The sequence below is a fragment of the Helicobacter marmotae genome (genome assembly GCF_003364255.1).
GTDB lineage: Bacteria > Campylobacterota > Campylobacteria > Campylobacterales > Helicobacteraceae > Helicobacter_C > Helicobacter_C marmotae.
Genome location: NZ_NXLR01000010.1, coordinates 1 through 57,671, shown reverse-complemented (window position 1 = coordinate 57,671; position 57,671 = coordinate 1). Strand labels below are relative to the sequence as shown.

General features: G+C 37.8%; 51 protein-coding genes and 4 pseudogenes (1 of these 55 running past the window's edge). 36 read left to right on the top strand and 19 right to left on the bottom strand.

Annotated elements, in window-relative coordinates:
• From rpsB to CQA63_RS06030, 16 genes and pseudogenes are all read left to right on the top strand, one after another.
• A protein-coding gene (rpsB, locus tag CQA63_RS06100) for a 30S ribosomal protein S2 (RefSeq protein ID WP_104699961.1) crosses the window boundary here: on the top strand, positions 1–146 show its 3' end. Its footprint begins 655 nt before the window's first position; the window shows 146 of its 801 coding nt (coding positions 656–801); the start codon falls outside the window, past its left edge; its stop codon occupies positions 144–146.
• Position 147: 1 nt separating this feature from the next.
• On the top strand, positions 148–1,215 hold the full coding sequence (gene tsf, locus CQA63_RS06095) for a translation elongation factor Ts (protein ID WP_104699962.1): 1,068 nt from the start codon (positions 148–150) through the stop codon (positions 1,213–1,215).
• 112 nt (positions 1,216–1,327) lie between these two features.
• Positions 1,328–1,972, top strand: coding sequence for an ABC transporter ATP-binding protein (locus CQA63_RS06090; protein ID WP_199770694.1), 645 nt, complete (start codon positions 1,328–1,330; stop codon positions 1,970–1,972).
• A gap of 88 nt (positions 1,973–2,060) precedes the next feature.
• Positions 2,061–2,633 carry a DedA family protein gene (locus CQA63_RS06085; RefSeq protein ID WP_104699964.1) on the top strand — a complete coding sequence of 191 codons (573 nt, stop codon included), beginning with the start codon at positions 2,061–2,063 and terminating at the stop codon, positions 2,631–2,633.
• A gap of 198 nt (positions 2,634–2,831) precedes the next feature.
• Entirely contained in the window at positions 2,832–3,767 is a 936-nt protein-coding gene (locus tag CQA63_RS06080) for a FecCD family ABC transporter permease (RefSeq protein ID WP_104699974.1), read from the top strand.
• Positions 3,764–4,543: an ABC transporter ATP-binding protein gene (locus CQA63_RS06075; protein ID WP_104699965.1), complete on the top strand. Its 780-nt coding sequence runs from the start codon at positions 3,764–3,766 to the stop codon at positions 4,541–4,543. The genes CQA63_RS06080 and CQA63_RS06075 overlap by 4 nt, the downstream gene beginning before the upstream one ends.
• Positions 4,540–5,346: an ABC transporter substrate-binding protein gene (locus tag CQA63_RS06070; RefSeq protein ID WP_104699966.1), complete on the top strand. Its 807-nt coding sequence runs from the start codon at positions 4,540–4,542 to the stop codon at positions 5,344–5,346. Before CQA63_RS06075 ends, CQA63_RS06070 begins: the two co-directional genes overlap by 4 nt.
• Before the next feature lie 43 nt (positions 5,347–5,389).
• On the top strand, positions 5,390–6,796 hold the full coding sequence (locus tag CQA63_RS06065; protein WP_104699967.1) for an MBOAT family O-acyltransferase: 1,407 nt from the start codon (positions 5,390–5,392) through the stop codon (positions 6,794–6,796).
• Positions 6,796–8,091, top strand: a complete 1,296-nt coding sequence (locus tag CQA63_RS06060) for a DUF459 domain-containing protein (RefSeq protein WP_104699968.1) — start codon at positions 6,796–6,798, stop codon at positions 8,089–8,091. The genes CQA63_RS06065 and CQA63_RS06060 overlap by 1 nt, the downstream gene beginning before the upstream one ends.
• Before the next feature lie 9 nt (positions 8,092–8,100).
• Entirely contained in the window at positions 8,101–9,297 is a 1,197-nt protein-coding gene (locus CQA63_RS06055; RefSeq protein ID WP_233706609.1) for a GDSL-type esterase/lipase family protein, read from the top strand.
• 303 nt (positions 9,298–9,600) lie between these two features.
• The gene (locus CQA63_RS06050) at positions 9,601–11,448 is read left to right on the top strand and encodes a DUF262 domain-containing protein (protein WP_104699970.1); all 1,848 of its coding nucleotides are present in this window, start codon (positions 9,601–9,603) and stop codon (positions 11,446–11,448) included.
• A 182-nt stretch (positions 11,449–11,630) separates the two neighbouring features.
• The gene (locus tag CQA63_RS06045) at positions 11,631–12,236 is read left to right on the top strand and encodes a dethiobiotin synthase (RefSeq protein WP_104699971.1); all 606 of its coding nucleotides are present in this window, start codon (positions 11,631–11,633) and stop codon (positions 12,234–12,236) included.
• A gap of 39 nt (positions 12,237–12,275) precedes the next feature.
• Complete coding sequence (locus CQA63_RS06040) at positions 12,276–12,599, top strand: hypothetical protein (protein WP_115511843.1); 324 nt, start codon at positions 12,276–12,278, stop codon at positions 12,597–12,599.
• A pseudogene (locus CQA63_RS10570) lies at positions 12,571–13,521 on the top strand (DNA methyltransferase); the annotation flags it as partial. The gene CQA63_RS06040 and the pseudogene CQA63_RS10570, both read left to right, overlap by 29 nt.
• 855 nt (positions 13,522–14,376) lie before the next feature.
• A pseudogene (locus CQA63_RS10565) lies at positions 14,377–14,865 on the top strand (DNA methyltransferase); the annotation flags it as partial.
• Positions 14,855–16,969 carry a DEAD/DEAH box helicase gene (locus CQA63_RS06030; RefSeq protein WP_104700707.1) on the top strand — a complete coding sequence of 705 codons (2,115 nt, stop codon included), beginning with the start codon at positions 14,855–14,857 and terminating at the stop codon, positions 16,967–16,969. The pseudogene CQA63_RS10565 and the gene CQA63_RS06030, both read left to right, overlap by 11 nt.
• Before the next feature lie 220 nt (positions 16,970–17,189).
• Here the strand turns inward: CQA63_RS06030 and CQA63_RS06025 are convergent, their stop codons facing one another.
• Positions 17,190–17,681, bottom strand: coding sequence for a restriction endonuclease (locus CQA63_RS06025; protein WP_104700706.1), 492 nt, complete (start codon positions 17,679–17,681; stop codon positions 17,190–17,192).
• Positions 17,671–18,777 carry a DNA methyltransferase family protein gene (locus tag CQA63_RS06020; protein WP_104700705.1) on the bottom strand — a complete coding sequence of 369 codons (1,107 nt, stop codon included), beginning with the start codon at positions 18,775–18,777 and terminating at the stop codon, positions 17,671–17,673. Before CQA63_RS06020 ends, CQA63_RS06025 begins: the two co-directional genes overlap by 11 nt.
• Before the next feature lie 141 nt (positions 18,778–18,918).
• Between CQA63_RS06020 and CQA63_RS10560 the strand changes: the two are divergent.
• Positions 18,919–19,023: pseudogene (locus CQA63_RS10560) on the top strand (YggS family pyridoxal phosphate-dependent enzyme); the annotation flags it as partial.
• Between the two features lie 142 nt (positions 19,024–19,165).
• On the opposite strand, the pseudogene CQA63_RS06010 reads toward CQA63_RS10560, so the two are convergent.
• The 5 genes and pseudogenes from CQA63_RS06010 to CQA63_RS05990 form a co-directional block, all read right to left on the bottom strand.
• Positions 19,166–19,936, bottom strand: a pseudogene (locus tag CQA63_RS06010) (DNA adenine methylase); the annotation flags it as partial.
• A gap of 21 nt (positions 19,937–19,957) precedes the next feature.
• Positions 19,958–20,683 carry a hypothetical protein gene (locus CQA63_RS06005; protein WP_104700703.1) on the bottom strand — a complete coding sequence of 242 codons (726 nt, stop codon included), beginning with the start codon at positions 20,681–20,683 and terminating at the stop codon, positions 19,958–19,960.
• Positions 20,671–20,886: a hypothetical protein gene (locus CQA63_RS06000; protein WP_104700702.1), complete on the bottom strand. Its 216-nt coding sequence runs from the start codon at positions 20,884–20,886 to the stop codon at positions 20,671–20,673. The genes CQA63_RS06005 and CQA63_RS06000 overlap by 13 nt, the downstream gene beginning before the upstream one ends.
• Positions 20,887–20,910: 24 nt before the next feature.
• The gene (locus tag CQA63_RS05995; protein WP_104700701.1) at positions 20,911–21,417 is read right to left on the bottom strand and encodes a DNA methyltransferase; all 507 of its coding nucleotides are present in this window, start codon (positions 21,415–21,417) and stop codon (positions 20,911–20,913) included.
• Entirely contained in the window at positions 21,414–22,715 is a 1,302-nt protein-coding gene (locus CQA63_RS05990) for an adenosylmethionine--8-amino-7-oxononanoate transaminase (RefSeq protein WP_411710164.1), read from the bottom strand. The genes CQA63_RS05995 and CQA63_RS05990 overlap by 4 nt, the downstream gene beginning before the upstream one ends.
• A 78-nt stretch (positions 22,716–22,793) precedes the next feature.
• Here CQA63_RS05990 and CQA63_RS05985 point away from each other — a divergent pair, with 78 nt between their 5' ends.
• Positions 22,794–23,714, top strand: a complete 921-nt coding sequence (locus CQA63_RS05985) for a DNA-methyltransferase (protein WP_104700700.1) — start codon at positions 22,794–22,796, stop codon at positions 23,712–23,714.
• A gap of 427 nt (positions 23,715–24,141) precedes the next feature.
• Here CQA63_RS05985 and CQA63_RS05980 read toward each other — a convergent pair whose 3' ends face one another.
• Positions 24,142–25,932 (bottom strand): DUF262 domain-containing protein, encoded by a 1,791-nt coding sequence (locus tag CQA63_RS05980; RefSeq protein WP_104700699.1) that lies wholly within the window; start codon positions 25,930–25,932, stop codon positions 24,142–24,144.
• A gap of 248 nt (positions 25,933–26,180) precedes the next feature.
• On the opposite strand from CQA63_RS05980, the gene CQA63_RS05975 reads away from it, so the two are divergent.
• From CQA63_RS05975 to bioC, 5 genes are all read left to right on the top strand, one after another.
• Positions 26,181–26,975, top strand: coding sequence for a type II restriction endonuclease (locus CQA63_RS05975; RefSeq protein ID WP_104700698.1), 795 nt, complete (start codon positions 26,181–26,183; stop codon positions 26,973–26,975).
• The gene (locus tag CQA63_RS05970) at positions 26,968–27,864 is read left to right on the top strand and encodes a DNA adenine methylase (RefSeq protein WP_104700697.1); all 897 of its coding nucleotides are present in this window, start codon (positions 26,968–26,970) and stop codon (positions 27,862–27,864) included. The genes CQA63_RS05975 and CQA63_RS05970 overlap by 8 nt, the downstream gene beginning before the upstream one ends.
• 70 nt (positions 27,865–27,934) lie before the next feature.
• Positions 27,935–29,071 carry an aminotransferase class I/II-fold pyridoxal phosphate-dependent enzyme gene (locus CQA63_RS05965; RefSeq protein ID WP_104700696.1) on the top strand — a complete coding sequence of 379 codons (1,137 nt, stop codon included), beginning with the start codon at positions 27,935–27,937 and terminating at the stop codon, positions 29,069–29,071.
• Positions 29,068–29,703 carry a pimeloyl-ACP methyl esterase BioG family protein gene (locus tag CQA63_RS05960; protein ID WP_104700695.1) on the top strand — a complete coding sequence of 212 codons (636 nt, stop codon included), beginning with the start codon at positions 29,068–29,070 and terminating at the stop codon, positions 29,701–29,703. The genes CQA63_RS05965 and CQA63_RS05960 overlap by 4 nt, the downstream gene beginning before the upstream one ends.
• On the top strand, positions 29,691–30,410 hold the full coding sequence (gene bioC / locus CQA63_RS05955; protein WP_104700694.1) for a malonyl-ACP O-methyltransferase BioC: 720 nt from the start codon (positions 29,691–29,693) through the stop codon (positions 30,408–30,410). The genes CQA63_RS05960 and bioC overlap by 13 nt, the downstream gene beginning before the upstream one ends.
• Here bioC and CQA63_RS05950 read toward each other — a convergent pair.
• The gene (locus CQA63_RS05950; RefSeq protein ID WP_104700693.1) at positions 30,405–31,526 is read right to left on the bottom strand and encodes an ABC transporter permease; all 1,122 of its coding nucleotides are present in this window, start codon (positions 31,524–31,526) and stop codon (positions 30,405–30,407) included. The genes bioC and CQA63_RS05950 overlap by 6 nt on opposite strands.
• Positions 31,523–33,595: a glycine--tRNA ligase subunit beta gene (glyS, locus tag CQA63_RS05945; protein ID WP_104700692.1), complete on the bottom strand. Its 2,073-nt coding sequence runs from the start codon at positions 33,593–33,595 to the stop codon at positions 31,523–31,525. Before glyS ends, CQA63_RS05950 begins: the two co-directional genes overlap by 4 nt.
• A gap of 88 nt (positions 33,596–33,683) precedes the next feature.
• On the opposite strand from glyS, the gene CQA63_RS05940 reads away from it, so the two are divergent.
• The gene (locus tag CQA63_RS05940; protein WP_244916277.1) at positions 33,684–34,376 is read left to right on the top strand and encodes a hypothetical protein; all 693 of its coding nucleotides are present in this window, start codon (positions 33,684–33,686) and stop codon (positions 34,374–34,376) included.
• A gap of 236 nt (positions 34,377–34,612) precedes the next feature.
• On the opposite strand, the gene CQA63_RS05935 is transcribed toward CQA63_RS05940, so the two are convergent.
• The 8 genes from CQA63_RS05935 to hemH are packed head-to-tail and all read right to left on the bottom strand — an operon-like array spanning position 34,613 to position 44,835.
• Positions 34,613–35,326: a di-trans,poly-cis-decaprenylcistransferase gene (locus CQA63_RS05935; protein WP_104700690.1), complete on the bottom strand. Its 714-nt coding sequence runs from the start codon at positions 35,324–35,326 to the stop codon at positions 34,613–34,615.
• Positions 35,323–35,799, bottom strand: a complete 477-nt coding sequence (locus CQA63_RS05930; protein WP_104700689.1) for an acyltransferase — start codon at positions 35,797–35,799, stop codon at positions 35,323–35,325. Before CQA63_RS05930 ends, CQA63_RS05935 begins: the two co-directional genes overlap by 4 nt.
• The gene (locus CQA63_RS05925; RefSeq protein ID WP_104700688.1) at positions 35,800–37,491 is read right to left on the bottom strand and encodes an N-6 DNA methylase; all 1,692 of its coding nucleotides are present in this window, start codon (positions 37,489–37,491) and stop codon (positions 35,800–35,802) included.
• Between the two features lie 15 nt (positions 37,492–37,506).
• A complete protein-coding gene (locus CQA63_RS05920) occupies positions 37,507–38,337 on the bottom strand; it encodes a flagellar hook-basal body protein (protein ID WP_104700687.1) in 831 nt (276 codons plus the stop codon).
• 59 nt (positions 38,338–38,396) lie between these two features.
• On the bottom strand, positions 38,397–40,439 hold the full coding sequence (locus CQA63_RS05915; RefSeq protein ID WP_104700686.1) for a translocation/assembly module TamB domain-containing protein: 2,043 nt from the start codon (positions 40,437–40,439) through the stop codon (positions 38,397–38,399).
• Between the two features lie 21 nt (positions 40,440–40,460).
• Positions 40,461–43,295, bottom strand: a complete 2,835-nt coding sequence (locus tag CQA63_RS05910) for a cytochrome c biogenesis protein (RefSeq protein WP_104700685.1) — start codon at positions 43,293–43,295, stop codon at positions 40,461–40,463.
• Complete coding sequence (locus tag CQA63_RS05905; protein ID WP_104700684.1) at positions 43,292–43,885, bottom strand: SoxW family protein; 594 nt, start codon at positions 43,883–43,885, stop codon at positions 43,292–43,294. The genes CQA63_RS05910 and CQA63_RS05905 overlap by 4 nt, the downstream gene beginning before the upstream one ends.
• Entirely contained in the window at positions 43,882–44,835 is a 954-nt protein-coding gene (gene hemH, locus CQA63_RS05900; RefSeq protein WP_267891938.1) for a ferrochelatase, read from the bottom strand. Before hemH ends, CQA63_RS05905 begins: the two co-directional genes overlap by 4 nt.
• Positions 44,836–44,919: 84 nt before the next feature.
• On the opposite strand from hemH, the gene CQA63_RS05895 reads away from it, so the two are divergent.
• The 6 genes from CQA63_RS05895 to CQA63_RS05870 all read left to right on the top strand — a co-directional run bounded on the left by CQA63_RS05895 (position 44,920) and on the right by CQA63_RS05870 (position 51,673).
• Entirely contained in the window at positions 44,920–45,348 is a 429-nt protein-coding gene (locus CQA63_RS05895; RefSeq protein WP_104700682.1) for a hypothetical protein, read from the top strand.
• The gene (locus CQA63_RS05890) at positions 45,348–46,055 is read left to right on the top strand and encodes a 16S rRNA (uracil(1498)-N(3))-methyltransferase (protein ID WP_104700681.1); all 708 of its coding nucleotides are present in this window, start codon (positions 45,348–45,350) and stop codon (positions 46,053–46,055) included. Before CQA63_RS05895 ends, CQA63_RS05890 begins: the two co-directional genes overlap by 1 nt.
• On the top strand, positions 46,052–46,900 hold the full coding sequence (locus CQA63_RS05885; protein ID WP_104700680.1) for a prephenate dehydrogenase: 849 nt from the start codon (positions 46,052–46,054) through the stop codon (positions 46,898–46,900). The genes CQA63_RS05890 and CQA63_RS05885 overlap by 4 nt, the downstream gene beginning before the upstream one ends.
• Before the next feature lie 114 nt (positions 46,901–47,014).
• Entirely contained in the window at positions 47,015–49,255 is a 2,241-nt protein-coding gene (gene bamA / locus CQA63_RS05880; protein WP_104700679.1) for an outer membrane protein assembly factor BamA, read from the top strand.
• Between the two features lie 13 nt (positions 49,256–49,268).
• Entirely contained in the window at positions 49,269–50,369 is a 1,101-nt protein-coding gene (locus tag CQA63_RS05875; RefSeq protein WP_104700678.1) for a dehypoxanthine futalosine cyclase, read from the top strand.
• 44 nt (positions 50,370–50,413) lie between these two features.
• A complete protein-coding gene (locus CQA63_RS05870) occupies positions 50,414–51,673 on the top strand; it encodes a M16 family metallopeptidase (protein ID WP_104700677.1) in 1,260 nt (419 codons plus the stop codon).
• Here CQA63_RS05870 and CQA63_RS05865 read toward each other — a convergent pair.
• The gene (locus CQA63_RS05865; RefSeq protein WP_104700676.1) at positions 51,645–52,643 is read right to left on the bottom strand and encodes a Gfo/Idh/MocA family protein; all 999 of its coding nucleotides are present in this window, start codon (positions 52,641–52,643) and stop codon (positions 51,645–51,647) included. The two genes, CQA63_RS05870 and CQA63_RS05865, sit on opposite strands and share 29 nt — an antisense overlap.
• A gap of 199 nt (positions 52,644–52,842) precedes the next feature.
• Between CQA63_RS05865 and CQA63_RS09830 the strand changes: the two genes are divergently transcribed.
• The 6 genes from CQA63_RS09830 (at position 52,843) to CQA63_RS05840 (ending at position 57,586) form a co-directional block, all read left to right on the top strand.
• Positions 52,843–53,004, top strand: a complete 162-nt coding sequence (locus tag CQA63_RS09830) for a hypothetical protein (RefSeq protein ID WP_170128380.1) — start codon at positions 52,843–52,845, stop codon at positions 53,002–53,004.
• An 85-nt stretch (positions 53,005–53,089) separates the two neighbouring features.
• Positions 53,090–53,821, top strand: coding sequence for a beta/alpha barrel domain-containing protein (locus tag CQA63_RS05860; RefSeq protein ID WP_104700675.1), 732 nt, complete (start codon positions 53,090–53,092; stop codon positions 53,819–53,821).
• 42 nt (positions 53,822–53,863) lie between these two features.
• Complete coding sequence (locus CQA63_RS05855; RefSeq protein ID WP_104700674.1) at positions 53,864–54,115, top strand: YfhL family 4Fe-4S dicluster ferredoxin; 252 nt, start codon at positions 53,864–53,866, stop codon at positions 54,113–54,115.
• On the top strand, positions 54,115–55,590 hold the full coding sequence (locus CQA63_RS05850; RefSeq protein ID WP_104700673.1) for a Ppx/GppA phosphatase family protein: 1,476 nt from the start codon (positions 54,115–54,117) through the stop codon (positions 55,588–55,590). Before CQA63_RS05855 ends, CQA63_RS05850 begins: the two co-directional genes overlap by 1 nt.
• A gap of 13 nt (positions 55,591–55,603) precedes the next feature.
• Entirely contained in the window at positions 55,604–56,668 is a 1,065-nt protein-coding gene (gene waaC, locus CQA63_RS05845; RefSeq protein WP_104700672.1) for a lipopolysaccharide heptosyltransferase I, read from the top strand.
• A gap of 3 nt (positions 56,669–56,671) precedes the next feature.
• Entirely contained in the window at positions 56,672–57,586 is a 915-nt protein-coding gene (locus CQA63_RS05840; protein ID WP_104700671.1) for a lipid A biosynthesis lauroyl acyltransferase, read from the top strand.
• Positions 57,587–57,671: the final 85 nt, after the last annotated feature.

Here is a 57,671-nt window from a genome sequence, read left to right as displayed (position 1 = left end):
TTTTAGAGGGAAGAGCTGAAAATAAAGATATGCAAGAGGCTGCAGAAGGTGAGGGCGAGATGGCTCCTGTTACAGATGCAGAAAAAGAAGAAATACTTGATGAAGTAACACAAGAGATTGCTAAAGATATGCAAGAGGAGGAGTAATATGGCAGATATTTCAGCACAGCTTGTAAAGCAACTCCGCGAGATGACAGATGCGGGTATGATGGATTGTAAAAAGGCACTTGTAGAAACTCAAGGTGATATTAACAAAGCCGTTGAATACTTGCGAGAGAAAGGCTTAAGCAAAGCAGCTAAAAAGGCTGATAGAGTAGCTAGTGAGGGTGTGGTAAGTGTAGAGGTCGCAGGTGATTACACAAAGGCAAGTATTATTGAGATAAATTCTGAAACAGACTTTGTCGCTAAGAATGATACCTTTAAAGAGCTTGTAAGCAAGACGGCAAAAATCGTCCATGAGCATTCTCTCTCTTGCACAGAAAAACTTCATAGTATGAGTGTTGAGGGTGTGAAATTTGAGGAGTATCTCCAGCAAAATATTGCTAAAATCGGTGAGAATATCGTAGTGCGCCGCATAGCAAGCATACAAGCAGATGGCAAGGGGATTGTCAATGGTTATGTGCATTCAAATGGGCGCGTAGGGGTGCTTATTGCTATGAAATATGGCAAAGATGGCTCTAAAAATGCGTGTGTGGAGCTTGCTAAGGGTATTTGTATGCACGCAGCAGCGATGAAGCCACAAGTGTTAAGCCCTGCAGAGCTTGATAGTGATTTTATACAAAAAGAAAAGGTTGCTATTATTGCTGAACTTACCAAAGAAAACGAGGAGCTCAAAAGACTTGGCAAAATGCTCCATAAAATCCCTCAATACATCAGTCGTAGCGAACTTACAGAATCTGTCCTTGCAGCACAAGAGCAAAAACTAAGAGAGGATTTGAAAGCACAGGGTAAGCCAGAAGCCATTTGGGATAAGATATTACCCGGGCAAATGGAACGTTTCATAGCTGATAGTACATTGCTTGACCAAAGAATGACACTTCTAGGGCAGTTTTATGTAATGGATGATAAAAAGACCATCGCACAAGTTTTAGAATCTAAAAGTAAAGAGCTTGATGATAGGATTGAAATCGTGCAGTATGTTCGTTTTGAGCTTGGTGAGGGCATTGAGAAAAAGGTAGAGGATTTCGCCGCTGAAGTTGCCGCACAAATGCAATAATAAGCTTTTGCCATACACACCCTTGCTTTAAGGAGTCTTTGCTTGGAGATTCTGATATATAGCAGGGTAGGGGCTTTATCTAGGGGTCTTATAAAGGATAGTTATGAATCCACTGCTTCGTGCTTCTCATCTCTCTCATAGTTTTGAAACCACGCTTTATAAGGATGTGAATCTTCAAGTGAATGAGGGGGAGAGCATAGCGATTTTGGGGGTTAGCGGAAGCGGTAAATCCACACTTTTAAACAACCTCTCCACTTTACTTCCTCCTAAAAACGGGTATGTAGGCATACTTGATTATGATAATATTTATGCCCTAAGCTCTAAGGAGCAGCTATTGTTGCGTAGGCTACATATAGGCATTGTCTTTCAATCACATTATTTATTTCGTGGTTTTAACGCTATGGAAAATCTCAAAGTCGCCTCTCTTCTCTCTAAAGAGCCCATAGACCATACCCTTTTAGAATCTTTTGGCATTAGCGGGGTGCTTGGGCAGCCTATAGGCGAGCTAAGCGGCGGGCAGCAGCAAAGGCTCTCCATAGCGCGGGTTTTAACTAAAAAGCCAAAGCTTATCTTTGCTGATGAGCCCACGGGGAATCTTGATAAACAAACCGCATTGCATGTTATGGATATTTTGCTTGCCTATATTGCCTCGCATAAAGCGGGGCTTATCCTTGCTACACACGATAATGACATCGCCTCTGCTTGTAATAGAACATACCAACTCTCCAATATGGCATTGCAACAAGTGCAAGTATAGTAAAGTGTATGTATAGCATTTGATAAAAAGTAGGATTTATTATTGTAATTAGGTTAAACTTTTAGAGAAATTCATACAAAGGGAGAGTATGCAAGAGGTCATTACTTTACTTGAGCAGTGGGGCTACATTCTTTTGTTTCTTTATTCATTAGGTGGGGGATATGTAGGCTTACTCACCGCCGGGGTAATGAGCGCATTGGATAAGATGGATTTGTATTATGCGATGCTTGTAGCTTGCGCGGGCAATATCGTTGGTAGCTCAAGCCTCGCATATCTTGGACGTTATCAAAAAAAGGACTTAATAACATATTTGCAAAATCACAAACGCAAAATCGCTCTCTCTCAAATATGGCTTAAAAAATACGGACTTTGGCTTATTATATTTGGCAAATACCTCTATGGAGTGAAAACGCTTGTGCCTTTAGCCATTGGCTTTAGCCGATTTCCTTTAAAGAAGTTTTTTATCATTAATGCTCTTGCTTGTGTGCTTTGGGCAGTCTTTGTCGGGCTATTTGGGCATTATGCAAGTAGTGGGGTGATACTCTTACTTGAAAAAATTGATGCGCATTCATATTTTGTGCCTATTGTTTTGCTTGTGCTCTGCGTGTTTTTGTATGTGATTGTCTCTAAAGTCTCCACAAAGGCTAAAAAGGCATTATAACAGCACATTTAAGCCATAATGCAAGCAGGTAGAAATGAGCCACAAGTGAAAATATATAAAATAAGATTATTTATTATTTTTATTTTTGTATGATTATGTTTGTTTATTCCCCAATTTATTAGACTTATTTTATTTGGAGTTATTGGAGAGCAGGTTGTGATTGGAAAGTATAAGCATATAAGCATTATTTTAGTGTGTATGTATATTTTTGTTATATGTATATCTATGCTTATAGGCGATGAAATATGGAGCATATCTCGGCTTTTTGGAGTGCTTTTTGGCGCAGAGGCGGCAGATATTGATAAAAGCATTTTGTTTGATGTGCGCTTGCCTCGCATTGTTATGGCTATTTTAATTGGTATGTTGCTTTCATCATCAGGTTGTGTTACTCAAAGTGTTTTTGCTAATCCTATAGCCGATCCTTACATTATAGGTATTGCTTCTGCGGCGACTTTTGGCGCGGTTGTGGCGTATGTGCTAGGTTTGGCTGATTTTTACTTTGGGATATTTGGCTTTGTTTTTTGCTGTGCATTTGCATTTGTAATCTTTAAACTTAATAGCTATGCCAATATCACTACCTTACTCATTGTGGGCATTGCTATTTCATCATTTTTAGGGGCATTTACTTCGCTTTTAATTTATTATATTGGAGAGGATTCCTTTAAAATCGTAGCTTGGCTTATGGGGTATTTGGGCTTAAGCTCATGGGATAAAGTCGTGCTGCTCTTTATCCCGCTTGTGCTATGTATGTCGTATTTTTATATACATCGCCACGAGCTAAATATCATTCTTAGTGGTGATGATGAGGCAAGGAATCTCGGCGTTGATAGCCCTAAGCTTAAGCGCAATCTCCTCATTGTCTCTTCATTTAGCGTGGCTTTCAGCGTGGCATTTAGTGGGTTAATAGGCTTTGTGGGCTTAGTGATACCTCATATTGTGAGATTATGGATTAAAGATTATAACAACGCACTTGTTTTGCCATTATCTACTGCTTTAGGCGGTGTGTTTTTACTTTGTTGTGATGATATAGCACGTAGTATTGTTAATGTGGAAATTCCCATAGGGATTATTACTGCATTTTTTGGTGCGCCGCTCTTTTTGTATCTCGCACTCTGCACAAGGAGAAGCTTATGAGCCTATCTGTATCTGCTTTAAGCTATACTTTAGGGCATAAGGTGCTTTTAGATGATATATCATTTCGTGTTACACAAGGCGAGTTTTTGGGGATTTTGGGCGCTAATGGCGCGGGTAAAAGCACTTTATTGAAGCACATACTAGGCATTTTGCCCCTACAAAAGGGTGAAATCACACTTTTTGATAAGCCTATAGGCGACTATAGTATTAAAGAGCTCTCCAAACTCATTGGCTTTGTGCCGCAAAAATCAGGCATTACTATGCCATTGCTTGTAAGAGATGTGCTGCTTATGGGTAAATATGGCACGTTGCAAAATGCCTTTACCCATTATAGTAAAGATGATGTAGAGCAAGTAGAGGAAATGGCTTGTGCTTTAAAAATAGAGGCATTTTTATTCCGTAATGTGCTCTCTTTAAGCGGGGGTGAGTTTCAGCGAGTTTTACTCGCACGTGCCTTGCTTAAAAAGCCTAAAATCCTCTGCTTAGATGAGCCCACAAGTGCGCTTGATTTGCATTTTGCTATTGAGCTTTTGAGTTTATGCGAGCACTATATCCGCACGCATAATATTATGGTCATTGCGATTTTGCATGATGTGAATCTTGCCTCGCTTTTTTGTCATCGCCTGATTTTTCTAAAAAATGGAGCTCTGCGTTATGATGGCAAAAGTAACGACTTGCTTGTACCTGCTGTGTTGAAGGAAATTTATGGCTTGGAGTGCGAAGTGATGCCCCATAAAGGCAGGGCGCATATTATTATTTCAAAGGAGAGTGTATGAGAATATTGTTGTGCATTATGAGTTTTACCTGTATGTTATTGGCGAGCAATCGCTTAGTTGTGCTTGACCCAGCGAGCATTGAGATTATTTATGAATTAGGCAGTGGAGATGACATAGTCGCTATTGCACATTTGCAGCAGAGTGCTATAGCCCCTAAGGAGAAGACAGAGAAACTCCCCAGTGTAGGGAGCTTCTCAAACCCTTCTATTGAGAAGATTCTAAGTTTTAAGCCTACATTGGTGATTCTTAGCTCTTATTCTTTAGGGCTAAAGGAACGTTTGGAGAAACTAGGCATTGCTACTTTATATCTTCAAGCCCAGAGGTTAGATGATTTATTTACAAATATCACTACTTTGGCGGATTTGCTTCATAAGCAAAAAGCAGGTGAGAAGCTAAAAGATTCTATCCGGGAGGCATTGCTTGGGCTTCAAAAAGACCCGATTAAAAAAAGTGCTATCTTTCTTTTCTCTACCAATCCCCTCATGGGCTTTGCGGATAATTCTGTTATAGCAGATATTTTCCGCATTATAGGGGTAGAAAACCTAACCCCCGCAAGCGAGGCACAACGTCCTATCATTTCAAGCGAGTTTATCTTAAAAGCCAATCCAGATATGATTATCTTGGGCATACAAGCCCAGGACCCAGCAGTATTGCTCCAGCAAAATCCAGCTTTTAAGAATCTCAAAGCCGCCCAAAATAAGCATATAATTGCCTATCCTTATACATATTCCCTCTTGCGCGTCTCTCCGAGCATAGTAGGGCATATTAAAAGCTTTAAGGAGAGCCTAGAGCAAGCCCAATGAAGTATGCTATAATCCCTGCTTATTTTCTCTAAAGAAGCAGGTGATGAGTTTTTTCTCTATCGAATTTAGTGTAATTCTCCTTTTGTTTTTTGTGCTCTATTGGCTTATCCCCACTTTTGCTTATCGTAATTTCGCGCTTTTGTGCTTTAATTATGTAGTAATTTCGCTTTTTAGCCCGTATTTTGCGCTCATTGTGTTGCTTTATACATGCTGTGTGTATTGCCTTGCATTTTTTATTGATGAGCTTCGTGCGCGTTTTATCTTCCTTGCTTCTGTGTGTTTTTGCGTGTGCTTTTTGTGCTTTTTTAAATATTATGCGTATATTAAAGATGCTTTTGATGTATTTCTTAAGACTTTTGGGCTAGATTTTTTTGACATAGATATTATTTTTCCCTTAGGCATTAGCTTTTATACCTTTGCTTCTATTACATATTTGCGCTCTGTATATGAAGGTGCGCAATTCCCCACTCCTTATAATAATGGTGAGAATCCAAAGCTAGAGGGCTTTTTAGCATTAGCGACTTATCTTTCATTTTTTGCTACATTTATTGCAGGTCCTATTATGAGAAGTGAAGATTTCTTTCGACAATACCACGCAAAGCGCAAATTTGGCTCTATGAATCTTATTTTTGCCTTATTGCTTTTTGGCTTAGTGAAAAAGACTATTATTGCTAATTATCTAGGTATGTATGCTTCTCCTATCTTAGATGCGCCCTTTGAATACCACGCCTTAGAGCTTTTAGCAGCGCTTTTTGCTTATAGTGTGCAGATTTATTGTGATTTTAGCGGTTATGTGAATCTCGTTTGTGCCTTTGGGCTCTCTTTAGGCTTTATCCTCCCGCCAAATTTTCATATGCCCTATATGGCAAGCAATCTCAAAGATTTTTGGCGCAGATGGCATATTAGCCTCTCTACTTTTATACGCGATTATATTTATATCCCTCTTGGAGGGAGCGCTAAGGGCTTTTTATGCACGCAGCTTTTTGTGCTCCTTAGTTTTGCCCTCTCAGGCTTATGGCATGGCAATACATGGAATTTCCTTATTTGGGGGCTTTTACACGGCTTTGGGGTAATTTGGCTAAACATCTTAAAAATGCTTCATATCAATATGGAGGGCATTCCTTTTGTGGGGAGGGCTTTTACATTTATATTTGTGAGTTTTGGCTGGATTTTCTTTTATTATCATTCACTCGATGAGGTGAGGGATTTTATGCTAGCCTTTGCTCAAGGGTTAGAATCTCCAGCCCCTGCGTATGTATGGTGGTTTCTTGGGGTTTTATGTATAGGCTTTATTTGCTACCCTTTAATGCGCCCAAGCCTAAGCTTCACTCAAAGCCTCTCAAGTGCTATCCCGTGGGTTTTAAAGCCCTTTGTTTTAGCCTTTGCGCTGACACTTATTATCGCCATTATGCCATCGGGCATTCCTCAATTTATCTATCAGGGTTTTTAATGCAGCAGGCGAAATTTGTTTTTATCATTTGTTTTACATTTTTGCAGCTTGTGGTGATACTGCATAGCTCTATACTTACATATGTGGAGCAAAAGTACCATAACTTTACAGAATCTAAAGTCCTAGCAGATATATATCAAAGGCTTATGCTAGGGGAGAATGCGGTTTTTGACTTTATGGATTCTTTGATGAGTGAGCTCTCTTTAGCGGAGTTTCTATCGCAAGTGTTAGATAGTAAAGAATCTCCCAAAAAGCTTGCACAAGGGCAGGATTTCAAGCTTGCGCATAAAAGCCAACACACCCAAAAAGCAGCGGAGAAAGCCAAGCAAGTAAAGGAAGCAGTCAATGGGGAGCTAAAGGAGGCACAAGATGCAACAATAGGGGGAATGTTAGATGAGGCGATGGAGGGAAAAATCAGCACAACAATAGAAGAAAAAGTAGAGGGAGCAAGAGAGTTACAAGTAGAGGGAAATATAGAATCTAGCAATGAAGCGAGCAATAACACAAAAGCCAATAATGATGAAAAAAGTGGAGAGAGCAGCGAAGCGAGCGGGGCAATAGAGGGCGGAGATTCACAAGAAGCTACAAAGCCAAATCTCATTACAGAGCCAGTGAAAGAGCCAGCGCCTATTGTTGAGAGTTATACACCTATTCGCCCGATTCAAAAAACTTCCATTGATATTGAGAGTGGTAGCTCTGTAGTGCTTATGGGGGATTCTATGATGCAAGGGGTAGCACCTTATATTCTTCGGGCTTTTAAGAAAATGGATATTCATGGCATTAATCTTAGCAAACATAGCACAGGGCTTACTTATAAAAATTACTTTAACTTCGCCCAAAGCTTGCAAGAATGCTTTAATGAGTATGAGAATATCAGCCTTGTAGTCGTGCTTTTAGGGGCAAATGACCCATGGACTATGAGAAAAAATATCGCCTTTAAAAGCCCATTATGGGAGGAGATTTATAGCCAACGTATAGAGGAGATACTTGAGATAGCTCAAAGCTATGGTGCGCGCGTAGCGTGGTATGAAGTCCCCTCTGTGAGGGAGAAAGCCCTTAATGATAAGATTCTCTACCTTAATAGCCTCTATGAAGATGTAACCAAAGCAAATGGCGAGTATTTCTTGCAAAGTAATGGCATTGTTACTCAAGGCGGGAAGTATTCTGCTTTTATCAAAGGCAGAGATGGCAAAAGCGTGCAAGTGCGCATTGATGATGGTGTGCATTTCACTTCAAGGGGGTATCAAATTATGGCAAATATCCTTCTTAACTCACTTCAAGTGCGAGAGGATTAGGGGGCAGGCGTGCTAAGGGTTATGAGTTTATCGTTTTGTATATGCGTGGGGATTTTGGGCATAGAATATCCGCTTAAAAGCATAGGTTTAGCTTTGGCGGATTCTAAACCCAGTATCCCCGCACAAAGCAAGCAACTTTTAGAATCTACCAGCGGCATTCAAAGTTACCAAGCCCAAATCTCCCCCTTGCTTAAAGCAAAGATTCATAAGAGAGAGAATCTTGTTATAAGGGTTTTGGGGGATTCTCATATCGCTGGGGATTTTCTCTCTCATAGATTAAGGAATCTCCTTTTTAAAAACTATAGTTTTGGGCTGCTCTACCCGCTCTATCCGCTTTATCATCAGCATATCGCACTCAAATATCAAAGCCAAAATTTTGAAATCTTAAATTCTCGCATAAATGAGCCAACTGCCTACCCATTAGGGGGCGTGATAGCAAAGCCCACAGCCCTCCCCGCATATATTACCCTCTCTCCCATTAACCCCACTAACGCTACGACAAAAATTATTTTTAAAGCCCCTGATACCAAGGCAGCACTGCGGATTGAAGATAGTGCTAAGGCAAAATTTATCATTAATGCTAAAAGGGCTTCAAGCTGGCAAATACTCAGTATGGAGTTGCAATATCCTATTAGCATTTATGCCTTGAATGAAAAGGTGCTTTTAGGGGGAATGTATATTACACAACGCAATGGGGGCAATAATATCGTTGAAAGTCTTGGCATAAATGGCGCGCGCTCGGATATTTGGCTTAAATGGGATAGAGAGCTTTTTATGCAGCAGATGCGCATTCTGCCTGCGGATTTGTATATTTTATGCTATGGGTCAAATGACGCAATGCATGATAACTTCAATGAAAGTGTGTTTATCAAACACTATGGCGAGCTTATTGATAATATCAGGGAGGCTAATCCTAACACGACTATTTTGCTCCTCTCTCCGCCTCCAGTGGTGCAAAAGACAACCAAAGGCAAAAGGGTGGTGTACAAAAAGAGCAAAAATGCCAATATCACTGCCCGAGCCATTACTAAACTTGCCAAAGAGAAGCAAACTTTGCTTTTTAGTATGGAGGATTTTATCAATCAAAGCGGGGGTAAGGCTAAATGGGAGAGTGCTAATCTTGCCAAGCCAGATGTGCATTTACTCCCTAATGGCTATAAGCTTATCGCTGATAAGTTATATTATGAACTTTTAAGGCTAAAATAGCCTTGTCTTATAGGTGGAATATTTGCTTGTGTGGGTTTAATGTTTGCGCGCTAACAACCAAGCTTACACTTACCTGCAAGAGTTGAGAAGCTGATATTCCCTTGAGAGATAGAAATTTTGTCATCTCCATAGCCCGCATAGCAGGTGAAGAATTTCCCTCTGCTTATTTGCGTTAGTAGAGATTTTAAGAAGATGTTTGATTCAAAGAAGTTTAAGAATAATCAAAAGTTGTTGCATTAAAAAATCGTTTTTTTTTTTTTTTAATATACTCGGAAGGATTATAAAACTTGCAAGGAGTAGAAAATGGCAGAACGAAGATCAAAAATTGACGCAAGGGCTAAAAGTATTTTTGAGTTTTTATCGGGGAATGAATTTTTGATACCCATATATCAAAGACCATACGAATGGGGGCTAGGAGAATGTGAGGCATTATGGGAGGATATTATTCAATTTTATGAGGCGCAAAGTGGCGGTGAGAAAGGTATAGAGTCTTATTTTTTAGGCTCTATTGTTGCCTATAGAAGTAAAGATAATAAGTTAGACATCATCGATGGACAGCAAAGAACTACGACATTAATGCTTCTTTTGAAAGCTTTATATGATGTTAATAAAAAGGCAAATAGCGAGAGGGGAGGAGAGATATGCAAGTGTTTGTGGGAGATTGATAAGAATGCTCCGCGAGAAAACAATGTAATGTTTGATAAGTATCGCTTAAAAAGTGATGTAGTAAGTGATGATGATGAAACTAAGTTGAAGCAAATTTTAATGGATCAATATAATCCAAGCGCGGAAAAAATAGAGTTGCAAAAAGCGATAAAAAAATCAAAATCAAATTATGAAAAAAATTATTTATATTTTACCCTTTGGGTTAGGGATTACTTGAATAATCGGGCAGCTAAATGGGAAGGGATTTGTGAAACACTTTTAGAGCGTTGCGAGGTGCTTCTTGTTGAAAGCGAAGATGGGAGAGAGGACAAAGGCTTTGATTATGCTCTAAGAATTTTTAATACCCTAAATAATAGAGGAAAGCCACTTGCTGATTCTGACATCATTAAGGGCAGGATTTTGACTAAAACAACAAAAGAGGGTAGAAAGCAATTTGCACAAGAATGGAAAGCATTAGAGGATAAAATTAAAAAGAGCGAATATGTCAAATCAGAGAGTGATCGCTATAATTTTATGAGTGAGCTCTGGACTCATTATATGCATATCTTGCGTGCAAAAAATGGAGATAGTGATACCACTACGCCGGGTATGTTGCAATTTTTTGCAGGTAAGAGTAAATTAAGGCAAGATAAATCGGGCGAACCTATAGAAAATATATTAGTTTCAGATGAGAGCTTTGAGTTTATTAAGCAACTTGCGCAATTCTATCTCAATCCTTATAACTACCTCTCTCCTAAGGGTGCGAAGTATTATGATGTGCTTGATACATATCAAAATAACTATTGGAAAATCCCATTGAGTGTGTGTATTTATAAATTTAGAGAGAGCCACACAGGAGAGTTAAAGATTAATGAGGCAGTCTTTGAAGAGCTTTTTCCTAAACTTATTACTTGTATAAGCTTGCAGTTGTTTCAAAATAAGGGAGGAACTACAGCTTTAAAAAATATTTTTGTTAAGACAAATATAACACTTTATGAGAGTGGGAAATTTGACTTTAATATTAAAGAAGAAGTGCCAAGTCAAGGTCGTTTTGAGGAGTTTTGCATGGATACTGCCCAAAAAAATATAAAATACCTCTTGCTTTTAGATAGCTATTTGTTTAGTGAGGAGCAGCAGAGAACTTGGATCTGTAAAGATAAAAAAGGCAATGATAAAACCGGTTTTGCCAAAGAAGGTGAGGTAGAGCATATCCTGCCAAAAGAGTGGCAAAAAGCAAATTTTGATGGCTGGGATGAGGCATTACACAAAAAATATTTAGAGAAAATTGGGAATAAAGTGCTACTTGAAAAGAAAATAAATATTGCTTGCTCTAATGGTTTCTTTCATAAAAAGAAAGAAGAATATAAAAAATCTCATTTTGTGCAAGCCCGCGATGATTTAAGCCGCTACCCAAATGAAAAATGGACTACAAAGGGTATAGATAAGAGAAGCGGAGAAATTTACCAAAGATTGCAGACATTTTTTAATAATAATAAAAAAGGCTAAAGCCCATGCTGCTTATTAATGGCAGTAAGGCTGGGCAGTTAGGGCTAAGCACAAACTCTCTCCCCTGCGCATAAAAGTGCTTCTCTAAACTCTTTCCCTTTAAATTTCTGCTGTAAAATACCGCTTGCTTTAATTTGCTATGAGTTGATTAATAAGTAAAAGCTTGCAAGAAGGAGCAGAGATTGAAGATTTATATTTGTGGCATTCATACCGACACGGGGAAAACTCACTTTAGCGCCGCATTTTGTGCGGCATTTGGGTATGATTATTTTAAGCTCATTCAAGCGGGCTCTCCTAAGGATAGTGATTTTATCGCCACATTTAGCCCCAAAACGCACATTTTTAAAGAGGGTGTGTTTTTACACACTCCTGCTTCGCCACATGTGGGTAAAAAGCTTGAGGGGCTAGATTTTAAAGCCTTGCAAATAACCCTGCCTCAAAGTGAAAATATGCTTATAGAAACTGCGGGCGGGCTTTTTACGCCTATTGATGAGGGGCATACGATGATTGATTATATCAGTGCTTTTACGCACCCTTGCATTGTCGTGGGGAAGTATTATTTAGGCTGCATTAATCATATTTTACTCTCTTTAGCAGCGCTCAAAAGCAGAGATATACCTATCTTAGCCCTTGCCCTTATGGGGGAAAAAGATGAGGCAATTGATGAGTTTATCCGTGCTTATGCGGAGGTGGAGATTATCCATTGTGGGTTTTATACACAGCATAATTTCAAGCAAGAAGTGCAAAACTTAGTATTGCAAATGCCACATTTGACAACTCTTTGTTAAAAGTAAGTATAATGCGCATTATTTTACAAAGGAGCGGTTTTGAAACTACAGGAGATAAAGGAAACACTTCTAAAAGATTTAGCCCAAAGGGTGGAGGATAAGATTTTAGAGCAGGGAAATTATGAGCTTTTAGAAAAGCTTATTTTAAATGATAATATTAATGAAAAAGAGGCTTTTGCTATAGCCGCACTTGGCACGACTTGGAAACGCACGGGTTTTGCTTTTGATAAAAGGTTAGAGAAAGCTACAGATGAAGTTTTTTACCTTAAAAAAGATGAAGGTTTGAGTTTTGAAAGCAAGATTCAAAATACTTCAAATGCTGATACACAGGTAGATTCAAACGCCGGGGGGGGGGGGTTATAAAAATATCTATTCCCAAAAGCCGCTCACTCATAGCCTGATTATCGGAGATAATTATCCGGCACTTTTAAATCTGCTTATTACTTACCGGGAACGCATAAAGGTCGTATATATAGATCCCCCATACGGGAAAGATGATTTAGGAAACTTCGCTAGCACAAATTATGAAAACGACATTTCAAGGGATAATTTGCTCTCCATGCTTTACCCTCGCCTATACTTGGCAAAAATGCTTTTAAAAGATGATGGCGTAATCTTTTGCTCCATAGATGATAGAAATCAAGCCTATGTAAAATGCCTTTTTGATGAAGTGTTTGGGGAGAGGAATTTTGTGAGCACATACCCTAGACTAACAATTAAAGGAGGAAAAACACAAACAAATTTAACAACAAATAATTTAGACTATATTTTATGTTATGCAAAAAACAAACAATCGTTAAAATTTAATAAAATAAGTATGGTTGGAGATAATGCATTTAAATACAGCGACAAACACGAAGCAAAAAGAGGTAAATATCACACAAAACAAGCTTTGGATACAAGTAGCTTAGGTTATGTCCCTTCCTTAGACTATCCTATCATACATAATGGAACTACATATTATCCCGGTGGAACACAAGAAAAAAATGCTTTTCGTTGGACTTGGTCAAAAGATTTGTATGAATTTGCACTTAAAAATGATTTTGTAGAATTTAAAAACAATAGAATTTTTCCAAAAAAATATTTGTATGCCTCAATCAAAGGAGACCAAAAAGATGGTTATTATATAGAGTATGAGGAAAAAGAAAAAAACTATTCTCAATTTACTTTTGTGGATAATAAATTTTCAAATAGATATGGGGATAATGATTTAGAAATGCTAAATATGAAAAAAGCTTTTGATTATCCCAAACCCGTAAATTTAATAAAGCATCTTCTCAAAATTTCTACCAATGTAAAGGCGGGAGATTCTGAAAGTGTGGAGGAGGCTTGTCATTCTGAGGGAGCACAAGGTGCGACCGAAGAATCTCTAAAAGAATCACTAGTCGCCAACAGCAATTCTTCACCCCTTGCAGTGGTTCGTGATGACAACAAGTCCCAAACGTCTTTCAGCAGTGAGATATATTCTCACTGCGATAAAATTAAATCGCACGAAGTGCCACCTCTTAAAGCGTCGTCGGGGTGGGGGATATATAAGGGGGAGGGAGCGACTTCGCAATTCAAGCCCCTCCCCCTTATAGAAAAAGAAAAAATAGAATCACTAGAAAGGCAGTTACTTTGTCATTCTGAGGGAGCACAAGGTGCGACCGAAGAATCTCTAAAAGAATCACTAGTCGCCAAGAGAGATTCTTCACCCCTTGCAGGGGTTCAGAATGACAAAAATGCCAACAGCAATTCTTTGGTTGTTTCCACTCCCGCTAGAGGTGACAATGAGTCTGGTATTTCTAACAGAGATTCTTCGCTTGTTTCACAAGCTCAGAATGACAATGTTGAGAGAGATTCTTCGGCTTCGCCTCAGAATGACAAAAACGGGCAGGGTTTGCAAAGTGAGAATTTGCAAAAAGATAGCGTTTTAGCTTGTGAAAATGGAAGCAATGCGGAAGTAAGTTCGCAAGACTTTTCAAAAAGTGGAGTTTCTGGAAATTTACAAGGCGAGGGCTTAAAAAAGGAGTTTTCAAAAAGTGAGCAGGATTTTGGAGATAAAAATGGGGCTTTGCAAGGCGAGGCAAGGGAGTTACCTCAAAGGGTAATGACCGAAGCCAAGACGCAGCAATCGCCATTTTATCTCCAAAAGACAAGCACTGAAGAAGGAGATATTGTTTTGGATTTCTTTGCCGGCTCTGGCACCACCGCTCACGCTGTGCTAGAGCTTAATAAAGAAGACGGAGGCAAAAGAAAATTTATTTTAGTAACGAATGATGAGATAACAGAACTTAATCCTAATGGCATAGCTGAAGATGTAACGGCAAAAAGGCTTAAAAGAATAATGAGCGGAGAGTGCTACAACGGAGAGAAAAATTTTAAATGGCTTGAGAAAAATGCACCTTATGGGGGTAATTTAGAAGTTTCTCGGGTGAAGGTTTTAAGCGCTTTTAATGAAGAAATTTTTCAAGAAATTGATGAGCGACTTTATGGACTGCCTAAATTTGAAAATATGCATGAAAAGATTAAGTGGGTGTGTGAGAACTTCCAAAGCACGATGAAAAAGCTTACTATGCAAGATAAAGATGAAGCAGTTTATGAAAAGGCTTTAAAAGAAGAGTTAAAAAGGCTAAAAAATGACAAATGAAGCAAGAGATTTACAAAAGCAGGCGGTAGCTAAGCTTGTAGAAGTGTTTAAAAATAAAAGAGAAACGACCTTCAAAGCCCCTACAGGAAGTGGAAAGACTTTTATGATGGCTTCATTTATGAATGAGATTCTAAGTAGCAATGAAAAAGCCGTTTTTGTCGTATCCAGCTTGTCAAAGGGGGATTTAGGCGAGCAAAATTACAAGGCTTTTTGCACTTTTAAGGAGCAATTTAGGCATTTAAAGCCATTTTTAATAGAGAGTGAAGGCACAAAGGAAGAAAGCCTGTATATCCCTTTAGATTATAATGTCTATGTGCTACCTAGGGATTTGTATGCGGATAAAAAGAAGCTTAAAGACCAAGGTGTGCTTGTGCGGTTTTTACGAGGCTTAAAGGGTTTTAAAGAGAAGCTAAGCGGGGAGGAGTATAAGGAAAAACAAATTTATTTGATAAAAGATGAGTGCCATATCGCCACAAGCAATTTAGATGATTTGATTATAAAACCAAAAAACACAGAGGGGAGGTATTTTGAGAAAGTGCTGAATGTCTCTGCTACGCCAAAGCTTACAAAAGGGCAATTCCCTGATGTGTGTATAAGCGAGGAAGAAGCTATGAGTGCAAGGCTTATAAAAAGAGTGGAGTATGATGAGGAGGCAGGGCTTGAAGTGGCTTTAGAGAAGTTTTTAGCACTTAAAAAGGATTATGTGGAACATTTAGGGATAAACCCTTGCCTTATCATACAAATTTCTAATAAAAACAAGGCAGATGAGGAGTTAAAAGTAATCAAAGAAAACTTAAATAAAGAGCGGTTTTCGCATTTAAAATGGATGTTTATCGTTGATGACAAAGCGAGCAATAAAGATAAAAGCGATACCAATGATAGGATAAAAACGCAAAATTTAAGCGTGAAAAAATGGAAAAGTTATGCAAAAAGCAATCAAAGCACGATTGATATAATTATCTTTAAAATGGTGATTAGCGAGGGTTGGGATATACCGAGGGCTTGTATGCTTTATCAAATGCGAGATAGCCAGTCAAAGCAACTTGATGAGCAAGTTATAGGCAGGGTAAGGCGAAATCCTTATTTGCTTGAGTTTGAGAACTTAAGTGAGAGTTTGCAAGAGCTTATAAGCGTGGCGTATGTGTATGGGATAAAGCCTAAGAGTGAGAGTAGCGTGGGTGTGAGGCTAAGGGGCGAGAATAGGGGAGGCTTGTTTGAAAATGAAGTGCAAAAGGAATTTACAATCCGCACTTCAAGGCTTCAAAAAATAGAAGATACAAGCAGTCAAAATGCCTTTGATGTAAAAAGTTTTTTGCAAAAGTTAGGGCAAAAAGAGGCAAGGAAAAATAATATTTTTGGACTTTATGCGCAGTATAAAGGCAATGAGCCTCTTTATGGACTTTGCAAAAATTATGTTTTAGAGGCAGAAAATGAGGAGCTAGCGGTAAAAAATTGGTTTAAATTCTCTGTCCATTTTGATGAGATTAAAAAGGGCTTTGAAAAAATCGTGTGTGATTATGAAAAAACCTTAGAGCTTGTGGGCGAAGGGCAAGTTTTGCCTTTGGAGAGTGTTTTGCAAAAAACGGATTTTAAGAGAGAAGATATAAAATGGATATGGGAAAATAATAATAAGGAATTTTACTTTGACAGCGAATCGGAGAGAGAATGGCTAGGGTTTTTAATTAATCTTTATGATGAGGACGCTCCGGATAAAAAACAAAGACTGATAAAACATCTTGAAATAAACAATGAGAGAATTTATCTTTTGGGTAAGAATTTTACTTTTAATTCTCAATTGAAATTTGAATATTATTTAGAGGGGTATCATTTTTCTTATCCGGATTTTATTTTAAAAGACTGGGCAGATAGAATCCACATTTTTGAAGTCAAAAGTTTCAATACCTCAAGCGAACAAAACATCAACAGCACCGAGTATGACGACAAAATACAAGAGCTAAAAAAGCTTTATAAAATAATCGCTCAAAAAACAAAATATAGCTTTTATATACCCATTAAGAAGGGCGATTCTTGGGATATATGGAGTAGTGAGGAGGAGCATTTGACACAAGATCAATTTAAGAAAAAAATTGAGAAAAAACCTTAAAGACTCTAGGATTTAAATCTTAAAGCCTATGGATTAATGCAAGGAGATTAAAGGAGTTAAGCTCCCTCAATTTCACGTAGGATTTCTTTATTTTTAAATGCTTTGCAAGGCTAGATTCAAACTCCTCATAAATGCTAAAATTCCCGCTTAAACTCCTAGAGTTTGAGAGAAAAATCCTCTGCCTTAAGCCTTCAAAAATGCTTGTTTTAAGCCCTCATTTTTAGCTAAATTTATACATTAAAGCTGGATATTTAACTTCACAATAACAAAAATTCATTTGCAAAATATTTTTATTTATAGGGTGGCTTCTTAAAATTGATAAATTAGGGTTGGAATCTAAAAATTCATTATTTTTAACATTAGATAAAAATTCACATAAGTTTTTAAGCTCTTCTTTACTGATAAAATTCCATTTTTTAAAATAATATAAATATTCACTTAATTCATACAAGGCTTTATTTTTGCCATTTGCTCCTAAAAAATTTGTTTCCTGCAAGGTGCTTAGAGATAGTTTTTCTTTATCTTTTTTATCCACATCGTAGCCAATTTGCCATTCTACATAGTGTTTTTGAGAAAAACTTTTTGTTTTTGTGGCTACGGGCAAGCCGTATTCATAGAAACTATTTCTTTCCTTTACTCGAGTTTTGCCACTTTGTGCGGTGAGTGGAATTTCTATAAAAATCTTTTGATTTTCCAATTTTTCAATTCTCATAATGTTCTCCTAACAAAGCCTTAAAATAATCCTCAATTTTTGAATCTATTACTTTATTTTCACTTGCTTTGATAAAATGAGATTCTAAATTTTTAAAAGCCTTAAAATCAATTAAAATATCGCAATTACCCAAATAATAAGGCACACAAGAAATCATCATCTTAAAAACATCAACATAGCAATAAAGGCTGTATTTTTCTTTTGTAATATAAAGTGCATTTGTGCAATCTTTGTCAATAAAGGTTTTAGAGCGGCGCAGGGCATTAATATCACGCATTGTGTAAAACATCGCTATTTTTTGAGAATCTTTTATGCGATTTTTGTTAGGATATTTATCAATATATTTTGAAATAAACTCAAAATCACTCAGTTTAAAAGTTCTGCCCTCCAAGCTTTTAAAACTAAAATTTGAAATAAAATTAAAATCCATTCCTTGCTTATCTTTTTTATATAAAGCAATGATTATGGGGAAATAGCTTAAAGATTTGGGGCAGAAAATTTGCGAGCTAATAATGCAATTATCAACTAAAACATAATGCTTTGAAAAATTTTTGAGGGTTTTGAAATTTGTCTCTTTAATTAAATAAGAAAGAGGGTGTAAAACGCAAATATAATCAGCATTTAGTACATCAAAAGAGCGTAAAAAACCAATGCCAATATCTCTTGTTTGAAGCTCTTTGTCAATCTTTAATGTTTGTTTTTCTTTTAAATGCTTTTGCACTATAGAGCTTTTATCATTAAAGGGTGGGTTGCCTATAATGATAAGCTTATCATCTTGCTTTAATTGAAATTTTTCTCTTTTTACTTGATAAAGGGCATTTAGGTGCAAAAAAATAGGAGAGCTTGAATGATTTTTAAAGCGATCTTTTGCTCTTTTTAAAGCCTCTTTGTCAATATCTATGCCGATTTTTTGCTTAAAGCCTTGTAAATTTAAAAAACTCCCATATCCACAAGAGCTATCAAGCAAGATATAATCTTTAGTGTTGCGTATTGTTTTTTTAAGCATTGAATGTGCAATTTGCACAATAAAATCAGGTGTGTAAAAACTTCCTAAATTAATAGTTTGCTTGGTATCTAAATGCGTTTGAATACTCATCTTGCCTCTTTGCCTTTCATCATTATAGCAACTTTGTTTTATAAAATCTTTATTATATCTTAAGCTTATTCTTACGCATTATTCAAGCTTTCAATGTCTCACAATCTCCAACTTCAAACCATAATGCTCTCCTAATAAAGCCTTAAAATCAAAGGAGAGTGTAAAAATATCAATCTTTGCGGAGTAATGAGCATAGGAGCACGCAGCAAAGAATTTAAAAAATCATTCAAAGTTTTGAAAAAGCACATTTAAGCTGCAATCATAAAAAATACAGAAGCTCTTAAATGAATACTTTAGAAAGGAGCAAGTATTGCCAAATGATTTAAAACAAAGGGTTGAGGATAAAATTTTAGAGAAGACAAACTACGAGCTTTTAAAAAGCTAAAGTTTATTTTCTTAAAATATGCAAATATTCTATTGTGAAATCTTGTTTTTGCATTCTTTTAGAATCTGCTTTAAAGCGTTGGTGTTTTTGGCTTTTGAGTGAATATGCGCCATATTTTTTTAAAATTTCTGCAATTTGTTCTAAACTCAGCAATCCCTCATCATTGTAACTTAAAAAAATCCATTCAAAATTTGCATTTTTGATTAAGCTTTCTAACTCATTTGCAACTTTTGCCTTTTTGCACCAATTAGACTTTTCATATTCTCTTAAGCCCGTTTTGCCCTTTGGAGTGAAGTCATCATAACGTGCAATGGTGTTCAGCAAATGATAATTTGCCCCATATTCTCGCGCATTGTATGGAGGGTCAAGATAAAGAGTATCACCCTTGATTTTATGAATGAGTGTATTGGAATCTTCGTTAAAAACAGGGTGCGAATGTGTATCGTATTCAAAAACCGCAGGGCTTAGCACAAGTGGCTTTTGCGCACTTTTTTTGAGATGTTTGAGAAACGCTCCATAAACAGAAGCGGTATTTGCGACTTTATCAGCAGATTCTAAAAGTGAGGCAAGGAGGTGAAAATAGGCTTGTGAGGAGATTTTACCCTCTTTTTGCCATTGCTCTAGCTTTGTGCGAATCGCATCAATTTTTGCACCATTATAGTCGCTAAAATATTGTCTCTTATGAGAATCGCACACGCTAGATTCTGCCTTTTGGGAATCCAAAAACCGCTCCCGCCCCATACAATAATGCTGATAAATTTTCCTTTTTTTAATTTTGTCAAATTAATTATTGTTTCAAAAATTTATTTTTTGCCTTTCAAACTCATAAGCAGAAATAATTTCATCATAAGTAAGAAATTTTACCCTTGATTTTATGCTCTTAAATGTCGCCCTTGTGATTTCTCTATCAAATTTTGTTTTGCGATTTTCACTAGAAATGCAATAAAATTCAACATTAAAAAATTCAAGTTCTTTAAACTTAAGCAGTGCGTCCCTAAAATCCGTGCTATGCTCGACTTCACAAATCCTTGTAGGATATAAAAACTCTTCCCCACTAAACCACACAACATCACAAAATGCGATATTTCTATCAATGATTTGCTGATAAGTAAAAGGTGGCACACTTTTAAGAGAGCTTAGCATTCCAAGATTCTTGCCATCAAAAGTCCAACTTTTGTCGTTGGTATAAGTATCAAATCCGCGCAGATTTCCAAGCTCAAGGAGCATTCCTTGAATCCTTGCGTGAGTTTTTTCAACCTTTTCTTCTTTGGTTTTGGGTATTTGTTCGCTAAGCAAGATTTTATTTTTTAGCTCACTTAACCCATAAATACCAAGTCCGATTCTAAAAAACTTTTTGCTTCTTTGCACTCTTTCTTGAATGGTGTTGTGTGGGGTTTTACCGCTAATTTTGCTTTTATCCTTAAAAAGCCAAACTTCATTATAGATTTGTTTTAGTGAAGCAAATCCACCATTGTTTCGCATCACTTGCTCTATAGCTCCTTCGTAGGTTAAATCTTGCATTTTTCGATTCCTTTTTGACTAATTGTCCGAGATTTTCCGCGATTGCCCTCTATATTTTTTACTATGATTCCCTTAAGCTTCACATTAAAATGCTTTTTAATGCTATCCATTACATAAAATCCCAAAGGCTTTACTTCGCTTTGTTTATATACATCGCCAACGACAAGCGCAAAATAGCGTCCAACATCTAAAAATTTTATCACATTTTGAGTGCTTTTTAAAAAGGCTTAGATAAAATCTGTGAGATTATCTAAATGGCTCAAATCATTAGCGTTTTTACTAAAGCGAATAATATCCATATAAGGAGGATGTAAAATTATAAATTGCACACTTTTGCTTCCTAGAGATTCTAAGCCTTCTTGCATAAAGCAATCTACGCTAGAACTATCTGTATTATCACAGAATCCAAAATAATATGTGCTAGAGCAACTTTCTCCATCCATTTGTGATTTGACATATTCTAAAATCTTAGGATTTATATCCATACCAATACACTTACGCCCTAAATTTTGGGCTTCATAAAGACTTGTGCCACTACCCAAAAACGCATCAAGCACAATCTCATTCCTTTTGGTATAGCGTGTAAATAATTCGCGGGCAACTTGAGGGATAAAATTCCCATGATAGATATTTTTATGCTTACCGCTTTTATCTCTATTTGCAATAAGCCATAAAGAATCTACATTAATTTGACATTGACGCCAATGTTTTAGATCAATCTCATTGTATTTCATCGTGTGAGGCTTTTAAGGATTTTTACAAGCGATTCTATGATGTAGCTTGCCTGCTCTTTGGTTAAAATATAAGGAGGCATAAGGTAGATAGTATTACCCAATGGGCGTAAAAGCAAGCCATATTCTAAGCCTTTTTTAAAAACCTCTAAGCCCTTACGCACTCCCTCAAATCCCACTAAATCAAAGGCAAAAATCATACCGCAATGCCGAAGATTGCCCACACAATCAAAGCTTTTTAAACCTTGCCATTTCTCCCAAATAAAGCTTGATAAAACCATATTATTTTCCAACACATTTTGACTTTCAAATATATCTAGCACGGCATTTGCAGCCGCACAAGCAAGGGCATTACCTGTGTAAGAATGAGAATGCAAAAATGCTTTTTGTGCTTCATATGGTGCATAAAAGGCATTATAAATTTCATCACTTGTAATCACTACGGATAAGGGCAGGTAGCCTCCTGTAATGCCCTTTGAGAGGCAAAGAAAATCGGGCTTTTGCTCGCAATATTCAAGCGCGAACATCTCTCCTGTGCGTCCAAAACCTACTGCGATTTCATCAAAAATCACTTGCACATTAAATTCACGGCAAAGTTTTAGGGCTTCATCGATAAATTTCACACTATAGCAGTGCATATTCCCCGCACATTGTACCAATGGCTCTAAGATAAAGGCACAAATATTTTTACCCTCTTTTTCTAAGGTATTTTTTAAGGCTTTTAACTCTTTTTCAAAGTCCTCGCTTTGTGGCACAGGGGTGCTTAAGCACTCTAAAAGTAAGGGTTTGTAAGTCTCTTTATATAATGCCACATCACCCACGCTCAAAGCCCCCAAAGTCTCGCCGTGATAGGCATTGCTAAGAGATAAGAATTTATACCTTTTTTGCCCTTTATTGAGATGATAATGAAAGCTCATTTTTAAGGCTACTTCTACCGCACTAGAGCCATTATCTGCGTAAAAGCACTTTTGAAACTGAGTGGGTAAAAGCGCGCAAAGCCTTTGAGAAAGCGTGATAATACCCTCATGCGTAAAGCCCGCTAAAATTACATGTTCTAAAGTCTCAAGCTGGGCTTTTATCTTTTGGTTAATATACTCATTTGCATGCCCAAAAAGATTAACCCACCACGAGCTCACGCAATCCATATACGCCTTGTCATTAAAATCATATAAATACAACCCCTTGGCTTTTCTTATAGGAATAAGGGGGAGATTTTCATGGTCTTTCATCTGCGTGCAAGGGTGCCAAATGTGAGCTAAATCAAGCTTAGTTAAATGCTCTTGCAGACCTATATGCCTCATCACTTTCCTTTTTGTAAAATAAGGCGCTATTTTACAAAAACTAAGTTGCTATAATGATAAAAAGTAAAGGGTAGAGTGATGACAAAGGTATTTGAGAATATTTCTTATGAGAATGATAAGTTCATAACTTCAAATTTTCAAATTTATAAGCAAGATTGTCGCATTGGTTTAAAAGATTTACCCAATGAATGTGTAGATTTTATCGTAACTGACCCACCCTATTTTATAGACGGAATGGGCGATGAATGGAATGATAAAAACTTGCAAAATAAAGCAGCAAAAAGTGGTGTAATAGGGGGTTTGCCTGTAGGTATGAAATTTGATAAAAATCAAGGGCAAAGATTGCAAGATTTTATGAATCTTTTGGCAAAAGAATTTTATAGAGTTTTAAGACCCGGTGGATTTTGCATAGTATTTTCGCAAGCAAGGCTTTATCACAGAATGGCTATGAGTTTAGATTTAGCAGAATTTGAAATACGAGATATGCTTGCCTGGAAATACGAAGGGCAGGCGAAAGCTTTTTCACAAACTCATTTTATTCGCAAAGACAAAACATTAAGCGAGGAACAAAAAGAATTATTAACAAAAGAGTTAGAGGGTTATAAAACGCCTCAGCTTAAGCCTCAAATTGAGCCTATGGTAATGGCTCAAAAACCAAAAGTGGGTACATTTGTGCAAAATTGGCAACAATACAAATTAGGGCTTATGAACACTAAAGAAAGCTTAGATGGCAAATTTCCGGGTAATGTAATGGAGGTTTCTAAGCAAAGTCGTAAAAATGAAAGTGATGAGAAAATAGCACATTTTACAAGAAAACCTGTGTGTTTGATTTCTCATTTGATTAAACTTTTTACACAAGAGGGGCAAATTGTGCTTGACCCCTTTATGGGGAGTGGTTCTCACGCCCTTGCAGCCTTACAAAATAAAAGAAAATTTATAGGCTATGAAATTGAGCAAAAATATTTTGAAATTGCCAAAAATAGAATAAATAAGGTATGAAAAATATGAATAAATTAAGCGATTAACTCTTTGCTCAAATATTGCCTCTGCTAGAGCTGAGAACACAACTTCTCTTCTAATATGAACTTTGCATTTTAGTATTAAAGGCATAAGCTCAATGCAGGATGGCTATATCAGAGGGCTATATTAATTCTCTAATAGAGTTAAAACCTCTTTAGTATAAAGAATCTCGCGTAGTTCCTCATGCTCCTTGTCGGAGAAGCTGTAATCATTTTTCCCTAAATTCATAATAAAGTAATCTATGCGGATATTAGCACCTGCTTTGAAGAAAGGCTTGGAAGCTTCTCTTCATAGACTGCACGAAATTCAAAGTCTTTGGGTAAGATTTTAAGCACAGATTGTAAATTCTCCGCATTCATAGCATTCCTTTATGGGTGATGTGTGTTAAGTGTTGCCTAGGCAGGCTTTAACCTTTTGTTTTATTATCAAAAAATCTCTGCAATCTTTGATACATTTCTTTACTTCTCTCATCTATATCTTCTTTAGTCCAAGTGTTTGACACTCTTTCAGCTAAGTTTTTGATTTCTTTTAGGGATTCATCTGCGTTTTCTTTATAGAATCTTTTCTTATATGAAAAGAAATTGTCTCTACATTTATTGTTTGTTTTACCATCAAGCAAAATTTTATTGCCAATTTGCTCTAAGTATGCTTTATGGAGTTCTTCTGTCCAGCCATCAAAATCATATCCCTGCCATTTTTGCGGCAAGATATGCTCTATTTGTAACTTTGAGACTTCTATATTCTCCTTAAAATCACTATAAATAAAGGCGTAAAGATATAAAAGATATTTCATTTTTCTTGGATTTTTAAGACAAAAACAAAACTCCTTGAAATTTTCAAAAGTTGGAAAGCTGTACTTGTGCTCAAAATTTTCAAAACTAGAATACAAGTCCCTCTCTTGCAATACATTTGCATTCAGTCTAAAAGCAATATCATTCATTACACTTGTGCCTGCATTATTGTTCAAAAGTGGTAAGGTTATATGTTTAATGAGCTCTAGCAAATGCCTATCAAAATCCTTGCTAAATCCCTCTTTATCAAACTCATCGCTTTTATTAAAGTAATCTTTATTTTTCCAAACTAAACAACTCACAAAACTTTTCCAACTTGTATTTTCAAAAAGATACAAAATACTTATATAGCGACAAGATAAATCACTCAAATAGTTTTGGTGTTTTGCCCAAAATTTTGCTAAATCCATAATGAAAGGTATAGTTTTATCTTTAAAAAGCCACCCATCATTTGCTCCATATTTTGTGGCTTTCTTATCTTTTTTATCCTTACTATCTTTTTTGGTAAAAAACTCCAATACACCCGGTGTGGTTGTATCATAATCATCGTTCAATGCCCTTATGATGTGCATATATTGCAAAAAGAAAAAATCAACGTCTTTAATTTCTTTATCATCTTCGACAATACTTTCTAACTCTTGCCAATCTTTTACAAATTCTTCAGTGTTTTGTTGCTTATTTTTCTTCTCTTTATATATATGTCCTTTGAGAATATCTGCACTGCTAAGAGGCATACCGCGCGAATTAAGAGTATTAAAAATAGTCATTGCTGATTCTTGGCTATCACAAACCACACGTAAAATAAAAAGCCTTTCTCCTAAAACAAAATCACAAAGTTTTATCCAGCTCCCTGATTTATTTTGCTTAAACTCTCGAAGCTTTTCATAAAAGAAAAGATAATTATTCACATACAAAGACTCCCTATTGAGGTTATCAATATCTATGTCTTTGCTTAAAATTGCTCTTAAACTCTCCACATCAGATTTTATTGCTACTCTACTTTCTAAGCGCATTGCATCATAAGAAAAACCTACGTTTCTTTCATAATCCCAAATACATTTGCCAAAATCTTTAAAATAATCATCTGCTTTATCTTCGGTCTTAAAACATTCATAAAATGCTCTAAAAAGCAAAATAAAAGTACTAATGCGCTGTTGTCCATCGATAATTTCTAGCTCTTTGTTTTCGTTTTCATAGGCAACAATAGAGCCCAAAAAATATTCTTCAATATCTTTGCCTTCATCATCTTCGCTATCACCAAACACTCGCATAATGTCATTCCATAGTGTTTCACATTGATCTTTCTCCCAACGATAAGGTCTTTGGTACTCAGGGATAATAAACTTTCTTTTATCTTCCCCAAGCAACTCCGCCACACACTCCTTGTCTGGTTTAAAAAAATCCATTTTACACCCCTTGCGATTTTTAATCATTTCTACCCAGTATATTAAAAAAAAAAAAAAACGATTTTTTAATGCTTTGTGTATTTTTATGCTATAGCTCTTAAGGAGGAGTATTTGGGAGGAAAAAGAGAGGCAAGATTCTGTTTTAGAAATTCTAAAATATTAAAGTTTAATTACCACCAGAATAAGCCAATGCGATAAGCATTTCATAAAACTAAGTTGCTATAATGATAAAAAATGAAGGGTCAAGAATGGATAAGCAAATTTTTAAAAATTATTTTAGGAAATTCTTACAGAACCTCAAGGAACAAATTTGCGAGAACAATGAATGGAAAATTAAAGGATTTATTGATATAAACAAGACAATTTTTAGCATTTCTAATGACACTAAAATTATCTCCAAAATTTTAGAAATTCATATCTTTCAATTTGTGCAAGACTTTGCTATGCAATACAATTTCAATGTCATTTTGCCTAATCATCAAAATTATTATCCCGACTTATCTTTCGTTTCAAAGATAGATTCTCACATTAAATTTGCTGTAGATTTAAAAACAACATATCGTATTGAAAATAACCCAGCACTTTGCAATGGCTTTACATTAGGTTCTCATGGAGAATATTTTAGAAATAGAGAATCGCATAAAAATATTCAATTCCCCTATAAAGAATACCTAGGGCATTTTTGTTTGGGTGTCATTTATGATAGAGTTATTGTTAATGAATTACAAAAATATACGTTACAAGACTTAAGAAGCATTCAATCTGCCATTAAAAATCTCGATTTCTTTTTTGTTGAAAAATATAAAATTGCAAGCGATTCTAGTGGTAGTGGAAATACTGCAAACATAGGAAGTATTAAAAATATCAATGACATTCTTAGTGAAAAAGGTACTTTTTCGGAATTAGGCGAAGAGATTTTTGATGATTATTGGATTAATTATGGACAGATCAATATTGCAGATTCCAAAGGTAATATTAAGAAAATTACCAAGCTTAAAGAATATCTTGCATATAGGGGAAAACTAGGGGGAAACAATGAATAATGTGCTAATTCCACCGCTTAAGATTCAAGGCATTAAGAGTAAGTTGGTTGTAGATATTCAAAGGCTTTTGCAATGGGATAAAAATAGCGGTACTTATTTTGAGCCATTTATGGGTAGCGGTGTTGTGGGTTTTAATATTGCCCCCAAAAAAGCTATTTTTAGTGATAATAATCCGCATATTATCCGCTTTTATAAAAATATTCAAAATGAAATTATCACTAAAAATTCTATGAAAATATATCTTAACAAAGAGGGTTCTTTTTTGCAAAAATATGGGCAAAAACATTATCTTGCAGTACGAGAAAGATTCAACGAAACGCACAATTCTTTTGATTTTTTATTTTTAAATCGTAGTTGCTTTAATGGGTTAATGCGATTTAATTCCAAAGGAGGTTTTAATGTGCCTTTTTGTAAGAAAGACAATCGATTTTCACAGAGTTATATTACCAAAATAACCAATCAGATTGATTGGGTTAGCAAATTGCTAAAAATTAATGATTATGAATTTAGAAACTGTGATTTTACAGAAAGTTTAGAATCTGCCAAAGAAGGAGATTTTATTTATTGCGACCCTCCTTATATTGATAGGCATTCAGATTATTTTAATGCATGGAGCGAAAGCAAAGAACGAGAACTTTATGATGTTTTATCTAAAACACAAGCAAAGTTTATGCTCTCAACTTGGCATAGTAATCAATATAGGCAAAATGTTTACATGACAACCCTATGGGGGCAATTTAATATCGATATTGTTGAACATTTTTATCATTTAGGAGCGAGTGAAAATAATAGAAATTCGATAAAAGAATCGCTTGTTAAGAATTATAATGTTACTCAGATGGTTGATACTCAATTTATGGGGCAACAATCATTATTTAAAGATCTTTAGTATGAATACAAGAAAACTTATAGAAAAAATTAAAGCCAATAATATAATTTTAATTCAATAAGATCGACCCATGCCCACTAAAAACATTTTAGCCAAACTCAAAGCAGAGGATAATTACCGCACTCTAAGCACTCTCACTCATCAGGGGAAATTTGTCTATAAAGATAAAAAAAAGCTTTTAAATCTTGCAAGTAATGATTATTTAAATCTCGCCAAAAATGAAGGCTTAAAACAAGCATTTTTTGAAAGCTTAAGGGCAGAGGATTTTTATCTCTCAAGCTCAAGCTCTAGGAGTTTAAGCGGGAATTTTAGCATTTATGAGGAGTTTGAATCTAGCCTTGCAAAGCATTTTAAAAATAAAGAAATCTTGCATTTTAATAGCGGCTATCATTTAAATTTCTCTTGTATCGCGGCTTTGGGCACGCTAAAAAACACACTTTTTATCGCGGATAAATTCATTCATGCAAGCATTATTGACGGCTTGAGGGGGGCAAAATTCTTGCGTTTTAGGCATAATGACTTAACGCATTTAGAATCTTTACTTGAAGCACATCATAAAAATTATGAACATATCATTGTTATGAGTGAGGCACTTTTTAGTATGGATGGGGATTTTGCCCCACTTATGGAGCTTGTAAGGCTTAAAAAGGCTTATAAAAATATTTTGCTTTATGTTGATGAGGCACATTCTGTGGGCTGCTTTGATACAAGCGGTTTGGGGTTAGTGAAAAGCTTGGGACTTGAGGGGGAGATTGACTTTTTGGTCTTTACTTTTGGTAAGGCTATTGCTTCAGTGGGGGCTTGTATGATTACAAGCAAGGATTTTAAAGCATTTTTTATCAACAAAGCAAGAGGCTTTATCTACTCCACAGCCCTGCCACCTTTAAATGTGGCTTGGAGTCATTTTGTGTTTAGCAATCTTGCAAATTTTCAAGCCCAAAGGGAGCATCTATATGATTTAAGCAATTATTTTAGGCAAAATTTGCAAAAAAAGGGTTGTGAAATGCTAGGGCAAAGCTATATTGTCTCCTTGCTTTGTGGCTCTAATGAAAAAGTAGGGGAAATTTCTAGCATTTTACTTAAAAATGGCATTTTTGCTCCCGCTATTAAAACTCCAAGCGTGCCTAAAAATGCTGCTAGAATCCGCTTTTCACTCCATGCAGGGCTTGAGATAGAAGATTTAGAAAAGGTATTAGACATCTTATGAAAACGCATTTTTTACATCACGCTTCGCAAAATAAAGATTTGATTTTGTTTTTTGCAGGCTTTGCCTCCCACCCTAGCCATTTTGCACATTTAAGCTCACAATGCAGTGTGCTAATGGTGTATGATTATACTCAATTTAGCTTTGATGAGAATGTATTAAAAGATTTTGAAAATATTACTTTAATAGCCTTTTCTATGGGGGTTTGCGTGGCTTCCAAGCTTTTAAAAAATACAAATATCAACACAAAAATCAAGCAAAAAATCGCCATTAATGGCACAAATTTTGGCATTGATAAGCAAAAAGGCATTCACCCTGTTCTTTTTATGCAAACAATGAAAAGCTTTAATTTGAGCGATTTTAAAAAGGCTCTATTTGGTAGGCATTTGATCAAAGCAAAGGATTTTGTTTTTAAGGAAGAAGAAAGTCTCAAAAAAGAGCTTGAAAGCCTGTTTGAGTTTGTCAAAAAGCAAGATGAGAGGGACTTTGTTTGGGATAAAATTTATGCAAGTTGTGAGGATAAAATTTTCCCTCCAAAGGCTTTGTGTGCGTGTTTTTCAAATATAAATTTGCTTGAAGAAGAGCATTTTGTGTTTTTTAGTTTTAGTAGTTGGGAAGAGTTGTGTTTGATATAAAGCGCTTTGTTCGCTCTAAGCATACTTATGAGCAAAATGCCTCCATACAGCGACGTATGCGCTATAAGCTGCTTGATATGCTGCGTTTATATGGCAAGCTAGAGTTTGAATCTATCTTTGAATTTGGTGCGGGTAATGGGGAATTTACCCAGCTGCTTTGTGGGCATATTAGGTATCAAAGCTATATATGTAACGATATAAATGACTATGGGCTAAACCCCTCGCTTATACCCCATATGCGATATTTTGTCTTTGATATAGCAGAGATACACAGCACTCCTTTATGGAAAATGCGCTTTGATTTAATTACCTCAAATGCGTGTTTGCAATGGCTTGATTTTAGGCAAACTATAGGGCAGCTTAGGCAAATCCTTGCCCCCAACGGCTTATGTCTTCTCTCTACATTTGGGCAGGCAAACTGCCAAGAAGTGAGGGAAATCACACATTATGGCTTAGAGTATTTGAGCCTTGAAGCAATACGTGAGATTTTAGAGCGGTATTTTGAGATTATTGTGTTAGAGGAAGAAAAGCTTTGCCTGCAGTTTTCCTCGCCACTTGAAGTATTTAGGCATTTAAAGCAAACAGGCGTGAATGCCCTATCACATAAAGCCTTTCTGTCTAAAAAGATGTTAGAGTGCTATCAAGCGCGCTTTCACAACACCCTTACTTATCACCCTATTTATATGCTGCTTGTTTATAAATCATAGTCTCAATGTTTTCTTGTAAATGATAAGCGCACTTGCAATACTATAGAGAATCCCCAATATGCACAAACTTACAAAATACCCCCATATACTGCCAAAGCTAGCACCCATTTGATTAAGCTCTAAAAGTCCATTAATGCCATGATATGCGGGTAAAAAGCTGATAAGACTACTAGCCCATGGGGCAATTTGTGCCTCTTGCCATATAAACCCCAGTAAAAACACAATGGGCATAGAAGCAAGCATAATGATTTGCGTGGAGAGGGCGCGTTTGGGTAAAAGTGTGCCAAAAAACACGCCAAATGCCGCAGTTGATAGAATAAAAGCAATGCTAAAAAGCCAAAAATCAAGCACATGCGCATGCACAGATACACCATAAAACTCATAGGCAAAGCCAAAATAAAAGGCAAAGAGCAGCACATAAATGCAAAAAAACACCATAATTTTAGATAGCACAAGCACAAAGGGATTAGCTTTGGAGTAGTAGTTCCGCACGCCTTGCGCGAACTGCTGATTTTGCGTGCCTCCTATAATGCCTGCGCCTGCTACAAGTGTTTGATGAAGGATAAAGATAAGTATAGGCGCAAGCGTGTAGTTAATATAGCCCATAGAGGGGTTGAAGAGAGGAATTAGCTTAGGGGAGAGAATCTCATGCTCGTGTATTTGCGCCTTGTTTTTAAGATGTGTGTTAAAAGCCTCAAGTGCTTCTGTGCTTGCATTGACTATAGCTCCATAAATAAGGAGATATGAGGCATTAGCCATAATCGCCACCACTGGAGGGATACGTTCATAGAGATGTTTTTGAAAATCATGGGGGATAATGATAAGCCCATAGATTGCTTGAGATTCTATAAGTTTTTGCCCTTGTTCTTGGTGGCTTAGGATTTGCACAATTTCTAAATGTGGGCTAGCCCTTAAAAATGATATAAGCTCCCTTGAAGAACTGCTCATATCATAATCTACAATCGCCACTCTCTGCGGGCTTACTACATCAGCATAATAGGGTGTGGGGTATAAAAATAAATAAAACAGCGAGCCCCCAAAGATGATGAGCATAGCTGATACGGAGGTGAATATGCTTTTTGCCTCTAGGATAAAGGTAGAATAGAATTCTCTCACAATGTAATATCCTTAATGTCTCCAATGCGTAAAAATTCATTATATACATTCAAAATCAATGCTTGGCGATTTGCCTTAAGTGCTTTGTCCTCGACATTAACAAGCACAGATTCAAAAAATTGCTCTAAAGGGGTTTTAAGGGCAAAAAGTGCGGCGATATGCTCGTTAGCGTTATTAAATGTTTGTGCCCTTAGGCTTTGCAATGCGTGATAGAGGGCTTTTTCTTCATCAAGCTGGAGTAAAGCCTCATCTACCTCCCCTTGCAAATCATCTTCCAAGATATTAGCCACTCTTTTAAAAAGCCCCACAAGAGCTTCTTTATCACTTTTTTCAAAAAATTCACTTAGGCTTTGGGCATATGAGATAATGCTATAAAGGTTGCGTATAGCTCCATTTTCATTACGTCCATTAAGCACGCAACGTACAAGAGATGGATTGATTTTTAAGAATCCATCTAATCTCTCTAAAAAGAAAGTTTCTATAGCTTGCATATCGCTTGGTTTATATTGTGTAGCTTGATAGATTCTAGGCATATCGCTTTTTAAATCAAAATCTAAGGCATAGTGGCTAATGATTTTAAGCACACCATTAGCAGCCCTCCTTAAGGCAAAGGGGTCTTTTGAGCCTGTGGGAATCTTATTAATACTAAAGAGGGCAAAGATATTATCAAGCTTAATACTTAGGGCGACAATCGCGCTTAAGATATGACTAGGCAGGGGAGAATCTTCCCCTATAGGGAGGTATTGCTCTTTGATACTTAGGGCGACTAAATCATCAAACCCAAAACTACGTGCATAGTAATAGCCCATAATCCCCTGCAATTCGGTAAATTCATATACCATTTGTGTGAGTAAGTCTGCTTTTGCATATTGGAGGGCATTATTTATAATATCTTTAGCCTTATCAAATGGCATAGGGATTTTATGTGCATAAAGCTCTAAAAGCATATTGGCGATAGTGCGTTCGCGTTGGGATTTATCAAGCAAAGAGCCTAAACCCTCGACAAATATAATTTGTGATAATTCTTGGGGTTTAAAGCCATTTTTTAAGTCATTTTCATAGAAAAACATCGCATCGCTTAAGCGCGCTTTAAGCACCTTTTGATTGCCTTGCACAATGGGAGAGAGATCTTGTGTAGTGCTATTTGCTACCAGCACAAAGCCATTATTTAGCCCATCCTCCACATAGGTAGCAAAATATCGTTGATGCTCTTTCATAGAGGTGATAATCACTTCAGGTGGGAGGCGTAAAAATGCTTTGTCAAAGCTCCCATAAGCGGCACGTGGGTATTCTGTGATAGCCACAATTTCATCAAGTAAATGCTTATCAAGCTCCACTTTGACATTATGCGTAGATTCTATAAGGGCGATTTGCTCTTGTATCATCGCCGCTCTTTTATCTTGCTCTAAGATTACCTTACCATTTTGAAGCGTTTCAAAATACATTTCAGGCGAGCTAATAGGTATTGGCTCAAAGCTTATATCTCTATGAATGTAAGTTTGGGCTTTGCTTTGAAGCCCAAAGGCTTGCACATCTATGCACTCCTCCCCAAGCAGGGCGCAGATATTACGTATAGGGCGGATAAAGCCCTGCTTTTGCCAGCCCCAAAGCATACTTTTGCCAAAATGCAACGATTCTAGCCATTGTGGAATGATTTGCTTTAATATTTCACTGCTTGGCACGCCTTTTTTGGTATAGGCATAATAAAGCACTTCTTTATTGTCTTTATGCTTTGTTTGTGCTGGTGTATCAAGGCTTAAGCCATTTTTAGCATAAAAGCTCTCCCCTGCCTTGCTTAAGCCTTTCTCCTTTTGCCCATCAATAAAAGCAATATGCACAGGAGGACCATAGAGTTCTATAAAGCTATCTTGTGTGGCACTGATGAAATGCTCTTCATATAGCACAATGCGGCGGGGCGTGAAGTAAAGTGTGGGGGCGGAGATGATTTCATGGGATTTGGCAATTTTCTGCCATTTTTCTACCATAAAGGGAAGTTCTTTAAGTAAGGCAAGAGCAGGTAGCTCTTCGGTAAAGATTTCAACAAGCAATGGTAAGTGTGGCGCTTTCAAGGATATTCCTTTAAATTTTAGATATGATTATGTGATTGTAACGCAGAGTTGTTAAAAAGTTATTTAGAGAGAGATGAAGGGGTAGGAGTTGGGCTGTAGAGTTTGTATATTATGTATGTTTATGCTATGTGGCATAAATACACTTTATGCTTTGCCACTTTATAAAATTGAGGGTAAATGCGTTATGCCTAAAGATTTTAATAAAAACCAAAAGCAAGTGATTCTCAAAGCCTTTAAATATGGGGCAAAAAGCGGCTTTGGCTATACTATGGCAGCTATTGCTTATAAAGAATCTTGTGCGGGGGAATATCGTGTGAATTTTGCCGACCCAAGTGCGGGGATTTACCATGCGCATATACCCGGCATTCTTAAAAAGCATAAACAAAAAGATAGTAATTTTATGCGCAATATGGTAGGCGAGCTTTTGATGAGAGATGATGAATTTGCCTCTCAAAGCGCACTTGAAGAGCTTAGCTATTGGCATAGGGTGCGTAAGGGGAATTGGTATGAGGTGATAAAGTCTTATAATAAGGGCTTTAGTTGGGAGAAAGATAAAGAGCGCGATAAAATGGCACTAGAGTATGTGGAAGATATTATCAAGCGCATAAAGGCTTTGCAAGATTATATTCCTAAAGTCAGCCCAAGCACTGCAAGACTTGCAAAAGAGGACCACGCCTTAGAATTTCTTAAAAATAAAACTTTGCAAAATAAGATCATGCAAGAGAGAAATATCAAAAAGAATGTAAAACCAAAGAATACATTTATCATACTTGAAGAATAACCTTTCCTCCCCTTGCCCCATTTTTAGAATCTCTACTCGAATCACTAGATACTCCAACAGCAATTCTTCGGTCATTACCACTCCCTAAGACATGACAAAAGTGGTAGAGTCTCTAGTAAAGCCCGCAGAGTTTCTTCGCCCTCTTGCGAAAGCCTAGTGTAACAATAAGGGTAAGGCTATTTTAACAAAGGAAGTAAGCTTGTTGGTTTTAACAAGTGTTTATTGCTCATAACTCACTAGCCCAAAGCCCCAAAGCGCCGCTGCCTTTGGCAAAACTGCTCAAGCATAGAATCTAGCTCATCTGTGCGTAAATCTGGCCACAAAGTGGGGGTAAAGAATAATTCTGCATAGCTTGCTTGCCATAACAAAAAGTTTGATATACGCATTTCTCCGCCTGTGCGGATAAGCATATCCACATCTGGCAAAAAGGCGGTATCGAGGTTTGCATTAATGAGTTTGATTACTTGCTCAGGTTTGAGATTTGAGAGCTCTTTAGCCTCTAGTGTGTGAGTGATTTTGATAAAAGCTCGTGCTAGCTCATCATGTGCGCCATAATTGAGTGCAAGAATCTGCGTGAGCTTGGTGTGATTTTGCGTGATATGCTCTAGCTCTAAAATAGCATTTTTAAGCGTGCTGCTAAAAATGCTAATATCGCCAATAGCACGGAATCTAATGCCATTTTTAATATACATAGCGCGCTCATTATGGAGATATTTTTCTAAAAGTCCCATAAGGAAATCTACCTCGACTTTAGGTCGCTTCCAATTCTCTGTGGAGAACGCATAGAGGCTAAGATAAGGGATAGACTTTGAAGCACACCATTGCGTTACGTCACGCACGATTTTCGCCCCCTCTTTATGCCCAGATGTGCGCTTTTTGCCTTGATTCTTTGCCCAGCGTCCATTGCCATCCATAATCATAGCAATATGTTGTGGCAAGGGGCTTTTCATACTTGCCCTTTTGAGTGCTTAGGTAATGGGCGGAGAAAATACGCTGGATTGCCTATATAGAATCCGCTTTGCGTGATGTCTTTTGTTACTACCGCACCTGCTCCAATCACTACATCATCACAAATTGACACAGGGAGAATGGTTGCATTTGAGCCGATACATACGCGATTCCCCACTTTTGTGCGCTCCCATAAATCTTGGCTAGGGGAGGGCATACCAAGTGAGAATTTATCATTAATAAACATTACTCCATGTCCGATAAAGCAATCTTCCCCAATATGCACAGATGAGCAAATAAAGCTATGAGACTGCACACGTGTGCGTTTGCCTATAAACACATCAGATTGCACTTCACAAAATGGACCTATAAATACATCATCTTCTAATGTGCAGCCATAGAGATTGCTTGGGTGAATGAGCACTACATTGGTGCCATATTGGACATTGACTACTTGGGCATGTTTAATTTGCATTTATCCCCTTAGGCTTTCAAGTTTATCTTGCAAGGCTTTAAGTTCTAAGGCATAGTGCTCAATTTGAGCAAACATTGTTTGTGAATGTGCCATAAAGTTATGCGGAATAGGGAGTTGCTCTAAATCAAGTGGGTTAAGATTCCCAAGATTGCGCTCATAGAGTTTAGCAAGCGTGCTTTGCCCCTCTTTAGAAAAGAGATAGCAGTAAATGCCTATGGCGACTTCTGGCTTAGGCGAGCGGATAATAATAATGCCCGCATTTGCTACGACTTTATATGCTGCAATACTTGGGCTTAGGATAGTGAATTTAGCCGTTGTGCCGCGAATGGATAGGGCTATGTCATAGGGTTTTAAGTGGTATTTATCAATCTTATGCACATCGCCCCTTAAGCGCTCGGTAGAAAATTCAGAGCAAAAGCCAAAATCCTTAAAATCAGCGATACCCAAATCAAAATACGATATTTGCTCATCTTTATTCCCGCCATATACGCGCTGCCCACGAAATACACTCACCCCAAGTGTGCATAGAGGGGCATGGTCGCTTTGATGGGAAGTGTGTTTATGCACATAGGCAGCCACACTGAGATCATGGGGATTGATTTGACTTAGGGGAGTGAGGGAGGAATGCTCCCCTACGCGCTTATGATGATAAATATCAAGCAAGGTATCAAGGTGAATGATTCGATTATACTTGCCGTCTTTGTGGTAGAAATATGGCGTATTTGCATTGATATGTAAAATGCTTTGATTGTGTTGGGAAAGCACGACAATGGAAAAATCATGGGTTTGATGTGGGAATATATTTTTGGGGAGCTCGATTATAGATTCTATCAATCCCTCCTCACAAAGTCTTTCACGGAGTTTGCCCTCAAGGGAGGATTTAAGAAGTGTTTGTGTGCGGAGGATAAACACGCCTTTATCTTTAAGATGAGAGAGGGAATGTATCAAAAAAAGTAGCTCGGGATAGGTTTTAATTAACGTCTCATAATTGCAAAAACGTTTGTCTTCTTTTAAAAATTGTGTGCCTATATGGCTATCAAGCGGGGGATTGCAAATGATTTTATCAAATTTCTTGCCCTCAAATTGCTCATTTTTAAGGATATTATTCACAAGGAGATGATTTGAATGCAGGCTTAAAATCTTGCAAATAATCTTTGCTATACGTGCAAGCGTTTCTTCTAGCTCCTCACCATAGAGCTCAAAATTATGAGTGGTATTAGCTATAGCAAAAAACAAACTCCCCATACCATAGCATGGGTTATATACACTTTGAGTGGGCTTAATATCAAGTAGCCCCACTAAGAGTTCATTAATTTCAAGCGGAGTAGAGTATGAGAAGAGTTTATGGGTGGTTTTCTTTTGTGTAACGATATGGAGGAACTCCTCAATGGCGTGGTTTGAGGCATCATGAGCGGAGATTACTTTAAGGATTTTAAGCAAATTGGCATGGGGATTAAGAGGCGTGTAGAGCTCTTCTCCTAAACCCTTTTTGATAGCATTTATACATGATTCATAAATAGGCTTTCTCTTTGAGGCAAGCATAATGAGCGATTCTATAAGCATAGGGGAATGCCTTTTTAGCCAAAACATTTCCAAAATGATCGCTATAGAATCAAGCATATCTGTGTGGTAACGTTTGATATATTCAAAGCAGTTTAAAAGTGCCTTCATGCTTTGAGTATCTTCTTGCATGGCTCTCCTTTGCGCTTAAGCTCTTAGGGCGAGTTTGGTAATAGCCTCTGTATTGAGCTCATCCATATGGCTTTTCATCACTTTAGAGTACATATCCACAAGACGATTGGTTTCAATGAGTGAGCTCATCTCCCGCACAGCATTGACATTACTTTTTTCTATAAAGCCTTGTGCTAGGACATTATCTTGCACAATCTTACGTTCATTTTCGCGCTCTTGTGGATATTCATAGAGGTTATTGCCTACCTTTTTTAAATATCGTGGATTTTCAAAGCCCACTATGGCAAGCGCGCCCATATTGATTTGCTCAGCGATCGCGTCATTATTGAGATTACGCAATGAGATATTTCCATGTTGGTCAGCTTCGATATTAAGCCCTGTAGAGACTTGAATACCGCCTTGAGATTCAAGCTCATCGCGGCTTAAAACTAAATGCCCATCTTTATTTACAATCCATCCATCGCTATCAAGCTTAAAGCTCCCATCACGTGTGTAGCGAATGCCATCGGGGGTTTTAATAACAAAAAAGGCATTTTCTCTTTGCAGGGCAAAATCAAGGGCATTGTCTGTTTGGGCGAGATTCCCCACACTTCTATCGGTGTATTCTTCACTAATAATAGGCACGCGGTTAAGGGTGCGGTTTAAGAATTTTGCAGCCTTACGTGTATGGTCTTCTATGGGGAGTTGCTCTTTGTGTGTTTCATAAAGTCGTAAATAATCGCCAATGACTACATCATCTCGTTTGAAGCCTGAAGTGTTGAGATTAGCAAGATTATTTGAGATTAAATCAAGGCGATTAAATTGCGTTACCATACCGCCTGCGGTGTTATAATATCCACTTTGCATAAAGCCCCTTTGTGCCAATATATACCATAAGGGAAGCAAAAGGCATTCCCTTAGGTTGATTATTTAAAGAGATTATTAAGGAGCTTTTGTGCGTTTTCTTTTACCGAATCATCTTTGATATATTTATCAATAGCCTGCTGGGCTCCCTTGCTGATAGCTTTACCTGCCTCTGCTTTAATTAAATCTCCAGCATCAATGCTAATGTTAGGGGAGGAGAGTTGATTGCGGGCTTTGAGATAAATATATTGGTCTTTGATTTGAAACTTCATATCTGCATTAATGGTACCCTTATCTGTATCAATGCTTGCTCCCTGCGCAGAGATAGTGGTGTTATTACTTTTTAATGCAATATCTGCTTTGATGATTTGTTTATCAATGGTGGCATTGAGTGCTGCATCTTCATACGCCTCTTTGGTAATGTCTGTCTTAAGGTATTTGCTTGCAAGCTCGGTGATTTGATTAGGCATAAGCTTGCCATTGCTAATAATGGCTTTAAGCTCGCCCTTTTCTGTGAGTGTGTCATACTCTAAGGCACCATTCATATCGGAGCTAAAGACTTCAGGGAGTTGTGTGAGTTGGAATAATTTTAGGGTATTTACATCTTTAAGCGTGGCATTTAGCTTGTTATTATTAAGGATGGCATCTATCGCTCCTCCTAGAGATTGCGTATGGAAGTCCGCATAAAGTGCTTCATCTAGCTTTGCCACACCATTTGCTACAAAATCCCCTGCAAGCTCTATGCCGGTTAGGAATTTAAGCTTTTTAAGATTGGGAATCTTCACTTCATAATTAGCATTAAATAGCATATCATTTAAGTTGATATTTGCTTGAGTTGAAGTTTGTGCTATATCAGCATTAAGGGTTGAATTTGCTACTCCTACGCCTTTATTAAGGCTAATATCTGAATGAATTGTGAAATTGGTATTAGGCATATCTAAGTCGAGCTCTTTTTTCATTACCGCATTGGTTGTTGTGCCAGTAAGGGTAAGCTTACTCTCAGTAGAAATGCCCGCATCAAAATCACTCACTTCTGTATCAAGGTCAAGATTCATAGTGGCATAACGTGGCATATATATCATCCATAAGAGCGTATCAAGGCGGAGATTCTTGATATTTGCTTGTGCGCTTTTAGGTGAGAAATCTTGCAAGGTGGCTTCATAGGTGGTATGAGAGCTTGCTATATTGGAGCTGCCTTTGATATGAAGGCTTTCCATATTGCCATTGATTTCACCTTGTGTTTCAAAAGCCCCTCTTATAGGCATACCTACTAATGGCGTGAAAGCCGAAAGGTCACTAAGTTTGACATCATAAGTTGTTTTTGTGCTTAGGTCTTTAATGAGTGTTTGCCCGCTTGAGTGGATATTACCAATATTAGCATTGAAGCTTAGGTCGTGGTTGAGCTTATCCATATCAAAAAGCGCATTGAGGGTGGTAACAAAAGTTGTTTTAGGCACATCAACGCCAAAGTCATTTTTAATCAGTGTGCTATCAACTAAGCCTTGAGCGATACTTAAAAGGGCATTGCCATTAAAATTCATATCCTTATCGCCTTTAATGTCAGCCTCAAGATTAAGCAAGCCATTTGCATATGGCTTTACCCCAGCCATTGCTAGGATTTCCTTAATTTGAGCGTCTTTAATATGAGCGATAATGGAAGTTGGGCTATATTCTTGCAAAAGTACTCTAATATCTGTAAAAGATTTTGCAATATCACTTGTTGTGTTGATTTCTATATTATTAATCGCACCCTTAGCAGTGGTGTTGATAATAAAGCTTCCTTGCAGTGGGGTATCTGCAAGCTCTCCTAATACAGATATATCTTTGGCATCAACCTTTAGGGCTAAATCAAGCGTTTGTGAAAAAAGTGAAAAATCGCCATTAAGGGTGATAAAAATTTTATCACTATGGGCAATGGCTACATCTATGCGAGAAAAACCTAGTGAAAAGGTATTGACATCAAGCTTAATGGGAGCGTATTTATCAATCTGTGATTGAATGATACTTTTTACAAGGGCATTTCCCGGAGGGGTAAAAAGCACCACCACAATAAGCACTAATAGCGCAAAAATAATGCCAATAAGCCATATAAGAAACTTTTTCATTTTATCCTCCAATTTTTAGATTTATGATATTTTGGGCATATCTAGTTGTCTATTTTTACCTGCAGCGATGATAAGCACAAGAATACTTACCACCATGAGTTTAACCCATAATGGGATAGGCACAGCCTCTCCAGCAGCGTAGCTATGCATTCCAGAGAGGTAAAAATTCACACCAAAATATGTCATAAGAATTGAGAAAAAGCCTAGCACAGAAGCAGAGGCAAAGATAAAAGGAAAGTTTTTCTTGCATACAAAGCGCAAATGCAAGATAATGGCATATACACCTATGCTAATAAGAGCCCAAGTCTCTTTAGAATCCCAGCCCCAATAGCGCCCCCATGATTCATTTGCCCATACACCACCTAAGAAATTCCCAATAGTGAGTAAAAATAAGCCCAAAATCATACTCATTTCATTTAACACGTTAAGGGAGATAATAGAGTGTGCGATATTCTCTCTTGCGCTCTCTTTAAGCGGTATTTTGGGATATTTAAGGATAAACATTAAAAGTGTAATAAGCCCTAGCATAAAGCATAATCCTAAGAATCCATAACTTGCTGTAATGACTGATACATGGATATTAAGCCAATATGATTTAAGCACGGGCACAAGATTCCCAATTTGTGGGTCCATAGAGCCAAGATGAGCCACAAAAAGCGTAATACCTGATAAAAAGCTTGCTGCACATAAGGCGAGATTAGAATGCCTAAAGAACACCACACCAGAGAGAATCGCCGCCCATGCGATATAAAGCATAGATTCATAGGCATTGCTCCAAGGGGCATGCCCGCCTACATACCAACGTAATCCCAAGGCAGCACTATGGAGGATAAAGAGCCCGAGTAAGAGGACATAAAATACCTTGTGCAAGAATGGCTTAAGGGGTTTGTTTTTGATAATGCTACTTAAGACAATGATAAAAAGCACAAGGCTTATAAGAATATAGGGGTAGATAAGTTGGCTAAATGGATTATAGGTATTTAGCATAATCTCCCAATATATCTTTGTTTTTGATATATTCGTGGAGCCGGCATTTGCTTGCTGGTAGTCGTGTATTTCTTGCACCGCTTGGATGGCTTCTTCCCATTGCTCTGCTTCTAGCCCTTGCTGCATACCCTCTGCGAAATGTTTATAAATAGTGAGAAGTTGCATAGCTTTATTCATATCAGCTTGTGCTACTGCAGAGCTTACTGCCTCAAGCGGGTAGAGCCATTTGCCACTCTCTAGCTTGCTATCAGGGAAGATTCTTAGCACCTGCCCTGTGTAAATGAGAAAGGCATAATTAATACGTTCATCTACACTAATAATATCTTTTTCAAAAGTATTGCGTGAGGCGGGGTTTTTAAGATTCGCTTCTTCGACATAATTGTGCAAAAGATATTGCCCATTGACAAATACATCACTATAGGCGATATATTTTTGACTTGGGTCTATACCTAGAATCTCCCTAAGTTTGGGACTTTTAGTCGCTATCATTTGGATATTCTGCCACTCTTGTGGATAAAAAATCATACCTAAAAACATTTGTGTGGGTGTGAGGTTTAAAAATGTATTTTTTTGCGTGATTTTATGGATATATTCACTTGCTAGTGTATGAATAGGCTTGGTGCGCCCGCCAAAGTCTTGCACAAGGAGTTTATCAAATGCAAGTGAGAGAGAGGTAGCACTTTTTAGGGCTTTTACCATGGAGGGTATGTCCATGGATGGCATATCAATAGATGGTGTGTTTTGGAGTGTTTCTTGCTCTTCTGGGAGGTCTTGTAGCTCTTGTGTGGCATACAGGGGCACGTTTAGGCTTAAAGCGATAAAAAGAGTGAGGGCGAAGAATTGTTGGGTTTTTAAGAATCTCCCCAATGTCTGAAAACGTCCATTTTTATCAAAAAGTAGCCATATCACGCCTAAAATAAGCATAGCATAGCCTAAATATGTGGGGTTTTTGCCCGGGTCATTATTAACAGAGAGGATACTTCCTTGCTCATCGGGGTGATATGAAGATTGGAAAAAGCGATAACCGCCATAATCAAGGACATGATTCATATAGATTCTAAAAGGCATTTGAACATTATTGCTTGGATCTAGCACTTCTACCTCTGAGGCATAAGAAGCCGGAGAATGTGAGCCGGGATAACGTTCAAGCTCAAATTTATCAAGCTTAATATTAAAGGGCAGGCTGATTTTATCCACACCCCATGCGAGAAAGATTTTATAGCCATTGCTCTCAAGTATAGTGATACTCTCTTTTGTAGGGGCTTCATCACCATTTCTTATAATCTGTGTTTCAAAGCTTTGGTCTAAAAATGCAATATCAGTATGGAGTATAAATCGATCTTTGCTCATACCCTCTATTTCAAGCTCTTTAGTGTAAATGTTTAAAGCCTTATCGTTAAAAAAGTAGAATGTGCTATGAATGCCTTTGTTGATATTTTCATCAATATAAGTGGGGATTTGCTTATATTGGACATTGCCTTGTGGGTCTTTTACTTGGATAAAAATATAATGCTCATTGGTGCTAATGAGGTTTGAGCTCTCTCCCTCGCGCAAATTCATAATGCCCTCAAATCCATAATGGCGCGTAATGCCCGCCCCTAAAATGATAATAATAAATGAGGCATGCAGTAGCAAGGAGGCATACTTCTTCCTTTGCCATGCCTTAGAGGTGATAAAGCAGCCCACCAAGCAGGCTGCTAGCCATATATGCAACACTTCAAACCACAAGCTATCATATACCCAATAGCGCGCTGATATAGTGCCATGGAATTTCTCAATAAATGTCGCCACAGCACAAGCAGATGCGTATATGGCGACTAATACAAGGGCGGTTTTCACCTCACAAAAGAGTGCTTTTAGAATCTTCATAAGAGCGCTCCATTGATGTGAGTAGCGATTTCTTCTTCACTTTTACCCTTCCATTCCCCACTTGCCATATATGCTAAGAGTTTTTGCATAGTCTCTGGTGGGAGATAGCCGGGTAATTCATAAATACTTTTACCTTGTGCATTAATGAAAATAAGGCTAGGTGTGGGGCGCATAGGGGATTTGACATATAATTCCATAAGTTCGGGGGTATTGGCTTCTTGCGTGTCCTCACCTATAGAGAGAATATGTTTTTTGTTATAGCTTACATTAATGTAATAGGGCAAAAAATGCTCTTGCAGCATAGATTTGAGAGTGCTATTTGCCTTAATGTCATCTTTGAGTTTATCGCAATAGGGGCAGTTATTTTTGCCAAAGATAAAGAGTGTGAGCTTATTGTCTTTTTGCGTGTAGAGATGTTTTGTGTCTAAAAATACATCTTCTAGCCCCGCATAACTTGATTTGTCGATATTTTCAGCCTGTGTGATAAGATGTGTTTTATCTTTTGAATCGCTAGATAGCTTCACCTCTTCTTCTTGTGAGCAACCACAAAGGAGCAAACCTATAGCCCCAAGCATTAAGATTATCTTCATTTTTCCTCCTTTTGCTCTATGATAGAGATAATGGTTTCAACAAAGTGTATATCATCATTAAAGCATTTGCATACGCGATACTCTGGCACATTGAGCGTGCGTGCGAGATTTGCATAGAGGATTTTAAGCTCATAGTCCGTTTCAGAATTATCAAGACTAAAAGAGAGTGGAAATACAATGATTTTATCTCTTCTATAATATGTAATACTCTCTTTTGTGCTTGGTTCAAGCCATTTCATATTGCCTACTTTAGATTGATACGCAAGGGCGACTTTTTTAAATACCATACCATTTTTGTGGAGGGCAGATTCTAAGGCGAGCTTGTTTTCTTTGCATTGTTGCTCATATGGGTCGCCCTCATCTATGCGAGATTGAGGCAGGCTATGGGCTGAAAGGAGAAGTATAAAATCCCCTGCCTTATCATCTCCCAACGTCTCTTTTATGCTGCGCACAATGCACTCGATATAGCCAGCATGGGTATGGAAATGAGAGATTTCTTGTAGTTTGGGAGTAAAGGAGAGTTTGCTTAATGCCGCCTTCGCATCAAGCAGGGAAGAGTAGATAGTAGAGTAGGAAAATTGCGGGTATAGGCTAAAAAGGATAAGAGAATTGATATTTTGGCTTTGTAATGCTTTTAGCACATCATAAGCAAATGGCGGCGTATAGCGCATAGCATATGTATAAAGACGTTTGTTATCTTGGACGTTTAGTTTATTGATGAGGTTAAAAGTATGGGCAGTGAGTGGGGATTTACCCCCGATAGCTTGGTAATTTTTTTTTGTATCTTCAAGTCGTTTATGTGTAATAAAGCTTGCTAGCATTTTGCGTATGAAGTTATTTTTGATTCCTAAAATGAGGGGGTCGTTGAACATATTTTTTAAAAAGCTTTCCACCTCAAATATGCTATTTGGAGCACCCATATTAAGTAAAACAACCGCCTGTGATTTGATGGGAAATCCTTTTTAGGTTAAAAATTTTAAGTGATAATAAAATACTAAAGTTAATCATCATTCTAAAGTAACTAAGGAGAAAATATGCAGGCATTTGATTCAGCGATTTTGCAGGAAACCTTTATAAGCTTACTTCAATATCACAAGATTTTTGCCTATTTTTTTGCCATTCCTTTTATCCTTAATCTCTTAGTGCTCTTTTTTGCTTCTGCCAATCTTGTATCGATGAATAAAAAAATATACTTTATAGCCCCTATTACATTTTTTCTCCTCTCTGTAAGTGTGTTAAGTGGGGTAAATTTATGGGTTTTTGGGCATATTGCCTTGCATTTTGGGCTTATTATGATGATAACATTTTGCATTTTTGTATTGGTGGGCGAGATTTTCCGCATAAAGATTCTTAAAGTTGCTAGACGCACAAATTTTGCAGCTATGCAGAGCTACATTCGATTTTGCAAGGCTTTATATATAGCGGATTTGGTGTTTTTCGTCTGCTTGCTTTGGTTAGCATAATGCAGTTTTTATATCATCAACACGCAGGAGATAGGCTTTTATATATAGAAAAAGAGGATTTTACTTATATATGTAAAGCCCGACGCCTTAAGGAGGGAGATAGGCTAGCCTTGCGTAATTTAAATGATATGTACTTATATAGTTATGAAATAACGCAAATGCAAAAAAAAGGTGCTGCCTTAACTTTATTGCATAAAGTCCAAACTCCATGCCAAGTTTATAATAATCTGCATTTGTTATGGGCAGTGGTTGAGCCAAAGGTAGTTGAAAAAGCTCTCCCTATGCTAAATGAGCTAGGAATTGCTGCTATTAGCTTTTTTTATGCGCAGTTTTCACAAGGGCATTTTAAACTCTCTTTAGAGCGAATGTATAAGATTCTTATCCAATCATGCCAGCAGTGTGGACGTAGCTCGTTGATGAGGCTTGAGGTGTATAAAGACTTTGATGCTATATGTAGCCAATACATGCCCTTTTATGCCTTTGATTTTGGTGGGGAGGATATAAGGGAGATTCTATCCCCTGTGTGTGTGCAAACAGATGTGAGGATTATGGTAGGTCCTGAGGGGGGTTTTAGTGCGAGTGAGAGGGCTAAATTTAAGCAAAGTATTAGTTTAGGGGATGATTTAATTTTACGCAGTGAGAGTGCATGTGTGTTGCTTGCGAGTATATTTAGGGTATGGCATGGTAGCCAGAAAGGATTGGTATGAAAATAGGCATTATAGGTTTAGGACTTATGGGAGGCTCTATGGGCTTGGCTTTAAAGGATTTATCTCAAGTGCATAATGAGCCCATTCATAGAATCTTAGGGTATGACAATAATCCTCTGCATGCCCAGCAAGCTTTAAATTTAGGCTTAGTTGATGAATGTGTGGAGTTAAGTGAGATTTGGCAATGTGATGTGGTGTTTTTAAGCGTGCCTGTGAGTGGCATTGTAGAGCTCATACATAGCCTTAGCCCTGATATGCTGCAATCAAATATCACACTTATTGATTTAGGCGGGGCTAAGGTGGAGATTCTTAAAAGTATCCCCTCATGGCTTAGGCAGTCTTTTGTGGGGGCACACCCTATGTGCGGGACAGAATTTTTTGGTCCAAGTGCTGCCTTTGGTGAGCTTTATAGGAACAATATCGTTATTCTTGCTGATGTGGAGCAAAGTGGGAGCTATCAGGTTGAGGTAGCAAAGGATATTTTTATAGGCATTGGTATGAAGATTCTTAAAATGAGCTCAAATGAACACGATAAGCATATCGCACTTATTTCGCATATGCCTCATATTATGAGCTATGCCCTAGCCAATGCCACACTCTCCCAAGAAGATCCTCAAACGATCCTTGCCCTTGTGGGAGGAGGGTTTCGCTCTATGAGTAGGCTCTCTAAAAGTTCTCCGCAGATGTGGAAAGATATATTTAAGCAAAATAAGCAAAATGTCCTTGAAGCGATGAGCTATTTTCAAGAGAAGTTTGATTTGGCGAGATCTTTGCTAGAGCATGATGATTGGGATGGTTTAGAGGAGTTTATGGCACGTGCAAATACCTTGCAGAAGTTCTTATAACATTTTGAGAATCTTTCTAGCAATGCACATTCATATTTCAGAATCTAGTTATTTGGATTGTTAGAAACTTTTAATATAATCGTGCTTTATGCTGCGTAGGGGACTAAGGGATTTATGAAAATAAGGCAAATCTGTTTCTACATTATTTTATGCTCTCATATTCTATGGGCTAGAGAGATTAGTGCGGTGAGATATGAGGGCTTGAGTGCGATTTCAAATGTGCTTGCCGATGAGATTGTGCAGATTAAAGCAGGCGATGAGCTTGTAGTGAGTAAAGTTGATAAGGCAGTGCGAGCTCTTTACTCACAGGGGTATTTTGAAGATGTGTATGCAAGCTTTGAGCAAGGTGTGCTGACTTTTCATGTGGTGCAAAAGCCTAAGGTTGCTAGTGTGGAGATTAAGGGCTATGGAAGTGAGCAAGAGAAAGAAACGCTTTATTCTCAAATTGGTATTAAAAAGGGTGATAGCTATGATGAGACAAAGCTTGTGCGTGCAAAGACTATCATACGCACCATCTTAGAATATCAGGGCTATTATGGCACGGTTGTAGAATCAGATATAGTCAAAGTGGGCAGCGATAGTGCATACGCGATTACTTTTAATGTCAATCAAGGCGAAAATATCATTATCAAAAATGCGATGTATGATGGCAGGCAGAAAGTCAAAGTGAAGGATTTAGAGCAATTAAGTGCCAATAAGCAGAGGCAATTTATGGGGTGGCTATGGGGGCGCAATGATGGTAAGCTTAAACTCGCAGATTTAGAATATGATAATGCAAGAATTCAAGATGTCTATATGCGTAAAGGATTTTTAGATGCTAGTGTCTCTCAAGCCCTTTTAGATGCGGATTTTAATGACTATAGTGCAAATCTATATTATAAAATTACAGAAGGGGAACGCTATAAGGTATCTGGAATTCAGATTGTTTTGCATGTGCCTGTGATTGAAGAAAGTGAGTTGCGTAAGGCTCTCAAGGTCAAAAAGGGCGAATATTTTAATATCGAAGATGTGCGCGCTGATATAGAAACCATACGGCAAAAGATAGCCGATTTGGGCTATGCCTTTACGCGTGTGAGTCCGGATTTAGATAAAGATGTTTCAACGTCAGAAGTAAAAGTCATTTATTTAATACAAGTCGGGCAGAAAGTTAAAATTCATGACGTGATTATTTCGGGGAATTCCCGCACAGCAGATAGAATCATACGGCGCGAGCTGCTTTTAGCCCCGGGAGATACCTATAAACTTTCATATTTAAGAGAATCTGAAAATGCCTTGAAGAGATTGGGGTATTTTGGCAAAGTGCAGATTGATGAGAGGCGCGTGAGTGAGAATGCTATGGATTTGCTTGTGAGTGTCGAGGAATCTCGCACGGGCGAATTGATGTTTGGGCTAGGATATGGGAGTTATGATAAACTCATGGTCAATGCTTCCATACGCGAGCGCAATCTCTTTGGTACAGGGCAAAGTGGGCAAATTTATGCAGATTGGAGTTATCGCCGACAATTAGTGAATCTCACCCTTAGCAATCCTCGCGTGCTAGATTCTAAATATAGTGCGTCTTTAAGCGTGTTTCACTCGCTTTATTGGAACTGGGATTATAGGGAGCAAACTACCGGTGGCACGATAACAGCGGGGCGATTACTTACCAATACCTTGCGTGCCTCACTTGGCTATACCCTCTCTACTACGCGTGTATTGGACTTTTATGATAGCACTTTGCAATTTCTTTATAGAGATTATTTGACGATCGATAGACCGCTTAAATCTGCCATTAGCCCGAGTCTTTATTTTGACAACACTGATGACTACTATTTTCCTAAAAATGGGGCTATTATCTCTGCATATGTCGAGTATGCGGGGCTTGGTGGAGATGAGAAATATACGAAATTTTATGGAAAAATGGCACTTTATTATCATCTTAAGTCATTTTTGGGCATTGATTTAATCGCGCGTTATAAGACGCAAGGCGGGGCTATTTTATCAAATGGCTATGTGCCCATTACTTCAAAATTCTACATGGGGGGGATTTCAAGTGTGAGAGGCTATCAAGTAAGCTCACTTACACCTAGAGACCCCACAGGGATTATTCGTATTGGTGGGAATTATATGATGACACATTCTGCAGAGCTAAGTTATGGAATCTTAGAGAAAGCTCAAATGCGTTTAGCCCTCTTTGTGGATTATGGTATGATTGGCACAGATAGCTTGAGTGAGACCACTCGCTCATCATGGGGCTTTGCTATTGAGTGGATAAGCCCTATGGGTCCTATTGTGCTAGTCTTCCCTCAACCTATTGATCCCCAGCCCGGTGATAGGACATCACGTTTTGAATTTACAATGGGGACGAGATTTTAGACAAGGAGTATATATGAGTGATTTACAGGGCGCATTAAGCACATCTTCAGAGCAGTATCAAAATATACAACGCGTGAGTGATAAAGAAATTTTAGATTTAATGCGTTATGGGGATTTGCGTGAGCTTGGACGTATGGCAAATGCCATAAAAGCCAAACTTCACCCTGAAAATATCACTACTTTTATTATTGATAGGAATATTAACTATACCAATATTTGTTGGGTAGATTGCAAATTTTGTGCATTTAAACGTAGAATAGGTGAAGAGGGCATATATATTTTAAGCTTTGAAGAAATTGATAAAAAAATTGATGAGCTTTTAGAGATTGGTGGGACGCAAATTCTCTTTCAAGGAGGGGTACATCCTAAATTAAAGATTGAATGGTATGAGGAGCTTGTCTCACATATCGCACAAAAGTATCCTATGATTACCATTCATGGATTTTCTGCCATTGAGGTAAATTATATTGCTAAGGTTTCTAAGATCTCTATCCCTGAGGTTTTAAAGCGTCTTCAAGCAGCGGGACTATCTTCTATCCCGGGTGCAGGGGCAGAAATTTTAAGTGATAGGGTAAGGGATATTATCGCCCCTAAAAAACTTGATACAAAAGAATGGCTAGAAGTGCATAGAGAAGCCCATCGCATAGGTATGAAAAGCACAGCTACGATGATGTTTGGCAGTGTGGAGAGTGATGAAGATATTCTCGCTCATTGGAGGGTTTTGCGTGATTTGCAAGATGAATTTGGTGGATTTAGAGCATTTATTTTGTGGAGCTTTCAGCCTGATAACACACCTTTACAAAAAGAAATGCCTCATATCCATAAAGCCTCATCAAATCGCTATTTACGGCTTTTGGCATGTAGTAGAATCTATCTTGATAATTTTAAGAATATACAAAGTAGTTGGGTTACACAAGGCTCGCATATAGGGCAGTTGGCATTGCTTTTTGGGGCAAATGATTTAGGAAGCACGATGATGGAAGAAAATGTCGTATCAAGTGCGGGAGTGTGTAACTCAATGAATGCCCAAGAAATGATAGCCCTTATTAAGGATATTGGCAGTTATCCTGCAAAGCGCAATACAGCTTATGAAATTTTGGAGCGATATGAATGAGAGTTTTTTTGAGCTTAATGATAATGGCGATATTAGGAGGCAGTATGAATGCACAAGATAAAGACAAAGTAGAGGCGGATTTTATAACAATCAATGATGTGGCTGTGCCGCTTATCTTTGAAGAGAGTAAGAATCTTCCAATAGGGAATCTACAGCTAGTCTTTGTAGGCGGAAGCGCTGATGGTGAGATAGCAGGGCTAGGAGCGATGAGTGCTAATATGCTTAATGAGGGCACTAAGGGGCTAGGCAATGTAGGATTTGCCCAAAAGCTAGAGAGTAAGGCTATTAGCTTGCAAGCAAGTGTGGGGCTACAAACGCTAAGTCTTAGCCTCTCTTATCTTAAGGAATTTGAGCATAATGCTTTTGAGTTTTTAGGTATGCTTTTAGATGATCCAAACCTCACAATGGAATCCTTAGAGAAAATCAAAATGCTTAGCCTAAGTAAGTTAGCTCGTGCCCAGAGCGATTTTGATGATGTAGCACAGAAAAATCTAAATAAAATCCTTTTTAAAGGCACACCTTTAGCTATTCCACTTATTGGGGATAAACAAAGTATAGAATCTATCAGACTTGAAGATATAGAGGCATTTTTAAAACGTAATCTTGTGCTAAATCGTTTGATTATCGTAGCAGGCGGTGATATGCAAGAGGAGAAACTTAAAAAGGAACTTACAACCCTTTTAGAACATTTGCCCAAAGGAGAGGCAAAAGCACGCTTGCATTTTGAAGCCTCAAGAGATGCAGATTCTATTGTGATACAAAAACCAACAGAACAGGCTTTTATATATTTTGGCGCACCCTTTGATGTGGGAGATAAAGAGAAAAATTATATGGCTAAGGTGATGGGCTTTATACTTGGCGCCTCGGGCTTTGGCTCGCGCATATTGGAAGAAGTGCGTGTAAAGAGAGGTTTGGCATATTCTGCTTCAATGCGTATTAATGTTTCAGGCAGTGCAAACTATGCGAGCGGATATTTGCAAACAAAGCTTGAAAGTAAAGATGAGGCAATAAAAGTTGTTAAAGAGGTGGTGAATGATTTTATCACCAATGGCGCAAAAGATGAGGAGCTTCAAGCGGCTAAAGCCTTTTTGTTAGGGAGTGAGCCATTGCTGGAAGAAACACTTGCTTCCCGCTTGAGCGCGAAATTTGTCAATTATTTTCAAGGCTTGCCTTTAGATAATCGTAAAAGAGAGTTAGCACTCATTAAGGATTTAAGTTTGGAGGCATTAAATGCATACATTAAATCACATAAAGAAGTCTTGCAGATGAGCTTTGCTATAGTGGAGGCGACTTCGCCAAACTGATTTGCTCTAAGGCTTCAATTACCCTTAATACATGTGCCTTGTCATTTTTGACTTCTTTTGTATGCCCTAGAATGTAGTGCCCAAAGTAAGCTATAGAGTTATCGAGTGCTAGGTTATGGGGTAAAGTAGGGCAGAATTGCACCCCAAGCTTGTATTCAACCATTTTTTTATAGAGATTTGTTTTATCAAATGTATTTTTTATCACTACGCCTGTATCAAAAATGGTGATTTTGTCTCTTTTTGTTTCATCATAAATGGCTGTTTTTTTACTCCCTCCAATAATCATTTCGCGCACCTTAATGGGGCTAAGCCATGAGAGATTAAGCGTGATGATAATGCCATTTTTAAGGGATAGGTTGATGTTTGCTAGGGCGTCATTAGGATAGTCAAGGTACTTAGCCCCAAAGGTAGAGACCTCCTCAATCTCAAGCCCCACAAGATAGTCAATAATGCTTAGATCATGGATGGCTAAATCCCAAATCACATCAACATTGCTTTGAAATAAGCCTAAATTAATGCGCCTTGCATTGATATAGACAATTTCCCCAAAGCTTTGTATATGTGCTTTAAGATAAGCTATGGCAGGTGAGTGTAAAAATATATGATCGCAATAAAGTTTTACATTTTGTGAATCTGCTAGGTCATAGAGGTATCTTGCCTGCGCGCTTTGTGTCGTAAGGGGCTTTTCTACAAACGTATGCTTGCTAGATTCTAAAGCGGCTTTGGCAAGGTGATAGTGCGTATGCGGGGGAGTGATAATAAAAACTGCTTGGATACTTTTGTCTAATAAAATCGCCTCATAGCTCTCATAGCTTTTAAGGGCATAAGTTTGGGTAGCTTCAAGTTGTGCTTGTTTGTCATTATCATAAATAGTCATAAGCTTAAAATCAGTGCTATTATGCAGAGCTTTGGCGACATTACGACCCCAATATCCATAGCCAATGAGAGCACACTTGAGTAGCTTTGCCATTTTATGTCCTATAAAATTTCTTGCAAAATTTTTGCTATCTTAGAATATAGAGGCTTAAAAAAGCATTTACATTGAGAGTAAATATAGCACTCAAATGCGATAGTTTGGTAGATTTGCAAATCTTAGCAGACAAGGAAGAGGGGAGATGGCTTTTCATATTTAGTCCCCTAAGGAGGAGAATTTCTACCCGAAGCACTAGATGGCTCCAATAGAGATTCTTAGGGCTTTACAAGCCCTAAGACATAACAAAAAGGGCAGAGTCGTTAGTGATTCAAATAGAGATATTTTGCAAAAGGCTCAATATGGCAATTTGGTCATAAGAATTCGAGTTGGCATTTTTAAGCTTTGTAGAGAATCTTAGCCATATCTTGCAGGATAAAGGAATAGAAGTGTCTTAGCGGTTTATCGATTATGGTAGAATCTAGCGTGAAATAATGGAGTGAGTGATGATAGAAATAAATAGGGAATGTATCTTGCAAGCTAGTGCTAAGCTTAAAGCGCGTAAAGGTATGATTGATTTTGATACCCTAGGGCGTACATTGAGCTATAGTCCTTATATGCCTCGCATTAAAAGGGAATTTTTCATTCGCACAGAACTGCGGAATATGCCTAAGGTGATTCATACATATTCCATTGCAAATTCATCGCAGCACACCCCCTTGCTTTATGCTTGTGCTAAAGAGAATCCCAATAAAGAGCCTCATGCGTATATGCTTGATTTGTCTGCGCAATATGCACAAAATCAAGATGAGGAGTGTATGAGTCATTTAGAGCCCATCTCTCTTTTACGTCGCCATAGCACATTGCCTATCATACATGCAGATATTTTCCTTGATGTATATCAGGTTTTAGAATCTGCCCTTTTTGGCGCAGATATGCTTTTTATGCCCATTGCTCCACTTGATGGCAAGGACTTTAAGCAGCTTTTAGATTTTGCAAGGCGATTAGAGCTTGATGTATTTGTGTTTATAAGGGATAAAGATGAGCTTAAAAGAGCAATTTTTAATGGCGCAGATATGCTTTTTATCCTGCAAGAAAACTTTAGCGAACTTTTAAGCCTTGTGCCAAATACTCAGGTAATTGCCACGAATGCCAGCGATGAATATGGCGTCGATGTATGGGTAAGAGATGAGAGCGATAAGGTTAATAAGGTTAAGCTAAACTTAAAGAATCTTTAGCTAAAAGATAAGATTTTATTTAAATCAATGTTGGAGTACAAAATGGCTTTAATGATAAATAATGAATGTATTGCATGTGATGCATGTGCTGAAGAATGCCCTAATAGTGCGATTGAGGAGGGAGACCCTATATATAGCATTGATCCGGATATTTGTACAGAATGTGTGGGGAGCTATGATGAGCCAAGTTGCCTCTCGGTATGCCCCGTAGATGCTATTGTGCCAGATCCTGATAATATTGAGAGTATTGAAGAATTAAAATATAAGTTTGAAACCCTTCAAAGAGGGGAATAATGGCGAAAATTACATCAGTTATTGATATTGGTTCAAACTCTGTACGTATGGCGATTTTTCGCAAAACTTCGCGTTTTGCATTTCATCTTATTTATGAAGTAAAGTCAAAAGTGCGTATCTCGGAGGGGTGTTATGAATCTGGAGGGGTTCTTGGTGAGGTGCCTATGGAGCGAGCCATTTGTGCGCTTAAAGAATTTGTGCAAATTGCTAAAGCCCATAAGAGTCGTAAGATTTTCTGCGTAGCTACATCTGCATTACGTGATGCGCCTAATGCAAAAGTATTTTTAGAGAGAGCACGGAGAGAATGTGCCCTCTCTGTGAAAGTGATTGATGGAAAAAAAGAGGCACTTTATGGAGGGATAGCATGTGCTAATCTCTTGCACTATAAAGATGGCATTACTATGGATATAGGCGGAGGAAGTACGGAATGTGCTTTGATTGAAGATGGCAAGATAATTGATCTCATTTCTCTTAATATTGGCACCATTCGGCTAAAAGAGCTTTTTTTTGATAAGGAAGATAATATAGAGGGGGCTATTGGCTTTATCCAAGAGCAGCTAAAAGATATTCCGCAGCATTTTAAACATCATCGTGTATTTGGCGTGGGAGGCACGATACGGGCACTTTCAAAAATGATTATGAAGTATAAAAGGTATCCCATTGAAGAGGTGCATGGCTATGAGGTAGATGTTATGCAGAATCTCAAGTTTTTTGAAAAGATTTCGCATTCTTCGCTTGATAAACTCCAAGAAATGGGCGTACCGCAAGATAGAATCGATAACATTCGCAGCGGGGCGCTTATTTTGCAAATGTTTCTTATGCATTTTGGTACAAAAGAGATTGTTACAAGTGGCGTGGGTGTGCGAGAGGGCGTGTATTTGAGTGATTTATTACGTGGGCATAAGAATACTTTCCCTAAAGCATTTAATCCCTCCATTAGCGCGATAGAAGATCGCTTTATGCTTGATAAACGATATGCAGAAATGACCCGCAAAGAATCTTTAAAAATTTTTGATGCACTTTTTCCTATGCACAAGCTTGATGAGCAATGTAAAAAGTTGCTTCATACCGCTTCGTATCTCTCAAGTATTGGAAGGATTCTAAATTTTTATAATGCCTCCTATCATGGCTCATACTTCTTATTAAATGCTTTGGAATATGGCTTTTCACATGCAGAACGTATGAGTATTTGCTTACTTGTAGAATATAGCGGCAAGAAGATTCCCCAAGATGAAAGCATCAGGGGCATAAGCGATATGATGCCAAAACTCTTAAGTTTGCAGTGGTTAAGCTTTATGCTAGCTTTGAGCGAGACGCTTTGCCGAAGTGAGGGGAATGTGCAGATACGTTATGAATATCTCAAATCAAAGACACTAAAGATTTATACCACAGCAGATTTGTATTTGGCTAGAGAGAATATCATAAAGCTTCATAAGCCAGAGCCTCTAAATATTGAGTTTATCAAGGCTTTTTAAGAGTAAGAAGTATATGTCAGCACCGATAAAGATCGCGCTTTTACGACTTTCAAGTCTTGGTGATGTGATTGTTGGGGCATGCGTATTGCCTGCTTTAAGGGCGCATTTGGAGCAGAAGTATCCGCAAGGTGTGCATTTAAGCTGGATTGTAGATAGTGCTTTTGGCGCAGTGCTGGAAGATAGCCCATGCATTGATAAGCTTATTTATATAGATCTCAAAAAAGGCGGGCTTAGAGCAGTCCCTCGCATAATGGCTCTATTGCGTTCTTTAGGGTGCTATCATAAGCTTATTGATATGCAGGGTTTAGTGAAGTCAGCCCTATGTGGGGCGATGATTTGCAAAGATGAATTTTGGGGATTTGCTAGAGATTCTATAAAAGAACCCCTCGGGAGTGTGTGCTACACGCATAAGGTGCATATCCCCTACAAGGAGCATATTTTAAAACGTAATTTTGCACTCATAAACACTGCATTTGAGATAGGAGAATATGATGAAAAAGGCTTTTATGCCAATCGTGCTAAGGCTTTTGGAGTAAGTGCAAAGTCGCAAATACAAGTAGAGGGAGTGTTGAAGCAAGCTTTTGGCTCGGCGCAAGATAATAAAGAGACGCTGCTATTAGTGCTTGAAGCGAGTTTAGAATCAAAAAGTTATCCTGTAGATTTATTTGTTCAAGTCATTACGCAGCTCTTAGATTCTCGCTCCAATGCGCAGATTTTGCTTCTGCAGCATAGTAGTAATAAAGCATGGCGTATCAAAGAGCATTTTAGCACGCAAGATAGGGTATTTGTGCTGCCAATTCTTTCAATGGATTGCCTAAAAGCTCTTATGCAAAGGGTGCATTTGGTGATTGGCGGAGATACGGGTGTTACGCACTTAGCATGGGCTATGCAAAGAGCTTCCCTTACGCTTTATGGCAATACCGCCCCTGAACGTTTCGCGCTTAATAGCCCATACAATCAGTTTTTATGCGGGAGTGAAAAGCCAAGTTATCAAAAGAGCGATTTTTCTATTAGCAACATTACGCCAGAGGCTATTTGTATGAGTGCAAATACATTATTAGATTCTATAAGAGGATAGGCAATGAATATATGGGCAAAGCTTGTTTGGGTTATAGCTAATAGTATGGGCTTTTGCCTTGCTAAAATGCCTCATCGGCTTTTTGTGGGGCATATCAAGGCTTTGGCTTTTATAATGAGGGTTTGTGATAGGAGGCGATTTAGGGACGCAAAGGCAAATTTAGACTTTGTCTATGGAGCGCAAATGAGCGAAGAAGAAAAAAAGCATATTATTAAAACTTGCTATGAGAATTTTGCCTTTGTGCTATTAGAGACAATAAGGGCGGTATTTATCCCTTTAGAGAAGCATACGCAGAGATTTTCTTTTGTTGATGAGCATTACTTTTTAGATACTTTGAAGCACGATAATGGCGCGGTTGTTATTTCCGCACATTATGGGTATTGGGAGGCGATTGCAAATGTCCTACCCCCGCGCTATGCGTTTTGCAATATGGCTTCTTTAGGGCGATTAACGCCATTTGATGCGATTAATCAGATGATTATTGCACGTAGAGAGGCACAAAATGTAAAATTTATTGATAAGCGGGGAGCTTTCAAGCATTTACTCAAGCTTTATAGCAAGGATAATGCAGTTGCTGGTATTTTGGTTGATCAGAATATTTCAGAAAATGAGGGTGTGTGGATTGAATTTTTTGGCAAGAGGGCTACACATACTACTATTGCCTCTGTGCTTTCAAGACGTTTTGGCGTAGGCATTGTGCCATTGATAATTAGCATTAATGAAGACTATAAAAGCTTTGAAGTGCGCTATTATCCACCTATTTATTGCACAAAAAGCAAAGATAGTATAGCTGATATACTTGAGGCGACACAAGCCCAAGCGAATGTGATAGAAAATGTGATAAGAAACAAGCCCAAAGATTGGTTTTGGTTTCATAAACGTTGGAAGTCAGCCTACAGAGACATTTACACCCCTTAAGCCCCATTTAAGCTTCAAATATGTAATATTTCATTCCCATTTGATTGGGCTTCTGGTTTCTTCTTTTGGTTAGGTTTCATTAATT

What these genes read in the sequence shown, in the direction of transcription:
- CQA63_RS05930 (WP_104700689.1), bottom strand. Translation starts at nt 35,799, where the DNA reads ATGCAAATTAAACATGCCCAAGTAGTCAATGTCCAATATGGCACCAAT.
- CQA63_RS05915 (WP_104700686.1), bottom strand. Translation starts at nt 40,439, where the DNA reads ATGAAAAAGTTTCTTATATGGCTTATTGGCATTATTTTTGCGCTATTA.
- CQA63_RS05875 (WP_104700678.1), top strand. Translation starts at nt 49,269, where the DNA reads ATGAGTGATTTACAGGGCGCATTAAGCACATCTTCAGAGCAGTATCAA.
- CQA63_RS06050 (WP_104699970.1), top strand. Translation starts at nt 9,601, where the DNA reads ATGGCAGAACGAAGATCAAAAATTGACGCAAGGGCTAAAAGTATTTTT.
- CQA63_RS05855 (WP_104700674.1), top strand. Translation starts at nt 53,864, where the DNA reads ATGGCTTTAATGATAAATAATGAATGTATTGCATGTGATGCATGTGCT.
- CQA63_RS05980 (WP_104700699.1), bottom strand. Translation starts at nt 25,932, where the DNA reads ATGGATTTTTTTAAACCAGACAAGGAGTGTGTGGCGGAGTTGCTTGGG.
- CQA63_RS05935 (WP_104700690.1), bottom strand. Translation starts at nt 35,326, where the DNA reads ATGAAAAGCCCCTTGCCACAACATATTGCTATGATTATGGATGGCAAT.
- CQA63_RS05985 (WP_104700700.1), top strand. Translation starts at nt 22,794, where the DNA reads ATGACAAAGGTATTTGAGAATATTTCTTATGAGAATGATAAGTTCATA.
- CQA63_RS05925 (WP_104700688.1), bottom strand. Translation starts at nt 37,491, where the DNA reads ATGCAAGAAGATACTCAAAGCATGAAGGCACTTTTAAACTGCTTTGAA.
- CQA63_RS06005 (WP_104700703.1), bottom strand. Translation starts at nt 20,683, where the DNA reads ATGCAAGATTTAACCTACGAAGGAGCTATAGAGCAAGTGATGCGAAAC.
- CQA63_RS05890 (WP_104700681.1), top strand. Translation starts at nt 45,348, where the DNA reads ATGCAGTTTTTATATCATCAACACGCAGGAGATAGGCTTTTATATATA.
- CQA63_RS05995 (WP_104700701.1), bottom strand. Translation starts at nt 21,417, where the DNA reads ATGAAATACAATGAGATTGATCTAAAACATTGGCGTCAATGTCAAATT.
- CQA63_RS06065 (WP_104699967.1), top strand. Translation starts at nt 5,390, where the DNA reads ATGAGTTTTTTCTCTATCGAATTTAGTGTAATTCTCCTTTTGTTTTTT.
- CQA63_RS05870 (WP_104700677.1), top strand. Translation starts at nt 50,414, where the DNA reads ATGAATGCACAAGATAAAGACAAAGTAGAGGCGGATTTTATAACAATC.
- CQA63_RS05970 (WP_104700697.1), top strand. Translation starts at nt 26,968, where the DNA reads ATGAATAATGTGCTAATTCCACCGCTTAAGATTCAAGGCATTAAGAGT.
- CQA63_RS05895 (WP_104700682.1), top strand. Translation starts at nt 44,920, where the DNA reads ATGCAGGCATTTGATTCAGCGATTTTGCAGGAAACCTTTATAAGCTTA.
- CQA63_RS05860 (WP_104700675.1), top strand. Translation starts at nt 53,090, where the DNA reads ATGATAGAAATAAATAGGGAATGTATCTTGCAAGCTAGTGCTAAGCTT.
- CQA63_RS05965 (WP_104700696.1), top strand. Translation starts at nt 27,935, where the DNA reads ATGCCCACTAAAAACATTTTAGCCAAACTCAAAGCAGAGGATAATTAC.
- CQA63_RS05905 (WP_104700684.1), bottom strand. Translation starts at nt 43,885, where the DNA reads ATGAAGATAATCTTAATGCTTGGGGCTATAGGTTTGCTCCTTTGTGGT.
- CQA63_RS09830 (WP_170128380.1), top strand. Translation starts at nt 52,843, where the DNA reads ATGGCTCCAATAGAGATTCTTAGGGCTTTACAAGCCCTAAGACATAAC.
- CQA63_RS05840 (WP_104700671.1), top strand. Translation starts at nt 56,672, where the DNA reads ATGAATATATGGGCAAAGCTTGTTTGGGTTATAGCTAATAGTATGGGC.
- CQA63_RS06075 (WP_104699965.1), top strand. Translation starts at nt 3,764, where the DNA reads ATGAGCCTATCTGTATCTGCTTTAAGCTATACTTTAGGGCATAAGGTG.
- CQA63_RS06030 (WP_104700707.1), top strand. Translation starts at nt 14,855, where the DNA reads ATGACAAATGAAGCAAGAGATTTACAAAAGCAGGCGGTAGCTAAGCTT.
- CQA63_RS05865 (WP_104700676.1), bottom strand. Translation starts at nt 52,643, where the DNA reads ATGGCAAAGCTACTCAAGTGTGCTCTCATTGGCTATGGATATTGGGGT.
- CQA63_RS06070 (WP_104699966.1), top strand. Translation starts at nt 4,540, where the DNA reads ATGAGAATATTGTTGTGCATTATGAGTTTTACCTGTATGTTATTGGCG.
- CQA63_RS06085 (WP_104699964.1), top strand. Translation starts at nt 2,061, where the DNA reads ATGCAAGAGGTCATTACTTTACTTGAGCAGTGGGGCTACATTCTTTTG.
- waaC (WP_104700672.1), top strand. Translation starts at nt 55,604, where the DNA reads ATGTCAGCACCGATAAAGATCGCGCTTTTACGACTTTCAAGTCTTGGT.
- CQA63_RS06025 (WP_104700706.1), bottom strand. Translation starts at nt 17,681, where the DNA reads ATGAGAATTGAAAAATTGGAAAATCAAAAGATTTTTATAGAAATTCCA.
- CQA63_RS05910 (WP_104700685.1), bottom strand. Translation starts at nt 43,295, where the DNA reads ATGAAGATTCTAAAAGCACTCTTTTGTGAGGTGAAAACCGCCCTTGTA.
- bamA (WP_104700679.1), top strand. Translation starts at nt 47,015, where the DNA reads ATGAAAATAAGGCAAATCTGTTTCTACATTATTTTATGCTCTCATATT.
- CQA63_RS05975 (WP_104700698.1), top strand. Translation starts at nt 26,181, where the DNA reads ATGGATAAGCAAATTTTTAAAAATTATTTTAGGAAATTCTTACAGAAC.
- tsf (WP_104699962.1), top strand. Translation starts at nt 148, where the DNA reads ATGGCAGATATTTCAGCACAGCTTGTAAAGCAACTCCGCGAGATGACA.
- CQA63_RS05990 (WP_411710164.1), bottom strand. Translation starts at nt 22,715, where the DNA reads ATGAGGCATATAGGTCTGCAAGAGCATTTAACTAAGCTTGATTTAGCT.
- CQA63_RS05920 (WP_104700687.1), bottom strand. Translation starts at nt 38,337, where the DNA reads ATGCAAAGTGGATATTATAACACCGCAGGCGGTATGGTAACGCAATTT.
- CQA63_RS05885 (WP_104700680.1), top strand. Translation starts at nt 46,052, where the DNA reads ATGAAAATAGGCATTATAGGTTTAGGACTTATGGGAGGCTCTATGGGC.
- CQA63_RS05960 (WP_104700695.1), top strand. Translation starts at nt 29,068, where the DNA reads ATGAAAACGCATTTTTTACATCACGCTTCGCAAAATAAAGATTTGATT.
- CQA63_RS05850 (WP_104700673.1), top strand. Translation starts at nt 54,115, where the DNA reads ATGGCGAAAATTACATCAGTTATTGATATTGGTTCAAACTCTGTACGT.
- CQA63_RS06020 (WP_104700705.1), bottom strand. Translation starts at nt 18,777, where the DNA reads ATGAGTATTCAAACGCATTTAGATACCAAGCAAACTATTAATTTAGGA.
- CQA63_RS06060 (WP_104699968.1), top strand. Translation starts at nt 6,796, where the DNA reads ATGCAGCAGGCGAAATTTGTTTTTATCATTTGTTTTACATTTTTGCAG.
- CQA63_RS06080 (WP_104699974.1), top strand. Translation starts at nt 2,832, where the DNA reads ATGTATATTTTTGTTATATGTATATCTATGCTTATAGGCGATGAAATA.